The sequence below is a fragment of the Streptomyces sp. NPDC057271 genome (genome assembly GCF_042668715.1).
Classification (GTDB): domain Bacteria; phylum Actinomycetota; class Actinomycetes; order Streptomycetales; family Streptomycetaceae; genus Streptomyces.
The window spans coordinates 1-46,579 of sequence record NZ_JBHUYJ010000061.1; the positions used below are offsets into that span (position 1 = coordinate 1).

Consider the following 46,579-nt stretch of genomic DNA (forward strand, 5'->3'; position numbering starts at 1 on the left):
GGACTGGTGGCCGCCGTGCCCTCCCCCACGGGGCACGGCGGCCGCCCTATCGTGTGGCCATGACGACGACGTACGCAGCGCTGCTGCGCGGGATCAACGTGGGCGGACACCGTAAAGTACCGATGGCGGACCTCCGTTCACTGCTCGAAGAGCTCGGCCACCGCGATGTCCGGACCTATCTGCAGAGCGGCAACGCGGTCTTCACCACCGACACCGACCGGCTGACCGGCCAGGAGCTGACCACCGCGCTGGAAGAGGCCGTCGAGAAGCGGTTCGGCTTCCATGTCGACTGCCTCGTCCGCGACGCGGGCTACCTCGCCGCCGTCGTCGACGCCTGCCCGTTCCCGGCCGCGGAGCTCGAAGGCAGGCAGCTCCACGTCACCTACCTCTCCGAGCCAGTCACCCTCGAACGGTTCGCCTCGATCGACCAGGCCGCCTTCCTGCCGGAGGAGTTCCGGCTCGGCGACCGAGCGCTCTACCTCTACGCACCCGACGGGCTCGGCCGGTCCAAGCTCGGCGAGGTGCTCTCCCGTCCCGCTCTCTTCAAGGGGATCGTCGCCACCAGCCGCAACTGGAACACCGTGGTCAGACTCGCGGAGATGACCCGGGCCTGAACCCGCCCAGGAGGCTCGGCCACCCTCGAAGTGGCCCGCCCGGCCGAGCTGCGAATGGCCCGGCTCGGGCCGCCGGCGGCTCGCTAGGCTCCCCGGCATGACCACCGAGACCGAGCCGAAGCCCGTCGTGGACTTCTACTTCGACCCCGTCTGCCCCTTCGCCTGGATCACCTCCCGCTGGATGCTGGAGGTCGAGCGGCACCGCGACATCGAGCTGCGCTTCCGGGTGATGAGCCTGTACCTCCACAACATGGGCAACGAACTCCCCGACTGGTACCGGGAGCTGGTCGACAGGTCGATCGGACCGGTGCGGGTGGCGGCCGCGGCCGCCGAGCGGCACGGCGAGGAGGTCCTGCGCGATCTCTACACCGCCTACGGCACCCGCATCCACCAGGACAGGAACAAGGACTTCGACGCCGTGATCGCCGAGTCCCTCGCAGAGGCCGGACTCCCCGCCGACCTCGCCTCGGCGGCCCACGACCCGTCGTACGACGAGGCCGTCCGGCGCAGCCACGACGCCGGGAAGGACCCCGAGGCGGACGGCTACGTGGGCACGCCGACCCTCCACGTCGACGGCACCGTCTGGTTCGGACCGGTCCTGCGGGCCATCCCGCGCGGCGAGGAGGCGGCCGACCTCTTCGACGGCTTCCGGGCGCTCGCAGGCCACGCCGACCTCTTCGAGATCAAGCGGACCCGGACGGGCGGGCTCGACTTCGGCTGACCGAGGGGCGATCGACCGAGGAGCGGTCGGTCTCCACCGCCGAGCGGTCGTCGAGCAGTCGGCTCGCGACCAGCGCGAGTCCGGCCCGGGTCAGTCCCGACGGCGTTCCCAGGTCGATGCCCAGGGCCCGGCCGATCTGGTCGATCCGGCGGGCGACGCTGCTGTGGTGCAGATGGAGCAGGTCGGCGGCCTGACGCAGCGAGCCGGTGGTGCAGTACGCGTCCAGGGTGTCCAGGTCGTCCGGGTTGCCGGCGAGGCGTGCCATCGCGGCCACGTCGGCGTTGTCGCGGGAGACCTCCTGCGGCACCTCGGCCAACAGCGCCAGCGCGCCCAGGTCGTCATGGTGGACGACGGGTTCGCGCCGGGTGGCGAAGCGGAGGGCGGTACGGGCCTCCCGCCAGGACCGGTCGGGCCTCTCGGCGCCGCCGATGCCCGCCCGTACGCCTGCCGGGAACCGGTCCCGGTCCACAGTGGTGGCCAAGAGGACGCCGACGTCGGCGAGAGGGGCCGCCTTCACCAGGCGGGCCGGACAGACCAGGCCGCCGATCCGGTCGAGCGCGAGCCGTGAGCGTACGGCGACGACGTGGACCGGCAGGTCGGCGGCGAAACCCAGGAGGCGCAACGCCCGTGCCCGGGCGGCCTCGTCGGTGTCGGAGCTGATGACCAGCTCGACGAGCGCGGGGTCGGCCATCGTGGTCGTGGCCGGGCCGTATCGTTCGACGACCGCCGCGGCGGCGAGGGCGAGCCGGTCGAGCAGCACCGGGTCGAGAGGGCCGGGCGGACCGGGGCGTTCCAGCCAGACCGAGCCGATCTCCTCCTCGTCGAGGGTGATCGGTACAGAGCTGGAGGCCGGCGCCGTCGGCGCGGACGCCTCCCCGCCGTCGGGCGCGACGCGGATCACCCGACGCGTACCGTGGAACCGAATCCCCGCCACGCACTCGGCCAGGCCGGCCGAGGCCCGGGCGAGGGCGGGGAGATCCACTCGACGGCGCATCAGCGTGTCGTAGAACGCCACGACCCTGAGCGCACCCTCGACGTACGGATCCAGTCCTGACAGACGAACGGCCAGTGCCTCCATGGTGAGGAGGATAGAAGCCCGAGGGCGCACCGATCGGTGCGTGATCGGGACGCGAAGCGCGACGACGGTCGCTGACGCCCGGTGGGCGACGGCCGCGAGGATGGCCGGCATGGATCCCGAACTCGAAGCGTTCCTCCCGTTCATCCCGAAGCCGGACGACTCCGATCCGGTCGCCACACGTGCCGCGTTCGCCGAACGCGCTGCCGCGTTCCCGGTGCCGGACACCACGGGCATGGAGATCGAGAACCGCACGGTGCCCGCCGATCCGGACGTGGCGGTGCGGATCTACCGCCCGCACCAGGCACAAGGCGCCGTCATCTGGCTGCATGGCGGCGGATTCGTCTTCGGCGACCTGGACACCGAGCACCCGTGGGCCGCCCGCGTCGCCCTCGGCTCCGGCGCGGTGGTCATCGCGGTCGACTACCGCCGGTCTCCCGAGCACCCGTTCCCGGCGGCCCTGGACGACACGTACGCCGTCCTGAACTGGGCCGTCGAGCACGCCGCCGACCTCGGTTTCGACCCGGAACGGATCGCCGTCGGCGGGCACAGCGCCGGCGCGGGTCTCGCCGCCGCGACCGCGCTACGGGCGCGCGACGAGCAGGGCCCGCCGATCCGCTTCCAACTCCTGAATCAGCCCGGGCTGGACGACCGCCAGGAGACGTGGTCGCAGCGGAACTTCACCGACACCCCCTGGGTGGACCGGGGCACGCTCACCACGGTGTGGCGGCACTACCTCGGCGCCCAGGCCGCCACACCGTACGCCGCCCCGGCACGCGCCACCGATCTGTCCGGCCTGCCGCCGGCCTATGTCACCACCGCGGAGTCGACCCGGTCCGCGACGAAGCCATCGAGTACGGGCTGCGCCTGCTGCAGGCGGGCGTCTCGGTCGAACTCCACCACTATCCCGGTACCTTCCACGGCTCGCAGACGATCCTCTCCGCCGAGGTCTCACAGCGCCAGATCGCCGAACTCGCCGCCGTCCTGCGGCGCGCGCCGGCCGCCTGAGCGGCCCCTTCCTCTGCTCGATCACGCGTTGCGTGGATGCGCGGGGGGCACGGTGGCGGGCGCTCCCGTGCCCCACTCCGGGCTGCGGCACACCGCGTTCCCGGCCGGGCCCCGGGCCGCACCGGGTCGTCCCGGGCCGCGGCATCTTCTGGTGCCACGACGGCTGGACGCCGGGGGCCGGGCCCACCGGAGCCCGGGCCCCGGCGTATGCGACCTTCTTGTTACCCGGGAGGATTGCACTCCGTCACCCTCCCCCCCCGCCCCCCCCTCCCCCCCGGGCCAACCTGGGGCTAACCCGCGGCCCGCGTCGCGAGGGGCTTCTCCGCCGACATGTGGCACTCCTCGTACCGGTCGACGAGGAGTCGGGCGAGTTCCGGCGACGGGCCGAGGACGTCCGCCAGGACGTCCGCATCCGCCGCGCCGGCCGCGATGCGGTCCGGCAGGCGGCCGGGGGCGATGACGTAGGGGGCCACCGCCACCCGGCGCACGCCGTCGGCACGCATCGCGCGGACCGCGTCCTCGGTCCGCGGGAGAGATGCGGAGGCGAACGCAGGCCGCACGGAGCACCAACCGGTGCGCCGCAGCTCCCGCGCCGTTTCTGCGATCGCTGCGATCGCCTCCGGGTCTGTAGAGCCCGCCGAGGCCAGGACGACCCCGGTCGTGCGCTTCATTTCGTCGACCGCCCGGAGCCACGCCGCGGTAGCCGCCGGGGGGCCGGGGACCGGCCCCAGGGTGGACGCGGGTGCGATCACCGCTGTCGCCTCCGGGGCCGTTGAGCCCGCCGAGGCCGGGACGAGTCCGGTCGGGCCTCTGCCGGCGGGCGTCAGTCCCGCCTCGAACAGCCGCCGCTGCACCGCCGCGACCAGGAGCGGCGAGGGGCCGAGCACCTCCGCCTGGCGGATCCGCAGCCCCGCCGGGGCCTGCCGTAGTACGGCCGGGATGTCGGCCTTCGCGTGGAAGGCACGGCTCAGCAGCAGCGGCAGCGCCACGACGTCCCGTACCCCCTCGGCCACGAGCCGGTCGAGCACCCCGGGCACCGACGGCAGGTTGAAGTCGAGGAACGCCGTCTCCACACGCAGCCCCGGGCGCAGCGACCTGACCCGGCGCACCAGCGCGTGCACGGTCGCGGCGTGCCGCGGATCGCGGCTGCCGTGGGCGATGACGCAGAGGACAGGTGCGGAGCGCTCCCCTGCGAGGGCGGAGGCGCGCGACGGGAGGGCGGGGGCGCTCATGGTCAGCCCTTCACCAGCAGGCCACGACCGCGCAGCACCGCGCGCTCCAGCGGACTGAAGATCAGCAGGTCGATGGCGACACCGACCAGCAGGATCAGGATGATGGCGAGGAAGATCCCCGGCATGTCGAAGTTGTTCCGGCCGTTCTCCAGCAACTGTCCCAGGCCCAGGCCCAGGTCGGGCGACGAGGCGATGATCTCGGCGGCCATCAGCGAGCGCCACGAGAACGCCCAGCCCTGCTTCAGACCCGCGAGATAGCCCGGCAGCGCGGCCGGCATCACGATGTGCCAGGCTCCCTTGATCCCGGTCGCGCCCAGCGTGCGCCCCGCGCGCAGGAAGAGCGGCGGGACCTGGTCGACACCGGCCACCAGACCGTTGGCGATCGACGGCACGGCGCCCAGCAGGATCACCGCGTACATCATCGAGTCGTTGAGGCCGATCCACAGCACGGCCGGAGCCACCCACGCCACCGACGGCAGCGACTGCAGGCCCGCGAGCACCGGCCCGATCGCCGCGCGCACGAACCTCACCCGGGCGACCAGCAGACCCAGTGGCGTACCGATGGCGAGCGCCATCAGGAACCCGAGCAGGGCCCGCGACACGCTCGTCCAGAGCACCCCGAGGAGCGTGCCCTCCAGCCACATGGTCGTCAGGCTGTCCCAGACCGCCCCGGGCGAGGGCAGCTTGGACTCGTCGGTGACCTCGGCCGTGACGAGCAGCTGCCAGACCGCGAGGACCAGCAACACGGCCAGGACCGGCGGCAGGACCTTCTTCAGCAGGACCTCGCGCACCGGCGTACGGCGCACCTGCACCGCGTCCAGCGCGTCGAGGCCCGCCTCCAGGCCGGCCAGGTCGTCCGCCTTCGAGGCCGCCGTGGCCTTCGGGCCGGTCGTATCAGTGCTGGCCATGGCGGCGGATCTCCCTACGCAGTTCTTCGGTGATCTCGACGGACAGTTCCGCCACGTCGGCGTCCTCGATACGACGCGGCTGCGGGATGTCGATGGTCCACTCCCGGGCGATCCGCCCGGGACGGGACGACAGCAGTACCACGCGCTCGGCCAGCCGCACGGCCTCGCGCACGTTGTGGGTCACGAACAGCACCGAGAGGTTCGTCTCGCGCCAGATCCGGGTCAGCTCGTCGTGCAGCACGTCCCGCGTGATGGCGTCGAGCGCCGCGAACGGCTCGTCCATCAGCAGCAGGTCGCTGTCCTGGGCGAGCGCGCGGGCCAGGGCGACACGCTGGCGCATGCCGCCGGACAGCTCGTGCACCCGCTTGCGGTACGAGCCGCCGAGCCGCACCAGGTCGAGCAGGCGCTCGGCCTCCGGGCGCCGCTCGGACTTCGGCACCCCGCGCAGCCGCAGCGCCAGTTCGATGTTCTTGCCCGCGGTCAGCCACGGGAAGAGGGCGTGCTCCTGGAACATCAGGGCGGGTCGGCCGCCGGGGGTCTCGATGGACCCCGCGGACGGCCGGTCGAGCCCGGCGACCAGGTTGAGAAGGGTGGACTTGCCGCATCCGGACGCGCCGAGGAGCGTGACGAACTCACCCGGGGCGACATCGAGCGAGATGTCGTCGAGGACGAGCTGGCCTCCGGCGGGACCGCCGAAGGACTTCGAGACATGGGCGATCCGGGCGGCGTGCGTCACCGTCGCACGGTCCTCGGCCTTGGCGAGCGTCGCGGTCGGGGCCATGGTCGTCACCTCCTGGGTATGAGCGGCGGACGTGTTCACTTGACGCCGAGACCGGCGTCGGAGACCTCGGGGCGGCCGGCGGCCTTCAGCACCTTGTTCAGGGGCTTCAGGTCGTAGATGCCGTCGAGTTCGGGCTGCTTGAGGAGACCTGCCTTCACCGCGTGGCCCGCCTGGGCCTGGAGCGTGGCGGCCAGTGGGTCGTCGGTGAACCCCAGCGAGGGCCAGGCGCCGTCGATGACCTCGGCGTCCAGCGGCTTGCCGGTCAGCTCCTCCAGCTTGGCGTTGGCGGACGCCTTGGCCTTGCCGGGGTTGGCGTTGATCCACGTGTTGGTGTTGACCGAGCCGCGCAGTACGGCTTCGACGACGTCCGGGTGCTCGGTGAGGAACTTCTGCGACACGATGATGTTCGTGATCACGAACTTGCCGTCCGGCCAGAGCGTCGACTCGTCGAGGAGGACCTTGGCGCCCTCGCTGACGAGCGTGGAGGCGGTGGGCTCGGGGACCCACGCGCCGTCGATGGAGCCGGAGGTGTAGGCGTCCGGGGTCACCTTGTTGTCCGTACGCAGGACGGAGACGTCGCCCTTGCCGCTCTGGGCGTCTACCTTCCAGCCCTGCTCGGAGATCCAGTCGAGGAAGGCGACGTCCTGGGTGTTGCCGAGCTGCGGGGTCGCGATCCGCTTGCCCCTGACGTCGTCGAGCGACTTGATCTTCTCCGGGTTCACGACGAGCTTCACACCGCCGGAGGCCGAACCTCCGATGATCCGCAGGTTCTTGCCCCGGGACCTGGTGTAGCCGTTGATCGCGGGGGAGGGGCCGACGTACGCGATGTCGATCGACTCGGCGTTCAGCGCCTCGATCGCGGACGGACCGGCGTTGAAGGTGGCGACCTTCAGCTCCGTTCCGCCCAACTCCTTCTGGATGATGCCCTCTTCGTCACCGACGAGTGCGGTGGCGTGCGTCAGGTTCGGGAAGTACCCGAGCCGGACGGCGTCGGCCGAGAGCTTCTCGCCCACCGCGGCCACCTTCTTCTCGTCGCTCTTCGCCTGCGACCCGTAGCCGCAGGAGGCCAGCGCGCCGATCAGCAGCGGCAGAGCCGCGGCGGCGACGAGTGAGCGGCGCGGAGTCGTACGGAAGGCAGGCACGGAGCTGGTTCCCCTCAGGGTCTTCGAAGGCTTCTTCGGCTATGTCGTTCGTGGAACGGGTGGAGCGGGACGGCGCCGCGTACGCGGCGCGCCGGCATCAACACGCACATCGCGCGACCCCTCCGCTGCCCGCGCCGAGGGCGCCGGAACCCACGCGGCCGCCCTCCTTGGCGAAGGTGCCGTAGGCGTCGTACGTCATGTCAGAAGTCCCAGCCCTCGTCGTCCGCGACCGCCGCCACGGCCTTGTCGTCGGCGAAGGACGCGCCCGCCATGCCGGCCGCGAGCGTGGTGCCGTCCGCGGGGTCGATCAGCAGGAACGAACCGGTGCGACGCGAGTCGGCGTACGCGTCGAGCGCGAGCGGCTCGGCGGTACGGACCCTCACCCGGCCGATGTCGTTGGCGACCAGCTGCCCCGGCTCGGGGTGCTGGGAGAGGTCGTCCAGCGTCAGCCGGGACGGGATCTCCTTGACGATCGCCTTGACCGTGCGCGTGGTGTGCTTGAGCAGCACCCGCTGGCCCACGGCCAGCGGCTGGTCCGCCACGTGGCAGACCGTCGCCTCGACGTCCTGGCTGGTGGCCGGGGCGTCTCCGCTCGGGGCGAGGAGATCGCCACGCGAGATGTCGATGTCGTCCGCCAGCCGGATCGTGACCGACTGCGGCGCCCAGGCGATGTCCACCGACTCGCCCAGCGCGTCGATCGCGGTGATCGTGGACGTCTTCCCCGACGGCAGTACGGTGATCTGCTCCCCGACCCGGAAGGCACCGGCCGCGATCTGACCGGCGTACCCCCGGTAGTCCGGGTGCTCGGCGGTCTGCGGACGGATCACGTACTGGACGGGGAAGCGCGCGTGGCAGGCCGTCAGGTCGTGGCTGACCGGCACGGTCTCCAGGTGCTCCAGAACCGTCGGACCGCCGTACCAGTCCATGTTGGCGGAGGGCTCCACCACGTTGTCGCCGGCCAGTGCGGAGATCGGGATCGCGGTGATCTCCGGGACGCCCAGCTCGGAGGCGTACGTCGTGAACTCCTCGGCGATCGCCGCGAAGACGGGCTCCGCGTAGTCGACGAGGTCCATCTTGTTGACGGCCAGGACCACATGCGGGACCCGCAGCAGCGCCGCGACGGCCGCGTGGCGACGGGTCTGCTCGACCACACCGTTGCGCGCGTCGACCAGGACCACGGCCAGCTCGGCGGTGGAGGCGCCGGTGACCATGTTCCGGGTGTACTGCACGTGCCCGGGGGTGTCGGCAAGGATGAACCGGCGGCGCGGGGTCGCGAAGTAGCGGTACGCCACGTCGATGGTGATGCCCTGCTCCCGCTCGGCCCGCAGACCGTCGGTGAGCAGCGCCAGGTCGGGGGCCTCCTGGCCGCGCTTGATGGATGCGGCCTCCACGGCCTCCAGCTGGTCGGTCAGGACCGACTTGGAGTCGTGCAGCAGCCGGCCCACCAGCGTGGACTTGCCGTCGTCGACGGATCCGGCGGTCGCGAAACGCAGCAGGGTGGTCGCCGAGACGTCGGCGAACTGCTCGGTCGTGCTCGTCATGGCTAGAAGTACCCTTCGCGCTTGCGGTCTTCCATCGCGGCCTCGGACATCTTGTCGTCGGCGCGGGTCGCACCCCGCTCGGTGAGGCGGGAGGCGGCGATCTCGGCGATGACGGCCTCCAGCGTGGAGGCGTCGGAGTCGACGGCGCCCGTGCAGGACATGTCGCCGACGGTGCGGTAGCGGATCAGCCGCTTCTCCACCGTCTCGGTGTCCTTGGGGCCGCCCCATTCGCCGGCCGTCAGCCACATGCCGTTGCGGGCGAAGACCTCGCGCTCATGGGCGAAGTAGATCTCCGGCAGGTCGATGGACTCGCGGGCGATGTACTGCCAGACGTCCAGCTCGGTCCAGTTGGAGAGCGGGAAGACGCGGACGTGCTCGCCGGGCGCGTGGCGGCCGTTGTAGAGCTGCCACAGCTCGGGGCGCTGGCGCCGCGGGTCCCACTGCGAGAACTCGTCGCGCAGCGAGAACACCCGCTCCTTCGCGCGGGCCTTCTCCTCGTCGCGCCGACCGCCGCCGAAGACGGCGTCGAAACGGTGCTGCTGGATCGCCTCGGTCAGCGGCACCGTCTGGAGCGGGTTACGCGTCCCGTCGGGACGTTCGCGCAGCTTCCCGGCGTCGATGTACTCCTGGACGGAGGCGACGTGCAGCCGCAGCCCATGCTGGGTCACGACCCGGTCGCGGTACTCGATGACCTCGGGGAAGTTGTGCCCGGTGTCGACGTGCAGCAGCGTGAAGGGGACCGGCGCCGGCGCGAACGCCTTGAGCGCCAGATGCAGCATGACGATGGAGTCCTTGCCGCCGGAGAAGAGGATCACCGGCCGCTCGAACTCGCCCGCCACCTCGCGGAAGATGTGGACGGCCTCGGACTCGAGCGAGTCCAGGTGCGACAGCGCGAACGGGCTGTCGGTCTCCTCATGAACATGGGCAACGGTGGTGCTCACGTCAGGCCCCTCTCGGTGAGCAGCGCGTGGAGCTGCGCCGCGGACTCCTGCACGGTCTGGTTCTGGGACTCGATCCGCAGATCGGGGTCGGCCGGCTCGTCGTACGGGTCGTCGACCCCGGTCAGGCCGCTGAGTTCACCCGCGGCCTGCTTGGCGTACAGCCCCTTCACATCGCGTACGGAGCACACGTCCACCGGAGTGGCGACGTGCACCTCCACGTACGGGGTGCCCTCGGACTCGTGGCGCTTGCGGACGGCCTCACGGCTGTCCGCGTACGGAGCGATGACCGGGACCAGGACCTTCACGCCGTTCGAGGCGAGCAGTTCGGCGACGAAGCCGATCCGCTGCACGTTGGTGTGCCGGTCCTCGCGGCTGAAGCCGAGACCCGCGGAGAGGAACTCGCGGATCTCGTCGCCGTCGAGCACCTCGACCCGGTGGCCTTCGCCGCGCAGCGTGGCGGCGAGCTCGTACGCGATGGTGGTCTTGCCGGCGCTGGGCAGGCCCGTGAGCCAGATGGTGGCACCGGTCACGTCGTTCTCCTGGGAATTCTCAAGTGTGGTCATCAGCCGTGCAGCCCGCATTCCGTCTTGCTCCGGCCGGCCCAGCGGCCGGCCCTGACGTCCTCGCCCTCCGCGACGCGGCGGGTGCAGGGCGCGCAGCCGACGGAGGCGTAGCCGTCCATGAGGAGCGGGTTGGTGAGGACGCCGTGCTGGGCGACGTAGGCGTCGACGTCGTCCTGCGTCCAGCGGGCGATGGGGGAGATCTTGACCTTCTGCCGCTTCTCGTCCCAACCGACGACCGGGGTGTTCGCCCGGGTCGGCGACTCGTCGCGGCGCAGGCCGGTGGCCCATGCGCGGTACGCGGTCAGGCCCTCTTCGAGCGGCTTGACCTTGCGCAGCGCGCAGCACAGGTCGGGGTCGCGGTCGTGCAGCTTCGGGCCGTGCTCGGCGTCCTGCTCGGCGACGGACTGACGCGGGGTCAGGGTGATGACGTTGACGTCCATCACCGCGTCGACCGCGTCACGGGTGCCGATGGTCTCGGGGAAGTGGTAGCCGGTGTCGAGGAAGACCACGTCGACCCCGGGCATGGCGCGCGAGGCGAGGTGGGCGACGACCGCGTCCTCCATGGAGGACGTGACGCAGAACCGCCTGCCGAAGGTCTCCGCCGCCCACCGGAGGATCTCCAGCGCGGAGGCGTCCTCCAGGTCGCGGCCGGCCTGCTCGGCGAGCGCCTTCAGGTCGGTGTCCTCGGTGATCGTCTGAGTGGTCGTCATATCGGTTCCCCTCCAGTGGAGTTGCTCGAAGTTCCAGGGGCGAGGAGCCCCAGGAACTTCAACTGGAAGGCTCGACTGCACGCCCGGCATTCCCAGGCTCCGTGACCCGTCTCGTGCGGAAACAGGTCCTCGTCGCCGCAGTACGGGCAGTAGAAGGGCGCGGCACGCTCGCTCACGGTGCGCCCTCCGTCTCCCCCTGGGCCTTCGGCCCGGGGGTGCCCCCATCTCCGCGCACGCGGCGCAGAGGTGCGGACATCGTCGTCGGCGGGAAGCTCATGACAGCGCCTCCTCCGACGCGCGCGCCGCCCAGGTGGCGAAGCGCTCGCCGTCCTCGCGCTGCTCCTGGAAGCGCGTGAGGACCCGCTCGACGTAGTCCGGCAGCTCGGCCGAGGTGACCTTCAGACCACGGACCTTGCGGCCGAAACCGGCCTCCAGGCCGAGGGCGCCGCCCAGGTGGACCTGGTAGCCCTCGACGCGGTTGCCGTCGTCGTCAAGGACCAGCTGGCCCTTGAGACCGATGTCCGCGACCTGGATACGGGCGCAGGCGTTGGGGCAGCCGTTGATGTTGATGGTGATCGGCTCGTCGAACTCGGGGATACGGCGCTCGAGTTCGTCGATCAGGGAGGCGCCGCGCGCCTTGGTCTCGACGATCGCCAGCTTGCAGAACTCGATGCCGGTGCACGCCATCGTCCCGCGCCGGAACGGCGAGGGGTTGACCCGCAGGTCCAGGGACTCGAGCGCGGAGACGATCGACTCGACCTGCGCCTCCTCGACGTCCAGGACGATCATCTTCTGCTCGGCGGTGGTACGGACCCGGCCCGAACCGTGCGCCTCGGCGATGTCCGCGATCTTGGTGAGCGTGGCGCCGTCGACGCGGCCGACGCGCGGGGCGAAGCCGACGTAGAAGCGGCCGTCCTTCTGCCGGTGGACGCCCACGTGGTCGCGCCACTGTCCGGCCGGCTGCTCGGGGGCGGGGCCGTCGGTCAGCTTGCGCTTCAGGTACTCGTCCTCCAGGACCTGGCGGAACTTCTCCGGGCCCCAGTCGGCGACGAGGAACTTCAGCCGGGCGCGGGTGCGCAGCCGGCGGTAGCCGTAGTCGCGGAAGATCGAGATGACGCCCTCGTAGACGTCCGGGACCTCGTCGAGGGAGACCCAGGTGCCCAGGCGGACGCCCAGCTTGGGGTTGGTGGAGAGACCGCCGCCGACCCAGACGTCGAAGCCGGGGCCGTGCTCCGGGTGGTTCACGCCGACGAAGGCGATGTCGTTGATCTCGTGCGCCACGTCGAGCAGCGGCGAGCCGGAGACGGCCGACTTGAACTTGCGGGGCAGGTTGGAGAAGTCCTTGTTGCCCACGATCCGGCGGTAGATCTCGTCGATGGCGGGGGTGCCGTCGATGATCTCGTCCTCGGCGATGCCGGCGACCGGGGAGCCGAGGATGACGCGCGGGGTGTCGCCGCAGGCCTCGGTGGTCGACAGGCCGACGGCCTCCAGCCGGTTCCAGATCTCGGGGACGTCCTCGATCCGGATCCAGTGGTACTGCACGTTCTGCCGGTCCGTGATGTCGGCCGTGCCGCGCGCGAACTCCTGCGAGATCTCGCCGACGACCCGCAGCTGCTCGGTCGTCAGCCGGCCGCCGTCGATGCGGACCCGGAGCATGAAGTACTCCGCGTCCAGCTCCTCCGGCTCCAGGACACCGGTCTTGGTGCCGTCGAGGCCTTCCTTGCGCTGGGTGTAGAGACCCCACCAGCGCATGCGGCCCCGCAGGTCGTTGGGGTCGATCGAGTCGAAGCCACGCTTGGAGTAGATCGTCTCAATGCGTGTCCGCACATTGAGACCGTCGTCGTCCTTCTTGAACTGCTCATTGCCGTTCAGCGGGGTGAAGTGCCCCACGGCCCACTGGCCCTCGCCACGGTGACGGCTCACCTTGCGGCGGGGCGTGGCGGGTGCGGGGTTTTCCGGGGTGGCGGCCATGGCGATATGTCCTTCGGGACTGCGGGAGGGCGGCTCTGACCTGCACACTCGTACGTGGGTCAGGAGATGGCGCGACGGTGCGCAGCGGGGTCGGTCTGAAAGGTGCTCGGGGAGGTGCTGGTTCTCTCAGCGCGCCGAACACATGGCGCTGGACATGCGGCCGAGGTCGACGTGCCGCCGACTCACCAAGGCAATTCCAGTTCCAGACATGACGGAAGCCTGTCACGGGGCTTTGGACTCAGTCCAGCTTCGTCCGCAATGTGGACAGGAGTGTCCCGCATGGCGAGACGGTGTGGTGTGGGTCACGCCCCGGGGCCCTCCCGCGGGCCCGGGACGTGAGGGGGGACGGGTCAGTGGGCGCCGGGCCAGGGGCCGGGCGTCTCGGACTCCTCGACCTCCTCCACCTTGGTGTCGAAGAGCCGGAAGCCGCGGCGCAGGTAGTTGTCCATCGCGTGCGGTCCGTCCAGCGAGCACGTGTGCAGCCACACCCGCCGGGTCGCCTCCCGCTCCGGCCAGCGCTCGGCCAGGTCCCAGGCGCGCCGGACCCCGTACGAGAGCAGGTGTCCGCCGATCCGGCGGCCCCGGAAGGCGGGGATCAGGCCGAAGTAGACGATCTCCACCACGCCGTCGTCCTGCGGGTCCAGCTCCACGTACCCGGCCGGCGTCCCCTTCTCGTACGCCACCCAGATCTCGGCCCCGGGCTTCTCGACGATCTCCTGCCACTGCTTGTACGTCAGCGACAGCCGGTCGTTCCAGCGGATGTCGCCGCCGACCGCTGTATAGAGGAAGCGGCTGTACTCGGGCGAGGGCACCTCGGCGCGCCGGATCGTGACCTCGTCCCCCTCCGGCGGGGTCGCGGGACGCAGATCGGACGGCGAGGTCTGTTCGAGGGACCAGGTGGTGAGAGTGATGCGCATACGTCCATCGCATCATGCCCTCGCGCGGAACCGCCCCCGGGTCATGCCCTCGCGCGGAACCGCCCCCGGGTCATGCCCTCGCGCGGAACCGCCCCCGGGTCATGCCCTCGCGCGGAACCGCCCCCGGGGCGGACGCGGCCCGGCGGCCGCCGCGTCCGGCCTCGTGAGCGGCCTGTCCAGCATGTGGGCAGGTGGCTCACGAAGCGGCCCGCAGGCCCCGGCCCCCTGGGGCGACCCCGCTGCCTAGGCCCGCCCCAGCCGGGCGGAGCGGATCGCCGGGGCCGTCGAGTGGGGGAGGAGGTCCGCCGGGTGGTCCGGGGTCAGGATCGCCACCTCCACCTCCTCGCTGAAGCGGTAGGGGCGGTGGGCCAGCACGCTCGCCAGGTTCCGGCGGATCCGTGACATCTCCGCCCGTACCGTCACCGTCCTCGTCCGGTCTCCGAACACGTCCTCGGCCAGCTCCGCCGCCGTCCGGCCGTCGCGGTGCAGCGCCAGGACGTACAGCAGCTCGGCGTGGCGCGGGCTCAGCTCCTGGGACCAGCTCCCCGCCGGCCCCGACACCGCGACCGACCACCGGCGCGGCCTGCTCAGGTCGAGCACCACCCGGCTCGACGCCTCCCCGGCCGCAGCCGCGCCCGCCCGGTCCTCGTCCTCGACGCGCAGCAGCCAGCCTCCCGGCAGCGGCTCGACCGCGCACATCCCCAGCGACGGCAGCCACACCCGTCCGGCGCGGAAGGACTTGGGCAGCGCCAACCGGTCCACCGGCGCCATGCCGGTCACCGCCGCCGTCCAGCCGTGCGCGTCCACCGCTAACGCCCGTCCGCCCACCCGGCACAGGATCGGCGCCGCCACCGAGCGCAGCCGCTCGATCGACCGCAGATGACGGTCGCGCATCTCCGCCTCCGCGAGCTGGGCGACCGAACCGACCAGCGCGAGCGTGGACGGATGGAAGCTGGACGCGGGCCCGCTCACGTCCACGATCCCCAGCAGCCGCTGGTCGCGCGGATCATGGACCGGGGCCGCCGCGCACGTCCAGTTGTGCAGCGTGTGGACGTAGTGCTCGGCCGAGTGGACCTGGACCGCCCGGCGCATCGCGAGCGCCGTCCCCACCGCGTTCGTCCCGGCGGTGTGCTCGGTCCAGGCCGCGCCCTCCTCCAGACAGATGCCGTTGGCCTGCCGCAGCACCGCGAGGTTGCCCTCGCGCCACAGCACCCGGCCCTGCTCGTCCGTCACCACCATGATCTGCATCGAGGCCTCGGCGATCCCGGTGAGCATCGTGCTCAGCGTGCGCATCACCTCGCCGAGGACCGTCGTGCGCCGACGCTCCTCCAGCTCGTCCCGCTGGAGCAGCACCGTGCTCGTGCCCTGGTCGGGGTCGAGACCGAGTCGGAACATCCGCTGCCAGGAGGCGTCGATGACCGGTCTGGGAGCGATCGGCGGCGTCCGGCCGGCCAGTGTCTCCTCCCGTACGCGATGCAGCAGTCGGGTCGCCTGGGCGGCGTCCATCGCGGCCAGCCGCTTCATGTCGAGACGCGTGTTGTTCAGCCGAGCGTTCGTCATCGGTCTCTCCCAGCCACCACCCACGGCGCCGTATCGGTTCTGCAGAATTGCCGAGTGTCGGTGCCCATCGTGCCGTCCCGGACTGCCCCGCGAAGGGCGGTTCGGGTAATCCTGCAACCCTTTGCAACTCTGGAAGCAACCGCTCTCGTGCATGAGGGTGGTGCGAGCGGTGGGTGGTGCCGTGTCGGCGCAGCACCACCCACCGCTTTTCGCATGCCCGAAACCCCGGGGGAACGCGGCAGCAGGCGCCCGCCCCGCCCGGCGGAACACCTGATCAGACCTCCGCCCGCGCCCGTTCCACCACCGAGGCCAGATCCAGCGTCGACGGCAGCGTCCCGAACGCCGCACCCCAGTCGCCGCCCAGCCGCGAGGCGCAGAAAGCGTCCGCCACCTCCGAGGGCGCCCACCGAACCAGCAGCGCCCCCTGAAGGACGAGCGCCATCCGCTCCACCAGCCGCCGCGCCCGTCCCTCGATCCCGTCGAGATCGGCCAGTTCGGTCAGCATCCCCTTGATCGCCCGGTCGAGCCGGTGATCCGCGCCCCGTGCCTTCCCGACCTCCGTCAGGAGGGCGTTCAGAGCCATCGGCTCCTGCCGCAGGACCCTCAGGACGTCCAGGGCCTGGACGTTGCCGGAGCCCTCCCAGATCGAGTTGAGCGGTGACTCGCGCAGCAGCCGGGGCATGCCCGACTCCTCCACGTAGCCGTTGCCGCCCAAGCACTCCAGCGCCTCCGCCGCCACCGGTGTGCACCGCTTCGTCACCCAGTACTTGGCCACCGGCACCGCGATCCGCGCGAACGCCCGCTCCGCCTCCGAGTCGGCGTCGTACGCCGCCGCCAGCCGCATCCCCAGGGCCGTCGCCGCCTCCGACTCCAGGGCGAGATCGGCCAGCACGTTGCGCATCAGCGGCTTGTCGATCAGCACGCCCCCGAACGCGCGGCGGTACGCGGTGTGGTGCACGGCCTGGGCGACCGCCTGCCGCATCAGCGCCGCCGAGCCCAGCACACAGTCCAGCCGCGTCGCCGCCACCATCTCGATGATCGTGCGGACCCCGCGCCCCTCGTCCCCGACCCGGCGCGCCCACGTCGTCCCGTCGAACTCGACCTCGGCGGAGGCGTTGGACCGGTTGCCGAGCTTGTCCTTGAGCCGCTGGATCGCGAACGCGTTCCGCGTACCGTCCGGGAGGACCCGCGGCACCAGGAAGCAGGTGAGGCCACCCTGTCCGGCAGAGGGGGACACCTGCGCGAGTACCAGGAAGCCGTCCGACATCGGCGCCGAACAGAACCACTTGTGCCCCGTCAGCACGTACGCGTCCCCGTCCGCCCCCGGGAGCGCCCGCGCCCGGGTCGTGTTCGCCCGGACGTCACTGCCGCCCTGCTTCTCCGTCATCCCCATCCCGAGGAGCACGCCGCCCTTCTCCTCCGGCGGCCGCAGCTCCTGGTCGTACACGCGCGAGGTCAGCAACGGCTCCCACACCGCGGCCAGCGCCGGATCCGCGCGCAGCGCGGGCACCGCGGCATGCGTCATCGACAGCGGGCAGCCGTGACCCGCCTCGATCTGCGTCGTCAGGACGAAGGCGGCCGCCCGTCGCACATGGCCCCCCGGACGGCCCCACGCGTCCGTCAGCCCGGCGCCCACGGCCCGGCCCAGCAGCCGGTGCCAGGCCGGGTGGAACACGACCTCGTCGACCCGGTTCCCGTACCGGTCGTGCGTCCGCAGCCGCGGCGGGTGTTCGTTCGCCAGCGCCCCCCATTCCGCCGCCTGAGCCGATCCGGCGGAGCGGCCGAACTCCGCCAGCTCCTCCCGTGCGTCCGCGAAGACCTCCGGCGGCACATGCCGCTCCACGGCCTCCGCGAGTGCCCGGTCCGCGGTGAACACGTCGTATCCGACCAGGGGCGGAGGCTGGTTGGTCACGGTGTGGGTGGTGGGTGCCATGCCGATACGGTAAGGAGGTGCAGGCAGCAAACGAAACACCCGAGCGGCGGCCCGGGAGCAGACTCCACCGGGCGCGCGTCCTCTACCGCAACGTGTCCAAGCGGAAGATGGTCTGGCTGCTCCTGAAGGACACCGTCAACTCGTGCATCGAGTACCGCATCCTCGGTCTCGCGGCCGAGGCCGCGTTCTTCACCCTGCTGTCCCTGCCCCCGCTGCTGCTCGGTCTGATCGCCCTCCTCGGCTACGCCGACGACTGGACCAACACCGACACGGTCGCCAGCATCGAGGAGAACATCCTCAACGCCGCCCGGACGGTCCTCTCCGACCGGGGCGTCCGCGAGATCGCCAAACCCGTCCTGGACGACGTCACCCAGGGCACCCGCCCCGAACTGGTCTCGCTCGGCTTCGCCATCGCCCTGTGGTCCGGCTCGCGCGCCGTCAACGTCTTCATCGACACGATCACCGTGATGTACGGACTCGACGGCCACCGCGGCATCGTGAAGACCCGGCTCCTCGCCTTCCTGCTCTACATCGTGGCGCTGCTCATCGGCGCGGTCGTGCTGCCGCTCGCCGTGGTCGGACCCGACCGGGTGGTGGAGCTGATCCCCTGGGGCACGGAGGTCGTCTCCGTCCTGTACTGGCCGGTCGTCATCCTGCTCTCCGTCGCCTTCCTCACCACGCTCTACCACGTCTCCGTGCCCGTCAGATCGCCGTGGATCGAGGACATCCCGGGCGCGCTCGTGGCCCTCGGGATGTGGGTGCTCGGCAGCTTCCTGCTCCGGATCTACCTCACCAGCCAGGTCGAGGGACCGACCATCTACGGCTCCCTCGCCGCCCCCATCGCCGTCCTGCTCTGGATCGGCATCTCGGCCTTCGCCGTGCTCGTCGGCGCGGCGGTGAACGCGGCGATCGACCGGGTCTGGCCCTCGGTCGCCACCGCCGCCGCCCGCGAGGCCAGCGACCGCGCCCGTGCCGCCCAGGCCGCCGACCTCGTCGCCCGGCTGCGCGCGGAGGAGGAGGAGGTGGACGAGGACGACCCGGACATGCCGTCGGAGTTCCCCGAACGCTGGTCCCGCTTCCTGCCCCCGGACGACGTGAAGTCGCGACTCCACTCCGGCTGGGAGAAGGACTAGAGGGTGTCGCGCACGCCCGGGGCCGTCGCCGGGACCCGTCCGTCGCCGGGATCCGTCTAGGCTCGGAAGGGTGTACGAGGAACGCCCGGCGCGCCTGGACGGCGCGGTCGTCTGGACCCTGACACCACGGACCGTGGACGAGGGCCCGGTACCGGTGCTGCCCGACGGGTGCATGGACCTGCTGTGGTGCGAAGGCCGGCTGCTCGTCGCCGGCCCCGACACCGTCGCATACCTCCCCGAGGGCGGCCCCGGCCACTACGCCGGGATCCGGTTCGCCCCCGGTGACGCGCCCGCGTTGCTCGGCGTACCGGCGAGCGCCCTGCGCGACCGGCGGGTCGAGCTGGGCGCGCTGTGGGGCGAGGCGCGGGCCCGGCGGCTCGGCGCGCGGATCTCCGACGCGCCCGACCCCGCCGCCGCCCTGGAGGACCTCGCCCTCCGCCGTGCCGCCGACGCCCCGGCCCCCGACTCCCTGATCCGCGCCGTCGTCCGGCGCCTCGCCGCCGGGCGCCCCGTCGCGGAGACCGCCGACGCCGTGGGCCTCGGCGCCCGCCGCCTCCACCGGCGGTCGCTGGACGCGTTCGGCTACGGCCCCAAGACCCTGGCCCGGATCCTGCGGCTCCAGCGCGCCCTCGCCCTGGTCAGGGCGGGGGTTCCGTTCGCCGACGCGGCGCTCGGCGCGGGCTGCGCCGACCAGGCCCACCTGGCACGCGAGACCAGGGCGCTGGCCGGCACGACCCTGACCGCCTACGCCTCGGCCTGGGCGAAGAGGGAGACCCCACAGCCGTCCGGGTCGAGCACCACGGCGTAGCGCTGCCCCCACACGGCGTCCCAGGGCTTCAGATGCCCGCGGTACCCGGCGGCGACGAGCGACTCGTACGTGGCGTCCACCTCCTGGGGCGAGGCGCAGAGGAACGCGAGCCCCACCCGGTCACCGCCCTCGGGCCGGGTCCAGCCGGGATCAAAGGAGGTGATGACCTCCTCCGTGTCCCACGCGATCCGCATCCCCCCGGGCAGGTGGGCCTCCACGTGCGGCGCGGTGTCGGCGTCGGCCGGGATGTCGATACCGAGCCGCTGGTAGAAGGCGAGCGAGGCGGCCATGTCGGAGACGACGAGGCCGATGACGTCCAGTCGTGGTGTGTTCATGGGACGAGGCTAGGCGGGCGGGGGAGGACGGGTCTTGGACGATTCGGACGCCGCCACGGGACCGGGGGCCCGGCCGCCGCCGTCCGTCGGGCTCGTGGGGGCGCGTCAACGGACGTACGCTGAGAGCCGGACCGTGCCCCGCACCGGGCCTCCCACCGGGACCGCCCCGCACGGGGCCCGACCGGGACCGCCCCGCACCCGGGCCCCCGCCGGGACCACCCCGCACGGGGCCCCCGCCGGGACCACCCGGCACCGGGACCACCCGGCACCGGGCCCCGCGGGGACCACCCGCACGGGGCCCGACCGGGACCACCCCGCACGGGGCCCCCGCCGGGACCACCCGGCACCGGGACCGCCCCGCACCCGGGCCACCCGGGCCCCCGCCGGGACCGCCCCGCACCGGGTCCCGCCGGGACCGCGGCATCGGGCCCACGCCCCACGGAGGTGTCGGCGTCATGACCGCATCGGCTGTTCCCCGAGGGCCCGGCGCGACCGCCTGGGCCCCCGAGACGGTGACCACCGAGCCGTACAACGCCCAGACGCCGATGGCCGCGCTGGCCGACCCGGTGACGCCCGCCGACGCCCTCTTCGTACGGGACCACTTCGGCGTCCCGCCCACGGAGACCGCCCACTGGCGGCTCCACGTCGACGGCGCCGTGACCTCGCCGCTCACCCTCGACTACGAGGACCTCATCGCCCTCGGCCGCCCCGGCCGACGCGAGTTCGACGTCGTCCTGGAGTGCGCGGGCAACGGACGGGCCCTGATGAACCCGCGCCCGCCAGGGCTGCCATGGGGCCAGGGGGCCGTCGGCTGCGCCCGGTTCGCGGGCGTGCCGTTCCACCGCGTCGCCGAGCGGGCCGGCGTCGACCCGGCGACCGTCGAGTTCGTCTTCGCCGGAGCCGACACCGGCAGCGTCCACGGGCACCGCACGACCTTCGAGCGCGCGCTCCCGCTCGCCGAGGCGCTCCACCCCGACACCCTCCTCGCCACGCACATGAACGGCGAACCGCTCACGCCCGAGCACGGCGCCCCCGTGCGGCTCGTGGTCCCCGGCCGGTACGCGGTCGCCGACGTGAAGTGGCTGGTCGGTGCGCGAGCCGGGACCGAACCCTTCGCCGGCGTCTTCCAGACCGACGAGTACGTCTACGTCGCCTCGGACGGCACCCCCGACGGGCCTGTCACGGCCATCCGCGTCAAGTCGCTCATCACCACGCCCGAACCGGACGAGGCGCTGCGCCGCGGCACGCAGACCGTCGTACGCGGCAGGGCCTGGTCGGGTGCGGGCCGGTCGGTGGGCCGGGTCGAGGTCCGGGCCGAGGACGAGGACGGCACCGGCCCGGGGGAGGGCGCCCCGGACGCCGAGTGGCACGACGCCGAACTCGAGCCGCCCACCGGGCCGTACGCCTGGACGGGCTGGTCGTACCGGTGGACACCGCGCCGCCCCGGCCGGTGCCGACTGCTGGCCCGCGCGACCGACTCCCACGGCGCCACCCAGCCCGACCGCGCCCCGTGGAACGCCCAGGGCTACGGCTGCAACCCGGTGGCCACGGTCGAGGTGGTCGTGGTCTGAGGCCTCCCGGCCCCGGCGTCATGCGCCGCACGGCGGATCGTAGGGCAGGGCGGGCGACACGAACTCCTTCCAGACGTCGGGGGTCATGGCCGAGCGCGTCGACGCGCACAGCAGTGTGCGGGCCGTTGCCGGATCGGTCTGCCAGAGCCGTACGGTGCCCTCCTGGCCTCCGGTCACCAGCACTCCACCGCGCGGGCTGTACCGCAGGGCCCGTACCGCGTAGGTGTGCCCTGTGAGGGGGACTCCGTACGCGCTGGCGCGCGCGGGATCCGAGGTGTCCCAGAGCCTGACATGACCGATGTCGTTGCCGCTCGCCAGCATCGTGCCGTCCGGGGAGAAGCCGACGCTCCACCCGGCGCCGCCGGTCAGCAGCGGTGTGCCGACGGCTTTCGGGGCGGACGGCCGTGACACGTCCCAGAGCCTGACGCGGCTGTCGGCACCGGCGGTCGCGACCAGGGGGGAGCGTGGATGGGTGTCGAGGGAGACGACCACCTGCGCGCCGAGCGGCCGGCCGGCCATGGCGGGGGCGGTTCCCCCTCCCGTACGCCAGACCCGTACGTCGCCGTATGCCTCCGAAGCGTAGAGGCGGCCCGAGGCGGTGGCGAGGCCCCTGATCGCCATCTGTTCCCGGTCCAGCTCGCCACCGAGCGCGGCGGGGCGGGCCGGATCGGCCACGTTCCACGCGCGGACGCCACCCGTGGATCCGCCGTCGAGGCTCATCGACGCCGCGAACAACGTCTTCCCGTCGGCGCCGAAGGCCAGGGCGGACACCGGTCTCCTCTGCCCCGCAAGAGCTGTGCCGATCTCCGCCGGACGCGCGGGCGCCGAGAGATCCCACAGGCGGACGTCGCCGCTCGAGTCCCCGGTGGCCAGCACGTTCCTCAGGGGCGAGTCACCGGGCACGGTCGAGAAGGCCAGCGTGTTCACCCCGCCCCGGAACCGGACGAGTCCACCGATGTAGACCAGGCGCGTCGGGTCGGAGAGATCGAACAGGCTGACGTACACGCCCGAAGCCACGGCGAGCACCGTCCCGTCGCCGTTCAGTGCCACCGCGTCGGCGGGCTGCCCGCCGCCCAGCACGGCCAGGCCCGTGGGCAGCCGCCACAGACGCACCCTGCCGTCCCCGCCGCCGCTCACGAGTGTGCGGCCGGTGGCGTCGAAGGCCAGATGAGCGACGATCGTCGAGTGCGCGCGCAGGGTCGGGAGGATCGTCCTGGCCTGTGTGGGCGTTCCCATGTTCCAGACGTTGATGTTGCCCGCGTTGTCCCCGGTGGCGAGCATGTGACCGCGCGGGCTGAACGCGATCGAGCCGACCGTCGAGTTGAGGAACAGGGTGCCGCTCAGCCTCGGCCTCCGCGGGTCGGACACGTCCCAGATCCGAACCCTCCCGTCACCGCCCGCCGTGACGAGAACCGGAGCGACGGGACTGAACACCGCCCGGTTGACGATGACCGAGTGCTCGCCGAGTTCCCCGCCGAGCGCTGTGGGACGTGCCGGGTCCGACACGTCCCAGAGCCGCGCGAGCAGTCTGCGGTCGCTTCCGGGGCGACCGGTGCCGCCGGTGACGGCGAGGGTACGGCCGTCATGGCTGAAGGCGGCGGACATCAGGGACTGCTTCTGGACGGACACCACCGTGCTCACCGTCCGTGGCCGTCTCGGGTCGCTGACGTCGAGCAGGTGCACGGTGCCGCTCGTCGTGTCGCCGCCCGTGACGGAGGTGACGACGGCCAGGGTCCGGGCGTCCGGGCTGAACTGCAGGCTCGCCACCAAGCCCTGAGCGAGATCGGAAAAACGCGACAGCGTCACCGGGCGACTGGGCGCGGACACGTCCAGGAGCTGGACGGACCCGTCCCCGCCGCCCCGCGCGAGCAGGTCGCCCTTTGCGTTGTACGCGAGCGCCGACGCGTGGATTCCCTTGCCCGCGCCGGGTTCGTCGGCCAGGGGCAGGGGGCGGGCAGCGTCCTTGGTGTCCCAGAACCGCAAAGACTGGCCGCCGGTGGCCAGTCGTCCCGCCGCCGGGTCGAAGGCCACCGGCGGGGCCGTGCCGAAATCGCCCGGCAGCGTGGTGGGAAGCACCGACGTCGCCGCCGTCGTCAGCCGCGTCCGCAGCCGGTCCGTCGGCCGCATCCCGTGGGCGACGAGGTCGAGTTGCGCGGCCAGCGCGCCGTTGGTGTCCCGCTGGCGGTCGGCCTCGGCACTGACCCGGTCGAAGATGGCGTTGTCACGCTGCTCGACGGCCCGACGGCTCTGCTGAAACGCCACCACCGCCGCCACCAGGGCCAGCACCGCGAACAGGGAGACGGCGGACATGGCCCCGCGGCGGAACCTGACGCCGCGCCGCTCATGGCGCTCCGAAGCGGAGAGGAAGTCCCGGACCAGAGGCGTCAGGTCGTCGGGCCCCGCGTCCGCGGCCCAGCCGCGGGCCAGTTCCAGCCGCGCGCCCCCGTACAGCACCGACACGTCCTTGCGACCGCCGCGCTCCCAGGTCACGGCGGCCTCCTGCACCTCCTGCCTCACCACCTCACCGCTCCTGCCCGAGCCGATCCAGTCACGGCGCAGCCGCGGCCACGCCCACAGCAGCGCCTCGTGCGTGACCTCGACGGTGACGGTTCCGTCCTGCCGGTCCACGCCCTGGGTGAGCAGACGGGCGCGGGTGAACCGCTCCGCGATGTCCGGAACCGCCTCCGGGTCGGCGGCGGCGAGCAGCAGATCGGCCCGGGTCCGGCGGCGGCGAGTCACCTCGACGTTGTCGCCGATCCTGACGAGGTCCAGGAACATCGACCGTGCGGCGCGCTGCGCGGCGGGGCTCAGCTTCCCGAACTCCTCCTCGGCGGTGGCCGACACGGCGCCGTCGATGCCGCCGGTGTCGCGGTAGCTGTCCACGGTGAGCGCGTCGCCCCTGCGTTCCAGCCAGGTTGCTCGCAGCGCGTGCGCGAGGAGGGGCAGCCGGCCCGCCTCGTACGCGCCCTCGTCCCGCGGTGTCGTGCCGCGCAGATCGCGCAGGACGGTGTCCACGAACTCGGGCGTGACGGTCAGCCGGTCGCGCTCGGCCGGGCTGGTCACCGCCCGGCGGACCTCGTCCTCGCTCATGGGTCCGACGATGACCTGACGTTCCAGCAGGGCGTCGCGCAGATGCGGGAAGGCGCTGCACGCGCCGTAGAAGTCCGCGCGCACGCCGTAGACGGTGAGGGCCATGGGCGGCTCGTCGCCGGACGGCGTCCCGGAGCCGGTGAGGCCGGCGAGCACGTCGAGGAACCGGCGGCGGGCCGACGCGTCCCGGCAGAGGGTGAAGACCTCCTCCAGCTGGTCGACGACGAGCACGACCCGGCGGTCCGGGCGCAGGTCGAGCCGCTCGCGTACGAAGGCGGCGAGGCGTCCGGAACCGGCCTCCATCGCCTCGGCGACGACAGCCGGTTCCACCCCCGTGAGCCTGGCCAGACCCGAGACGAGCGCCGCGAGCGGCTCGGCCGTGGGGGTCAGCAGCAGCTGCGGCCAGTGCCGCGACCCCGGCAGCCGGCCCTGGGCGAGGCCCGGCAGCACTCCGGCCCTGAGCAGCGAGGACTTGCCCGCGCCGGAGGGTGCGACGACGGCCAGCGGGCGGTGGTCGGCCACACTCAGCTCCAGCCGCTCCATGACCCGGTGGACCAGGGCCTCCCGGCCGAAGAACCGTTCTGCCTCGTCCGTGTCGAACGAGCGGAGGCCGGGGTAGGGACAGTCGTCGCCCTCGGAGGGCGTCGTGGTCCTCGATGTGCGCCGGCCGCCGGAGTGGTAGTGCTCGTGGTGATGCTCGTTCACGGCGCCGTGGACGACGACCATGTCCCGGGCGGCCTGGTACAGCGCACCGCGCTCGTTGGCCCACGCGTACAGCTCGTCCGCGAAGCCCCGCGCGACCGCGTCCCGTGCCGCGTCCTGCGGTTCCTGATGGGAGGTCATGTCGACCTAGTGTGCATCAACGTCGTTTGCTGAAAGGTGAGTTGATTGTGAATCCCCGGTGTGCATGAGTCGCGGGGCCACGGGCAGGGCGATGGTCGCGACAGGAGCGGTGGCCGTTCGTTCCGGCCGGCGGAGCGCCGCGAGCGCCTCGGTCACGCCGATGATCTCCGCCAGTTCGCGCATTTCGGCCTGGTCTCCGCGGGCGGAAGCCAACCGTGCCAGATGCCCGGCGGCGCGCCGGTCCCCGGCACGCACCATGTCCTGGAGTTCGTCGCGGCGGTCGTGCCGGGCGAGGACGTCGGCAAGGCGACCGGCCGCGGCGATGTCGCCGGCTCCCCCCCGCGAGCGGAGCAGGGCGACCGCCTCGGACGGTTGTCCGTCCGACTCGAGGAGCGCGGCGAGGCGTTCGGTGGCCTGGTCGTCCCCGGCCTCCGACCGGGCACGCAGCTCGTCCAGGAGGCGGTGCTCGGCAAGCAGGTCCACCAGGTGGGAGGTGGCGTCCTTGTCCCCGGCTTCCGCGCGTCCGGTGAGGATCTCGACCGCGGACTCGGCGTGGCCTCCGGCGAGCAGCTGGGCCGCCAGGCGACGTGCGGCGTGTCGGTCGCCGCGTGCCGTCAGGGAGCGAAGCACCGGCAGCGCTTCGTCCTCCTGCCCCTGGCGCGCCAGTCGTCCCGTCCACGCGTCCAGTGCCTCGGACACCCCCTTGGCGGACAGGTCGCGGAGCCCGTCCATGTCGTCCCGCGCCGCCAGTAGCGCCACCAGCGGGCCGGACTCCCGGTGGTGCCTGTGCAGGCGAAGGGCGAACCGCAGGTGGGGATCGCCGCCGCCGGGACGCTCGTGTGCCCTCCCCTGGGCCACAAGGAGGGCAACCCAGGAGTTGCCGAACACCGACGGCCGGCGATCACGGTTCGCCTCGGCGCGGAGCCCGTCGAGGTCGCCATGACGGGTGAGCAGTTCCGCGAGCCGGACAGCTGCCGCGTAACCGCCGTAGTACTGGCCGTGTGACCAGGCTTGCAGGTCCTCCCGACGGTCGTTCTCCAGGAGGAAGTCCGCGTACTCCTCGATCGTCCGCTTCTCGTACGGCGAGCTGCTCCGGTACCGCGCCCTGGACGGGTAGTGGCGCTCACGGGGATCCTCGAGTCCGCCCGCGACAGCCAGGAGGTGTACCACGTGACGCAACGGGGGACCGCTCAGGCCGCCGGCGAGGCTCCGGAGCTCGGGCAGGCGGTGCTCGGCCGCCAGCCGCTCGGCTCGCAGCAGGAGCACCTCGGGATCCTCGGGTATGCCCAGTAGGCGACGGAGCTCCCCGGCCTCCTCGGTGCGACCGGCCTCGTGGAGCAGATGGACCGCGCGCAGACCGCACTGTCGCTCATGCCGGGCGCACTCCTCGGCCTCCTGCTTGCGCGCGGCACGCGCGAGCTGGGCCCGGCGGGACATCAGGTGGCGGGGCGGCCGCTGGGTGCGCGGCCCCGGCTCCGCGGCGGGCCGGGGGCGGAGCAGCGTCACGGCGGCGTCGACATCCCCCTGGGCGGCGAGGTGCTCGGCCAGCTCGGCGCCCGCCACCCGGTCGCCCGCGTCGGCCCGGTGCCGCAGCTCCGCCCATCGGCCGCGGGCCGCCAGGGTGGTCGCGAGCAGCTCCCGGGCCGCGGCGTTGCCGCGGTCGGCCCACCGGATCAGCTCGTCCCTCGGACCGCACGCGGCGAGCACCCTCACCAGCCGGGTTGCGGCGGCATGGTCACCCGCGTTCGCCCGGGCCCGCAGTTCGTCGACGCGCCCCTGAAAGGCGAGCAGGGCGGCCAGGTGGACGGCGGCCTGCACGTCGCCGCCGTCGGCCCGGCGGGTCAGTACCTCGTTCAGGGCCTGGCGCGCGAGGTGGTCCTGAAGCAGCACATGGCGGAACTGGCGAGCAGAGCCGGCCAGACGCATCGTGCCGAGCCGGTGAGAACGGACGAGGAAGCGCTCCAGACGCCAGGGCAGCCGGCCACGGCAGGCCAGCAGGACATGGGAACCGCGGTAGACGAACCATCTCCAGCCCCCGGCCCACAGGGTGGTGACCACGCCGAAGGCGCACGCCGTGAGCAGCCCCGCGCCGACGGGCGACAGCGGGTCCACGGCACCGCTCAGATGCACGCCCCCCGCCATGATCAGGCCGGCGAGCGCGCCGTGGCACACGCCCAGCAGCAGGGGCCGGCCGAGTGGCGGCCGCCTGCCGTCCGGTCTCGACCTGCTGGGCCACGGCGGCACGAACGCCGTCATCACGGCGCAGAGCAGCCCCGCCACGTACTGGAGACGTCCATCGATGAGGATCGCAGCGATCGGGAGGCCCCAGAGCGCACCGACCGCGGCGCGCGGACCGGGGGCGGCGGACAGTCTGGACGGCCGCCGAGAGGGGTCTCCCCCTATCCACGCCAGGCGTGGCAGCCCGTGTATCAGGGCGATGAACCAAGCGCACAGCGCGAAGAGAAGAAGACCCAGTCCGCCCACCCGGGGCCGGCGGAACGCCGGGGAGAGTCCCATGGACTGGGCGACATCGACGGAGGCGCCGATCATGACGAGCAGCGCCAGGAGAACGGGAAGGGCCCAGGGCATGTCCCACCGGGCGAACAGGTTCCCGTACCGTGCCCACGGAACCGGATCGAGTCGGCGCCAGGAGTAGTCCCGGGTGCGCGCCGCGGACATCGCGTGGGCAAGGGTCCGCAGCCAGCGGGCCGCGCGCTCGGCGTTGCGGTCGGCGGCACCGTCCGGTGCACCAAGGGCGGTACCGGGGCCGGTATCCGCACCGTAGACGGTCGTCACATAGGTCGTCATGAGAGTGCCGACGACGCTTTCGCGGTCCCGCAGGGCCAGGAGTTCGGCCGGGTCGGTGCCCGGGGACAGGTATGCGGCGCGGGCGAGCCAGACCATCAGGGGTGAGGACAACACGGTCGCGAGCATGCCGTCCGCTTCGGCCCGCAGGTGCTCGAACACCGGTTGCCAGCGGGCCCGCGCCGGTGCCGGGTGCCCCAGGAAGGCGATGGCGTCCTCGGTGGCGACGGGCTCGAGTTCCACCACGGCGGATCGGGACAGGACGGTTCCGCTGCGCGCGACCAGGCGTTCGTACGCGCCGCTGCGGCAGGTGAGCACGATCGGCAGCTGTGCGGCGACGTGCCGGTCGATCTGCCGGAGCGCTTCGGCCTGCGACAGCGGGGCGAGTTCGTCAAGACCGTCAAGCACCGGCAGCAGGCGGCCTCCGGCCAGCAGACGCTCGGCCGGGCCGGCTTCGGCGCGCCCCTTCGGGCGCAGGAACGGATGCTCTTCCCGGAGCCTGCGCACCAGGAATTCCTTCAGGCTCTCGCGGGACGGCTGCCAGGCGTTGATCGCCAGCAGAACGGGGACCGGATCGTCCGGGGCGGGATGCTCCAGCAGGCCGAGGGTGAGGAGGGCCGCCAGGACACTCTTGCCTCCGCCGGCGTCTCCCAGCACGACCATCTGGCGCCGGGGCAGCGACCTGAAGAGGTCGGCGGCCGTGTCGCCGTCGCCGGTGAGCGGGGTACTGCGCCAGTCGCCGGGGCTCCCGAGGACGACCTGGCGATCCGCCGCGACCGGCCGCCGGGTCGAGGACCACCGCACCCGAAGCGGCAGCGGCCGCCGCACGCCGCGAGCCGCCATCTCCTCGGCCCACTGGCGGCGTACCCGTTCCGCGATCCGGGCGAGAGCGGCCGCGTCGTCCCCGGCGCCGAGGGTTCCGGGGAACGGGGAGGCGAGAGCGGGTACGGGACCCACCTCGCCCGGCCGTACCACTTCGTCCCGGCGCGGCGCCGTCGAACCGGTACGGGTGCTGACTTCTTCCACCTGGGCGGTGGTGCCAGGGTGTCCGTGCCTGATGACGAGGCGGGCGAAGCCCGGCAGGTTCAGGGCCTCGTGGATGGGGACGGCGTGCAGGCGGCGCCAGTCCATGGTCCGGTCGTCCTCGACCGCCACCCCGACGAGCCGGCCGTGGCAGAAGACAGCCGAGCCGGACGCGCCCGCCCACGGCCGCTCCCCCTGGCGACCGCGGGCCGGCCAGTCGCGGGAGTTCAGCACCCAGCCGGGCCGGGACGTGGAGACGACCGGCAGATCTCCTTCCAGGTCTTCGACATGCGCGGCGCTTTCGGAATCGGCGGCGAAGGCGGGGAAGCCGGCCCCCTTGAACGGGATCCGGGCGACGCCGCCGGGCCGGCCCCAGCGCACCGGCCCCCCGCCGGCCGGCACCGGTGTGTCGAGCCACAGCAGCGCAACGTCCAGGGCGTCCTCGGGCGGGATGCCGTGGAGGGTGTCCGGCCAGCACACCTCCGCCCGCCTTCGCACGAACTCCCCGAAGCGTGGGTGCCCCACCCGCGCTTCCACGCGCTCAGCCCATCGCCCTTCGGGCAGCACGACGTGCAGGGCCGTCAGAACGAGCTGCGGCCCTACGAGGTAGCCGGAGCCGATGCCGTCCGGGCCGCCGGTGCGGACCAGGACCAGCCGCTGCGGATCCACGTCACGCCTCCCGCTCCCAGGGCCGCAGCAGCTCACCGTCCTGGGAAGGGCCCGAGGTGTCGTTCAGCGACATGTCCTCCGGGGACCTCTGCGCGGTGTCGCTGTCCGGGGCGTCGAGACCGTTCGCGGCACGCCGGATCCTGGCCCGCTCGCCGCCCAGGGCTTCGTCACGGACCTGGAGCGTGAGCGTCAGCGTCTGCCGCCGCGTGCTGCCCAGCCCACCACCGGCCTCCCCGCCGACCATGGCGCCGAGCGCGCCGACATCGACCTTCACCTTGCCGTTGCCGTCGCGTCGGAATTCCACCTCCACCGTGAGTTCGGCCTGCTCCACCTCGAACCGGAACTGCTCTCCCGCTCCCTCGTCCTGCGCCGCGTACAGTTCCCGCCGCAGCTCGCGAAGCGCCTCGGTCAGTGAAATCCCCGTGCCCATGCTTCCCCCTCGACCTCGCCCGTCCAGCCCCACGCCTCGACCGGACAGTCTCTCCCAACCGCCCCGCCCTCCGCAGCCGTTCACCGCACGTCAGACACGTATCAACGCACCTTCCCACGCCGCGAGTTCGCAGGCCCGAACGCCCCGGGCACACCCCCTGACACTCGCCCCGCCCGCTCGAGCAGCGCAACCTCGCGGTCGGCGTCCGGGCCACGCCGCGTTCCGGGTCGACGGTCCGCGCCCCCACACCGCCGCCGCCCGGTCGGTCCCCTGCCGGGGCCGTGCGGGCGAGGCCCCGATTATTCGGTGGTGCCGTGCCCTGGGGCGGGGCTATGGTTCTGCTCGTCCGAAGGCGCGACCGTGTGTCGTCGCCGAGGGCATGGTGTCGGTTCGTTGAGAAGAAGCAGGAGGTGAGGACATTGATGACTGTCATGGTGACGGGCGCTGCCCGCATTCAGGAGTTCATCGTTTCCACCCCTGTGGTCTCCGGCTGACACCCACTCGACTTACGCGCGCAGAGCGCGCCGCCGGGGCCACCCTTCGAAGGGTCCCCCTTGTTCAACGCTTCGCTCAACACCTCTTCCCCTTCTGATGCTCAGCACGTCCTCGCCGCCTACGGCTGGGACGAGGGCTGGGAAGCGGAGTTCGCTCCGTACGCCGCACGGGGTCTGGTCCCCGGCCGGGTCGTACGGGTCGACCGCGGCCAGTGCGACGTCGCCACCCCCGCCGGCGTCATCCGGGCCGACACCGAGTTCGTCGTTCCCCGCGATCCGATGAAGGTCGTGTGCACGGGGGACTGGGTCGCCGTCGACCCCGAAGGCGCTGATCCGCGGTACGCGCGCACGATCCTGCCCCGCCGTACGGCCTTCGTGCGGTCGACGTCGTCCAAGCGGTCCGAAGGCCAGGTGCTGGCCACCAACATCGACCACATCGTCATCTGCGTGTCGCTCGCGGTCGAACTCGACCTCGGGCGGATCGAGCGGTTCCTCGCGCTCGCGATGTCCAGTTCGAGCGGTGACGCGCTGCTGCGTACGTCGGCGGACTCCTGGGAGTCCGGCGCCCAACCGCTCGTGGTGCTCAGCAAGGCCGATCTCGTACCCGATCCGGCCGGTCTCTCGTACCTCGTCGAGGACGTGGCGACCGTGGCGCCGGGGGTGCAGGTGCTTCCTGTCAGCTCGGCGACCGGCGAGGGGCTCGACGTGCTCCGCGCGGTCGTGTCGGGCGGTACGAGCGTGCTGCTCGGGGTCTCCGGCGCCGGGAAGTCCACGCTCGCCAACACGCTCCTCGGCGAGGACGTGATGACCGTCCAGGCGGCCCGTGACGTGGACGGCAAAGGCCGCCACACCACGACCACCCGCAACCTGCTCGTGCTGCCCGGGGGCGGAGTGCTCATCGACACCCCCGGTCTGCGCGGCGTCGGGCTCTGGGACGCCGGGACCGGCGTCGGCCAGGTCTTCTCGGAGATCGAGGCCCTGGCCGAGGAGTGCCGGTTCCACGACTGCGCCCACGAGGCGGAGCCGGGCTGCGCCGTGACGGCGGCGGTGGACGACGGCACCCTGTCCGTGCGCCGCCTGGAGAGCTACCGCAAGCTCCTGCGCGAGAACCAGCGCATCGTCGCCAAGACGGACGCCCGCGTGCGCGCCGAGATGCTCAAGGACTGGAAGCGCAAGGGCGCGGAGGGCCGCGCGGCAATGCAGGCGAAGCGCGGCGCCGACGCCCGGCGCACAGCCCGGTAGCGGGCCCGGGTCCCCGCCTGCCGGGCCGGCCGCCCCGCCGCCGGCCCGACCGCCGGCGCCCCGCCGCCCTTCAGCCTGACGGTCCACGGGGCCTGACGGTCCACGGGGCCCGACTGTCCACGGGGCCCGACGGTCCACGGGGCCTGACGGCCGACGGGGTCTGACGGTTCACGGGGCCTGACGGCCGACGGGGTCTGACGGCCGACGGGACCCGACGACCCCGGCAGTCCACCGGACCTGACGGCCGACGGGGTCTGACGGTTCACGGGGTCTGGCGGTCCACGGGGCCTGACGGTCCACGGGGCCCGACTGTCCACGGGGCCCGACGGTCCAGGGGGTCTGACGGTCCACGGGACCCGGCGGTCCACAGGGCCCGACGACCTGCCGGTCCGACGGTCGGAACCGCTGGGCCGTGGGGCCGCTCGCCGCGAGGCGGCGGCGCTTGCGGGCCTGGCCGGGCAGGTCGGGGGCGGCCCCGGTGGTCCGGCCCGGCGGGGCCGGCCCCGAGCGTGGTGTCCGAAAGCCGCCAGACGCGGGCGTCACGCTCCCGCACACTGGGAGGCGTGAGGGATCAGGAATCCGGTAGCGCCGTCGGCGAGGACACCCGGTACGAGGCGGTCAGCAGCAGGGACGCGCGGTTCGACGGGGCGTTCTTCTTCGCCGTCGAGACGACCGGCATCTACTGCCGGCCGAGTTGCCCCGCCGTCACCCCCAAGCGGAAGAACGTCACGTTCTTCCCCACCGCCGCCGCCGCCCAAGGCCACGGATTCCGCGCCTGTCGGCGCTGTCGGCCGGACGCCGTGCCCGGTTCCGCCGAGTGGAACGTCCGCGCCGACGTCGTCGGACGCGCCATGCGGCTGATCGGAGACGGCGTCGTCGACCGCGAAGGCGTCCCCGGCCTCGCCGGACGCCTCGGCTACAGCCCCCGCCAGGTGCAGCGCCAGCTCACCGCCGAACTCGGTGCGGGCCCCGTCGCCCTCGCCCGCGCCCAGCGCGCCCACACCGCCCGGCTGCTCCTGCAGACCACCGGGCTGCCCATCACCGAGATCGCCTTCGCGTCCGGCTTCGCCAGCGTGCGCCAGTTCAACGACACGATCCGCCGCATCTACGCCCGTACCCCCACCGAGCTGCGCGCCGAGTCCGGTACCGGTGCCGGGCCCCGCACCGCGCTCGCCGCCGGCGTGCCGCTGCGGCTCGCCCACCGGGGCCCTTACGCCGCCCGCGAGGTCTTCGACCTGCTCGCCGCCGAGGCCCTCCCCGGCGTCGAGGAGGTGGTCGGCGACCCCGGCGCCCGTACCTACCGCCGCACGCTCCGCCTCCCGTACGGCACCGGCATCGTCTCCGTCGACGAGCGCGCCGCCGGGCCCTGGCTGGAGGCCCGGATCCACCTCACCGATCTCCGCGACCTGACCACCGCCGTCCAGCGGCTGCGCCGTCTCCTCGACCTGGACGCCGACCCCTACGCCGTCGCCGAGCGCCTCGGCGCCGACCCGGTCCTCGCCGAGCGGGTCGCCGCCCGCCCCGGCCTGCGGTCGCCGGGCGCGGCCGACCCGGAGGAGTTCGCCCTCCGGACCGTCCTCGGCCCCGACGAGGCGGCGCGACTGGCCCCGGCCCTGGGCACCCCCCTGGAGAACGCCTGCGGCGCCCTCACCCACCTCTTCCCCGAGCCCGCCGCGCTCACTGGCCACCCTCAGGCCGGCCCGCTGGCCAGAGCGCTCGCCACCGGGGCCGTACGCCTCGATCCGGGCGCCGACCGCGACGAGGCCGAGCGCGCTCTGCGCGCCGTCCCCGGTGTGACCCCCACCCACGCGGCCGTGATCCGTGAGCGGGCCCTCGGCGACCCCGACGTGGACCCCGATGTGGACCCCGAGGCGGACGCGGACGCCCCGTCCCGCTCCGAGGCCTGGCGGCCCTGGCGGTCGTACGCACACCAGTACCGCAAGCTCGCACCCCTGCCGTCACGATGAACCGAAGCCGTGATCGACACAGACCTGCTCGGACCCGACGACCGTGACGCCTGGGAGCGTCTCTTCCGCGCCTCCATCGACTTCTACGGCCGCGGCCGAGCCCGGCGCCCTGTACGAGCGCGCCTCGCAGGCATTCCAGGACGGCACGCGGGTGCACGCGTGTGCGGCACGGCTCGGCAGGCGGCACATCTCGACGGACGTCTCGTCGGCTTCACCCGCTTCCACCCACTTCCTCGTCCACCCCGGCACCTCGGGGCCGGACGTCTGCTGCCTCCAGGACCTGTTCACCGACCCCGACGCGCGCTGCCGGGGCGTGGCGCGCGCCCTGGACGCGGCGGTGACCGAGTGGGCCGAGGAGAGCAGGGCCCCGACCGGTCTACCGGAACACGCAGGCATCCCACACCACCGCCCGGCGGCTCTACGACGAGGTCGTCCGCGACACCGGCTTCATCACGTACCAGATCGATCTTCCGAAGCGTCCGTGGCCTCCGCAAGACCCCAGCTGTGGATCCGGCGGGGGTGGATCCGGATGACCTCCTCGCTGAAGTGCGGGCCGAGTCCGTGCGGCCCCACCCGCAGCTCGGCCACGCCCCGGATCTCCACCCCGCGCACCCGCCACGGACGGACGCTCGCGAGATCGTCGACGACCAGCGCCACCCTGGGGTTGGCGCTGAGGTTGCGCCACTTCTTCGAGCGGCCCATCGCGAGCCCGCCGACCAGGACCGTGCCGTCCTCCTGGGGGAAGAAGCCGACCGGATTGGCCTGTGGCTGACCCGCGGGGTCGACCGTGGCCATGCGGCCGAGGCGCTGCGTGCGGAGATAGGCGAGTTCGGTGACGCTGAATCCCTCGAAATCCCTCATACGGTCAGCATCGCCCCCGGCCTCCGGGCGGCGCATCGGCGATCCGGCCGACCGCCCCACGGGCCCGTGGACCCAGGGCCTCGGCCTCAGCCCCAGATCACCGCGCCGGCCCACGCGCCGACGATCAGCAGACAGGCGAACATCTCCACGAGGATGCTGGTCCCGGCCGCCCGCATGACGGTCCTCGTGGACGCCCAGGCCTGGCCGTGACCGCCCAGGCGGAGCCGTTCGCAGAGGTAGATCCCGCCGATGAAACCGGGGACGGCGCCGATCACGGGGATCAGGAAGAACCCGAGGAACGCGCCGACCCCGGCGTACGTCACCATCCGCCGGGTGATGCCGACGCCCCGGATCCGGCGCTGCGGCAGGAGCCACACCACCACCTGGGTGAGCAGGAGCAGCGCGGTCGAGGCGACGAGCAGGAGCCAGGCGAGGCCGCTCTGCTCGTGCAGCGCCCACCAGAGCATGGCCGCCCACACCAGCCACGGCCCCGGCACGCCAGGAGCCAGTACCCCGAACAGGCCGAGCAGCATCACCATCGCGACGAGCAACAGCTGCCACACACCCATCTGCCCAGCGTGCAGGACCGATGATCTCCGCGCAGGTCGCGGGGTACGTACGGGGGCCCGGCGGCCGCCCGCCCGGGCTCCCGCAGCGGTGGCGGCCCGGCACCCCCGCCGGGAGTCCGCCGGCGGCGCACGTACGGACTCCGGGCCCGCGGCCCGCCCCCGCGCACCGGCCCCCCGCCGTCCGGCCCCGCGCTCCCCACTCCCGCCGCCCGGCCCCCGCCCCGGCCCGCCTCCGGGCCGTGGCCTATCTGCGGGCCACCCATCCCTTCTCGTACGCGTGCCAGCCCAGCTGGAGTCGCGTCGTCACGCCCGACAGCTCCATCAAGCCCTTCACCCGGCGCTGCACCGTACGCAGACCCAGGTCCAGCTGCTTGGCCACGCTCGCGTCCGTCATGCCGGCCAGGAGCAGCGAGAGGATCTCCAGGTCCGTCACGTCCGGACCCGGCACCTCCGTCTCCCTGATCTGCGCGCCCGCCCCGAGCCGCAGTGGCAGCGCGTCGCGCCAGACCGCCTCGAAGAGGCCCATCAGCGACTCCAGGAGCCCGCTCGCATGCACCACGAGCGCCGCGGGCTCCGCCCCGCGGCCCGTCAGCGGGACCATCGCCAGGGCACGGTCCGCGACCACCAGCTTGGTGGGGACCCGGTCGACCACCCGGATCTGCTCCTCACGGCCGAGCGCGGCCGACAGCTCGACGATCCCCGACGGCAGGCTCAGCACCTCCCGCTCGATGACCACCCGGTAGGACACGCCCCGACCCGCCGCCAGCTCCTCCGCGTCGTTCTCCATCCCGGAGACCGCGATGGGCTTGCCCGTCACCAGCGCGCAGACCTCGTCGGTCGCGCCCAGCTGGAGCTGGAGGAAGCGGTGGGTGACGGCGCTCGCGCCGGTCACCACCTCCACCAGGTCGTGGACGGCCGGCTCCGACGCCTCCGCCCGGTACTCCTCCGCGAGCAGCGCCGCCGCAAGCTCGGCCTGCTCCAACTCGTGCCGCTGCTGCGTCAGCAGCGCGCCCAGGGCCACCCCCGGAGGGGCCGCGACCCACCGCCCGGTCCGGGCCGAGGACTGCGCCGCCAGGCCCTGCGACTCCAGGCGCCGCAGCGCCCGCTCGGTGTCCGTCTCGGGCAGGGCGAGCCGGTGCGCCAGGTCCGCGACCTCCGCAGCCCCCAGCGCGACGAGCGCGCGGTACGCCGACTCCTGCCGTTCGTCGAGACCTATCGCTCCCAGCATCGATGCCCACCCCTCGCCAGGACGTCCTGGGACGTCCTGGACATTCCCAGGACGTTCACCGGACGCATCCGTTCCGTTGGTGCTCTGGCGGAAATCGGCCACGACGTATTCCCGCCGCGCACATCATCCCTGCACCACCCTCACCTCTGCCAATGTGGCGGCACCGCAGCACCAACAGCCTCCGGGCCCGGGGCTTTTGCCTGTCTTGGTCCGGATTCAGATGGGGAGAGCGATGCGCCCGATTTCGCGTACGGCCCTGGGGGCGGCGACCGCCGCCGTCCTGGCCGTCACCGCGGTCGCGCCGTCCACGGCCGCCGCGCCGCAGGACGACACGACCGGCAATCGACCGCTGGTCGGCAGCGAGGCCCAGGCCCGCGCCGGGGAGCGGGCCGCCACCGTCACGCTGGTCACCGGCGACCGCGTGGTCGTCACCCGTGACGCGGCCGGGAACCCGGCCGCCGCCGCGCTGCCCCGCGAGGACGGGACGGTGCCCTTCGTCCAGACGCGTCGGTCGGGCCCTGACCTGTACGTCTACCCCGAGGGCGCCACCGCCGCCCTCGCCGCGGGCCGCGTCGACGAGGAGCTCTTCAACGTCACCGGGCTGGTCCGGCAGGGGTACGACGACGCCGGCACCGCCTCGCTTCCCCTGATCGCGGTCTACGGCTCCGACCTCGCCCGCTCCGTCCCGGCCGCCCCGCGCGGAGCCCGGCGCGGCCAGGTCCTCAAGGCCGTCGACGGCGTCGCGCTCAAGGCGGACAAGAAGCAGGCCTCCGCCTTCTGGGCGGACGTGAACACCCCCGCCGCCCGGTCCGCCTCCGGTCTGAAGAAGCTCTGGCTCGACCGCAAGGTTCAGGCCACCCTGGAGCGCTCGACGAAGCAGGTCCACGCACCCGAGGCCTGGGCCGCCGGCCTCGACGGCAAGGGCACCACGGTCGCCGTCCTCGACACCGGCGCCGACGTCGACCACCCCGACCTCAAGGGCAGGGTCATCGCCTCGGAGAACTTCACCGACTCCGACAGCGCCGACGACCGCCAGGGCCACGGCACCCACACGATCTCCACCGTCGGCGGCTCCGGCGCGGCGAGCGGCGGCAGGAAGAAGGGCGTCGCGCCCGGCGCGGACCTCCTCAACGGCAAGGTCCTGAACGACTCCGGCTCCGGCGCCACCTCCTGGATCATCGCCGGCATGGAGTGGGCCGTCGCCCAGGGCGCCGACGTCGTGTCCATGAGCCTCGGCAACCCCGCCGAGACCGACTGCACCGACCCCATGAGCATCGCCGCCGAGGAACTCGCCCAGAACGAGGGCACGTTGTTCGTCGTCGCCGCCGGGAACAGTGGCCCCTCGCTCAACACGGTCTCCTCGCCGGGCTGCGCGCCGAGCGTCCTCACCGTCGGCGCCACCGACCGCGACGACTCCACCGCGTACTTCTCCAGCCGCGGCCCGACGACGCTCGGCCACACCCTCAAGCCGGAGATAGCGGCCCCGGGCGTCGGTATCTCCGCCGCCGCCGCGGGCGGCCGGGGCGTGTACGCCTACCAGGCCATGTCCGGTACGTCGATGGCCACCCCGCACGTCGCGGGCGCCGCCGCCATCGTCAAGCAGCGCCACCCCGACTGGACGGCCCAGCAGATCAAGGCCGCGCTCGTCTCCTCCGCCGAGAACGCCGTCCCCGGCGACGTACGCGAGGTCGGCGGCGGCCGGCTCGACGTCAAGGCCGCGGTCGACCAGACGGTCCTCGGCGCCGACGCCGTCCAGGGCGGCACCTTCAACTGGCCCCAGGACGCCGACGACCGCACCGCGGTCTCCGTCCCGTACACGAACACCTCCGGCACGGCCGTCACCCTGACGCTCGCCGTCGAGAGGGTCACCGGCAACGACGGCTCGCGCGTACGGTCCTCCGTCGCCCGGCTCGGCAAGCGCACCGTCACCGTCCCGGCCGGCGCGACGGTCGAGGTCCCGCTCCGTCTGGACCCGACCGCCCACCTGGAGCGCGCCCAGTACGGCGACATCACGGGCCGGGTCGTCGCCACGGGCCCCGGCGGCGTCCACGTCTCGACGCCGTTCTCGCTCTACGTCCAGCCCGAGACCGTCACCCTGCGGGTCAAGCTGATCGACCGTCAGGGCAAGCCAGCCGGCGGCGCCTCGTCCCTCGACCTCATCGGCACCGACACCGCGAGCGGCGAACGCCGCTTCAACGAGGGCGTCACCGACCAGGTCTTCCAGGTCCGCCCCGGCAGCTACTTCCTCACCTCCTTCGTCACCACCCCCGACGCCGGCGAGGGCGCCACGCTGAACGACTCGCTCAGCTACCTGGCCCGCCCGCAGATCGAGGTCAGGAAGGACACCACCGTCGTCCTCGACGCGCGCAAGGCCCACAAGCTCTCGGTGAGGACCGACAAGCCCGGTGAACAGCGCGGCACCACCCTGGCGTTCGCCCGCTCCTGGGACGACACCTGGATGCACTCCGGCTCGGCCGCCGGTACGCGCTCGATCCTCGGCTACTACGCCTCGGTCGAAGGCCGCGCCGACGAGGGCGACTTCGAGTTCGGCAGCTACTGGCGCACCGCCGCCCCGCAGATCGCCGAGCTGAGGACGGGCGACGGCACCGTCCTGCACCCGGTCACCGGCTCCCTGGGCTCCGACAACCTCGACGGCACCGGTTCCGCCCGGCTCGTCGACGCGGGCAGCGGAACCCCGGAAGAGCTGAAGGCGGCCGGCGCCCAGGGCCGCGTGGCCCTGGTCCGCTTCCCGGACACCTCCGCCAACGCGACCACGGTCGCCCGGAACGCCAAGGCCGAGGGGGCCGTCGCGGTCCTCGCGTACCGCACCTCGACCGCCCGCTGGTATCCGACCGCGGGCTTCACCGGAGCGGGGTTCCCGGTCCTCGCCGTCGACAACGCCGAGGCCGCCGCGCTGCTCACGAAGCTCTCCGCCGGCGAGGTCACCCTCTCCTGGAAGGCCACGGCGAAGAGTCCGTACCTCTACAACCTCGCCTTCCCCGAGACCGGTTCGATCCGCGACGACAGGACCTACCGGGTCCGCGACGGTCGGCTGGGCCGCACAGAGTCCACCTACGGCTCGATGGGCGTGGCCACCGACTTCATCGACAGCGCGGCCGCCTACCGTCCGAACGGAACGGCCGTCCACTTCGGCGCCATCGAGCCGGTCCCGGCCCCCGGCACCCGGACGGAGTACTACACGCCCGGGGACACCGAGTGGGACCAGGTGCTGTCCTCCAGCTTCCCCTTCGGCGAGTTCATGATCGGGGCCAAGCACGCCTACAGGGCGGGGGAGAGGCGCACCGAGCGCTGGTACGACGGCGTCGTCGCCCCGACCGCACCGCAGGACGCGTCCGGTGAGCCCGTCCTCGTCGCCGAACGCCAGGGCGACCTGATCGGCTTCGCCGACTCCCCGTGGGGCGACGGCACCCACTACTCCCAGCCCGGATCCTTCGGCGACATCGGCAACCTCCGGTTGAGCAGGAACGGGGAGCTGCTCGGAGCGACCGGATGGCCGTTCGGGGTCTTCGAAGTTCCGTCCGAGCGCGGTGCGTACACGCTCGAACAGAACACCATGAAGATCGGCAGCAAGGTGTGGGACCGCTCCACATCCGTCAACTCGGTGTGGGAATTCACCTCCCAGGCCGACGAGAGCGTCTACTCTCAAGGCATCCCGATTCTCTTCCCCCGGTACACCCTTCCGGAGGACGGACTCAAGACCCTCGCCGCGACCGACGGCCAGAAGATCGGCCTCACCGCGACGGGTCATGCGGGCTACCAGGCGGCCGCGCTCACCTCGGCCGGGCTCTCGTTTTCCTACGACGGAGGCGCGACCTGGACGGAGGCGCAGGTCTCGCGGCAGGACGGCGCCTGGACCGCGACCGTGAACCACGCGGGCGCGGCCGGGAAGCCGGTCACCCTGAAGTCCGAACTGACGGATGCCAACGGCAACTCCGTCACCCAGACCGTGGTCCGCGCTTACGACGTGCGCTGATCACGCCGGTCCGCCGGGCGTCCTTCCCGTGGGGGGTGGGGTCGTCCGGCGGACCCCTTTTTCCTCATGTCCCGTTTCTGGCGGCCTGTGCGGTGGACAATAAGGGCATGACTCAGCAGGGGGACAACTGGTGGGACAAGCTCTACGACGAGTCGGCGCCGGACACGGCACCGACCACGACGGGCGACACGCTCGACGACCGCTTCGACTCCGCGTCGCAGGCGACGACGGAGCTTCCGACCGCGGCGCTTCCGCCCACGGAGCTTCCGGCGACGTCGCCCCCGGCTTCGGAACTCCCGACGACGCCGCCCCGGACGGGGGACGGCACGCCGAGCCCGGCGGCCCTGCCGCCCCGGGCCCCCTGGGAGCCGCTCGACGACCCCCGCTCCACCCCTGAACCGCACTCCTTCGGGACACCCCCGCACCGACCCCCGGCGCCGGACGCGGCTCCGGACCCGAGGGCGGACCCGAGGGCGGACCCGAGGGCGGACCCGACGCCGGACGCCCCAGCGCCCGCCCCGCCCGCGGCGGACGCCGTCCCCGTGCCCCGTCCCCGTACCGCCCACATCGGCAACCGCCCGCCCACCTACGAGGCCGAGCCCACCGCTCTCCCCGAGGCCCGGCCCGGAGAGCTGGGCGAACTGGTCGCCGACACCGTCCTCGACGGCGCGCGCTACGGCTCGTACACCTTGCGCGCCGCCTCGCAGCGCGGCGACTCCGCCCGCTACCGCGGCGAACCCCGCAGGGACGCCCTGCTCACCGCACGGTTCGGCCAGGAGGACGCCGCGCTCGTCCTGGTCGCCGTGGCGAGCGGCGCCCGCGCCGCCGAGGCCGCCCATCTCGCCGCGGCCGACGCCTGCCGCTGGATCGGCGAGGCCGTCGGCCGCAGCCATGTCCGGCTGTCCGAGGACATCCGCTCCGGCCGTCGCGGCGATCTGAAGTCGGGACTCCACCGGCTCACCGACCGTACCTACGGCAAGCTGCGGGCCCGCGCGGCCGAACTGGGCGTGGGGACGGAGGAGTACACGGCGGGCCTGCGCTGCCTGTTGCTCTCCGCCGACCCCGCCTGCCGCACGCGCGTGTTCTTCGGCATCGGCGCGGGCGGCCTCTTCCGCCTCCGCGACGGCGCCTGGCAGGACATCGAGCCCCTGCTCCCGGAGCCCGCCGCGCTCGCCGGCGCGCCCGTCGTCGGCTTCGGCTCACCTCCCGCGGAGACGGCGGAGGGCGACCGCGAGACCATGAGACTCGGCGTCACCGGCCCCCCGGGCGCCCCCTGCACCGAGGGCCCTGCGCCGGTCCCCGGTTGGGGCGACCCCGCCACCGACGCGCTCGCGCCGCCTGCCGAACCGTTCCGCTTCCGCGCCTCCGTCGCCCGTCCCGGTGACACCCTCCTCCTCGCCTCGAACGGTCTCGCCGAACCGATGCGCGGCGAGCCGGCCCTCGCCCAGGCGCTCGCGGAGCGCTGGGCGGCCCCCGAGCCGCCCGGGCTCGCGGCCTTCCTGGCCGACACACAGCTCCGGGTGAAGGGCTACGCCGACGACCGTACGGGCGTGGCCGTCTGGGAGGCGTAACGGTCCGCCCCATGGGTTGATGGACCCATGGCCAAGCAGAACGTCGCAGAACAGTTCGTCGACATCCTCGTCCGGGCGGGTGTCCGGCGGCTGTACGGAGTCGTCGGCGACAGCCTGAACCCCGTCGTCGACGCCATCCGCCGTACGCCCGACATCGACTGGATCCAGGTCCGGCACGAGGAGACCGCCGCCTTCGCCGCGGGAGCCGAGGCGCAGATCACCGGCCGGCTGGCGGCGTGCGCGGGCTCCTGTGGTCCGGGCAACCTGCACCTGATCAACGGCCTGTACGACGCGCACCGCTCGATGGCCCCGGTCCTGGCACTCGCCTCGCACATCCCCTCCAGCGAGATCGGCCTCGGCTACTTCCAGGAGACCCACCCGGACCGGCTCTTCTCCGAGTGCAGCCACTACAGCGAGCTGATCTCCAACCCCCGACAGATGCCACGGCTGCTCCAGACGGCCATTCAGCACGCCATCGGGCAGGGCGGGGTCAGCGTCGTGTCGCTGCCCGGCGACATCGCCTCCGAACCGGCCCCGGACAAGACGTGGGAGACCGCGCTCGTCACCTCCCGGCCCACCGTCCGTCCGAGTGACGCCGAGATCGCCGCCCTGGCCCGGATGATCGACGAGGCCGAACGGGTGACACTGTTCTGCGGCAGTGGTACGGCCGGGGCGCACGCCGAGGTGATGCAGTTCGCCGAGCGGGTGAAGGCGCCCGTCGGGCACGCCCTGCGCGGCAAGGAGTGGATCCAGTACGACAACCCGTTCGACGTCGGGATGAGCGGGCTGCTGGGCTACGGGGCGGCCTACGAGGCCACCCACGAGTGCGATCTGCTGATCCTGCTCGGCACGGACTTCCCGTACAACGCCTTCCTGCCGGACGACGTCAGGATCGTCCAGGTGGACGTCAGGCCCGAGCGGCTCGGCCGCCGCTCCAAGCTCGACCTGGCGGTCTGGGGCGACGTCCGGGAGACGCTGAGCTGCCTCACCCCGCGTGTACGGGCGAAGTCGGACCGCCGCTTCCTGGACAAGATGCTCAAGAGGCACGCCGGCGCGCTCGAAGGCGTCGTCAAGGCGTACACCCGCAAGGTCGAGAAGCACGTGCCGATCCACCCGGAGTACGTCGCCTCCGTGCTCGACGAACTGGCCGACGACGACGCGGTGTTCACCGTGGACACGGGCATGTGCAACGTCTGGGCCGCGCGCTACATCTCGCCCAACGGCCGTCGCCGGATCATCGGTTCCTTCTCGCACGGCTCGATGGCGAACGCCCTGCCGCAGGCCATCGGCGCGCAGTTCACGGACCGGGACCGTCAGGTGATCTCGATGTCCGGCGACGGTGGGTTCTCGATGCTGATGGGGGACTTCCTCACCCTGGTCCAGTACGACCTGCCGGTGAAGATCGTGCTGTTCGACAACTCCTCGCTGTCCATGGTCGAGCTGGAGATGCTGGTCGCCGGCCTTCCGTCGTACGGCACCACCAACCACAACCCCGACTTCGCCGCCGTCGCCCGCGCGGCGGGCGCCTACGGCGTCCGCGTGGAGAAGCCCAAACACCTCGCGGGCGCCCTCAAGGACGCCTTCCGGCACAAGGGTCCGGCGCTCGTCGACATCGTGACCGACCCCAACGCGCTCTCGATCCCCCCGAAGATCAGCCGCGAGATGGTCTCCGGCTTCGCCCTCTCGGCGAGCAAGATCGTCCTGGACGGCGGGGTGGGCCGTATGCTCCAGATGGCCCGCTCCAACCTGCGGAACGTCCCCCGGCCCTGAAGCGTGCCGCGAACGTCCCACCTGCCCCGAGGCGCCTGGGGGCCACGCCACGTCAGACCACGGCGAGCCTGTCCACCAGCAGCTCCACCCTGTGCCCGGCGTCCTCCGGCGGCAGGCGGCCGGCCTGGGTCAGGGTCGCCAGCCCGTGCAGGGAGGCCCAGAACACCTCGGTGAACAGCCCCGGACGGACGCCGTCCCCGGCGACCTCACGGAGGCTCTCGAGGAGGGCGGCGAAGGCGTCCTTCAGAGGCTCCGGGGTGTCCTCCCTCGCGAACGCCAGGCCGCCGTCGAGCTGGAACATGGCGTCGTAGACCGCCGGGTTGCGCTCGGCGAAGTCGAGGTAGGCGCGGGCGAGCGCGGTGACCCGGGAGCGCGGACCGTCCGCGGCGGAGGTCGCGGCCCGCAACGCCGCGGCCATCTCGGCGGCGCCCTCCAGGGCGACGGCGCCGATGATCTCGCGCTTGCCGCGGAAGTGACTGTAGAGAACCGGCTGGCTGTACTCGATGCGCTCGGCCAGCAGCCGGGTGGTGACCGCGTCCCAGCCCTGCTGCTCGGCGAGTTCACGGGCCGTCGCCACGATGAGGCGTTCGCGGGCCGCCCGTTCGCGCTCCTTGCGTTCCTGTACCGACATGGATCGATTCTAGCACCGCTAGACAATCGAGCGGCAGCAGCGCTAGCGTCGCATCGACATCTAGCGACGCTAGATTCCCAGGAGGGGTCGTCATGCTCAACGCACTCGAGGTCTGCACCACCGTGGTCGTCGGCGTGATGGTGGGGGTGGAGTTCTCCGTCGCCTTCGTCGTCAACCCGATCCTCGACGCCCTCCCGGAGGACAGCGGCCAGCTCGGCCGCTCCCACGGGGGCCGGATGCTCGGCGCCGTGATGCCGGTCTGGTACGTCACCTCGCTCGTCCTCGTCGCGGCCTGGGCCGCCGCCGCGTGGAGCCACCCCGGCACCGGCCTCGTCGTCACCGCCGGCGCGCTGCTGATCCTCAGCGTGGTCATGTCGATCCTGCTGCTCGTCCCCATCAACAACCGGGGCAAGACCTGGACCCCCGACACCCGGCCCGCCGACTGGAAGGAGCAGATGAAGCGCTGGGACCGTTTCCACCACGTCCGCGTCGCCGTCATCATCGCCGCCTTCGTCCTGCTGGTCGCCGCCCTCGCCTGAGCCCGCGCCAAGCCCCCTTGCAACCACCCACGCCGATATGAGTATGTGAGCGGGTGCCCGCCGGAGGGCGGGGCCGGGAAGGTGATCGCATGCGCCGACTACTGCTGCTCGCACCGCTGTCGCTGTTCATCGCCGGCTGCGGATCGATGCAGACCTCCGAGGGCGACGCGGCCGACGCCGCACGGGACGTGGCGCAGAAGGCCGGCGAGCGGCTCCACGGTCAGCGTCCGCGTACGGCGGAGGAGGTCGGGCGTTCCGCTTCCGGCCTCGACGGGGTGGACGTACTCAAGGTGACGGGCACCTCGACCCACGACGGGGACGGCGTCGACCTCGTCGTCCGCACCTCCGGCTCGGCGTACAACCCGCGGTTCGACCTTGAGCAGATCACCGTGCTGCGCTGCTTCGCGATCCGGGTGTCGCCGAGGTCGGAGTGGCGTGAGGAGCCCCGTGAGGTGGACTGCCCCGACGGCCCGCCCCTCACCTTCGCCCCGCCACCGGAACCGCCCCGGCTGCCGTACGAGGAACTGCGCGCGAAGCTCCCCCGGGTGCCGGAGAACGGCCGGGCGGACGAGGCCGAGGTGCGCCGTGGACTCGCCGGCCTGGACCTGGATCCCGCGATCCGTACCGAGGTGAGGGCCGAAGGCGACCGGGTCGGCGTTCTCCTGTCGGTCAAGGGCAACGGCTTCGACGCACAGGACTGTGTTCTCGCCCGCGTGAGCCCCGGCGCCACCGAGGTGTGGGTGCCGTCCCGGATCCAGCGGATGCCCGGGGAGGGCGGCTGCTCCGTCGCCAACGCCCTTGACCCGCTGCCGCCCCCGCACTGAACGGGTCCCGGCGGGCCGACCCCGGCTGCCGACGGACGGAGTGGTCGCGCATGCCGGTGACTTCCCCACCACCGACGCCGCGGACTTCCGCGACAGCTGCCCTCGATGAATGCGGGCCGGTGGGTGGGGCATGCATCTCCGTGAACCTGTTCGAGGAGTTGTGTACCGACATGTGGGTGGGGGTTATGGCCGGGGAGGCGCGACAGCCGACTCAACTGCTGCGAAAGGTGGGGTGTGAGGATCTCACCGCGGTGCCGGAGGTGCGCCATGCGTTACGCAGGATGCTGCGGACCTGGGGCGGGCCCGGCGCCTCCGACGTCGCGGAGCTCCTCACCAGCGAACTCGTCACCAACGCGCTGATCCACACCGATCACGGCGCCGTGGTCACCGCGACCGTCGTCCCCGACAGCCTCCGGGTCGAGGTGCGGGACTTCGTCTCCGGGACCCCCGAGCCGCGCGTGCCGATCGCCGACGACGGTACGAACGGCAGGGGGCTGGTGCTGGTCCAGGAGCTGGCCGACTCCTGGGGTGTGGAGGCCCACGGCGTGGGCAAGGTGGTGTGGTT

Annotated in this window: 37 protein-coding genes and 1 pseudogene; 15 read left to right on the plus strand and 23 right to left on the minus strand. The window is 72.8% G+C overall.

Annotated elements, in window-relative coordinates:
* Positions 1 to 59 precede the first annotated feature (59 nt).
* The gene (locus tag ACFUJR_RS25010) at positions 60 to 614 is read left to right on the plus strand and encodes a DUF1697 domain-containing protein (RefSeq protein ID WP_383181304.1); all 555 of its coding nucleotides are present in this window, start codon (positions 60 to 62) and stop codon (positions 612 to 614) included.
* Positions 615 to 711: 97 nt separating this feature from the next.
* Entirely contained in the window at positions 712 to 1,335 is a 624-nt protein-coding gene (locus ACFUJR_RS25015) for a DsbA family protein (protein WP_383181307.1), read from the plus strand.
* Here the strand turns inward: ACFUJR_RS25015 and ACFUJR_RS25020 are convergent.
* Positions 1,298 to 2,413 carry a PucR family transcriptional regulator gene (locus ACFUJR_RS25020; RefSeq protein ID WP_383181310.1) on the minus strand — a complete coding sequence of 372 codons (1,116 nt, stop codon included), beginning with the start codon at positions 2,411 to 2,413 and terminating at the stop codon, positions 1,298 to 1,300. The two genes, ACFUJR_RS25015 and ACFUJR_RS25020, sit on opposite strands and share 38 nt — an antisense overlap.
* Before the next feature lie 232 nt (positions 2,414 to 2,645).
* Here ACFUJR_RS25020 and ACFUJR_RS25025 point away from each other — a divergent pair.
* Positions 2,646 to 3,179, plus strand: a pseudogene (locus tag ACFUJR_RS25025) (alpha/beta hydrolase fold domain-containing protein); the annotation flags it as partial.
* Positions 3,134 to 3,418: an alpha/beta hydrolase gene (locus tag ACFUJR_RS25030; RefSeq protein WP_383450736.1), complete on the plus strand. Its 285-nt coding sequence runs from the start codon at positions 3,134 to 3,136 to the stop codon at positions 3,416 to 3,418. The pseudogene ACFUJR_RS25025 and the gene ACFUJR_RS25030, both read left to right, overlap by 46 nt.
* A gap of 290 nt (positions 3,419 to 3,708) precedes the next feature.
* Here ACFUJR_RS25030 and ACFUJR_RS25035 read toward each other — a convergent pair whose 3' ends face one another.
* The 14 genes from ACFUJR_RS25035 to ACFUJR_RS25100 form a co-directional block, all read right to left on the minus strand.
* Positions 3,709 to 4,650, minus strand: coding sequence for a sirohydrochlorin chelatase (locus ACFUJR_RS25035; RefSeq protein WP_383450729.1), 942 nt, complete (start codon positions 4,648 to 4,650; stop codon positions 3,709 to 3,711).
* Positions 4,651 to 4,652: 2 nt separating this feature from the next.
* The gene (locus ACFUJR_RS25040; RefSeq protein WP_383169488.1) at positions 4,653 to 5,558 is read right to left on the minus strand and encodes an ABC transporter permease; all 906 of its coding nucleotides are present in this window, start codon (positions 5,556 to 5,558) and stop codon (positions 4,653 to 4,655) included.
* Complete coding sequence (locus ACFUJR_RS25045; RefSeq protein ID WP_383169486.1) at positions 5,545 to 6,339, minus strand: ABC transporter ATP-binding protein; 795 nt, start codon at positions 6,337 to 6,339, stop codon at positions 5,545 to 5,547. The genes ACFUJR_RS25040 and ACFUJR_RS25045 overlap by 14 nt, the downstream gene beginning before the upstream one ends.
* A 35-nt stretch (positions 6,340 to 6,374) precedes the next feature.
* Positions 6,375 to 7,481, minus strand: a complete 1,107-nt coding sequence (locus ACFUJR_RS25050) for an ABC transporter substrate-binding protein (RefSeq protein WP_383169484.1) — start codon at positions 7,479 to 7,481, stop codon at positions 6,375 to 6,377.
* Between the two features lie 200 nt (positions 7,482 to 7,681).
* The gene (locus ACFUJR_RS25055; RefSeq protein ID WP_383169482.1) at positions 7,682 to 9,022 is read right to left on the minus strand and encodes a sulfate adenylyltransferase subunit 1; all 1,341 of its coding nucleotides are present in this window, start codon (positions 9,020 to 9,022) and stop codon (positions 7,682 to 7,684) included.
* A 2-nt stretch (positions 9,023 to 9,024) separates the two neighbouring features.
* A complete protein-coding gene (cysD, locus tag ACFUJR_RS25060) occupies positions 9,025 to 9,963 on the minus strand; it encodes a sulfate adenylyltransferase subunit CysD (protein WP_383169480.1) in 939 nt (312 codons plus the stop codon).
* Positions 9,960 to 10,544 carry an adenylyl-sulfate kinase gene (gene cysC, locus ACFUJR_RS25065; protein ID WP_383169477.1) on the minus strand — a complete coding sequence of 195 codons (585 nt, stop codon included), beginning with the start codon at positions 10,542 to 10,544 and terminating at the stop codon, positions 9,960 to 9,962. Before cysC ends, cysD begins: the two co-directional genes overlap by 4 nt.
* Positions 10,526 to 11,236, minus strand: a complete 711-nt coding sequence (locus ACFUJR_RS25070) for a phosphoadenylyl-sulfate reductase (protein ID WP_383169476.1) — start codon at positions 11,234 to 11,236, stop codon at positions 10,526 to 10,528. The genes cysC and ACFUJR_RS25070 overlap by 19 nt, the downstream gene beginning before the upstream one ends.
* The gene (locus tag ACFUJR_RS25075) at positions 11,233 to 11,412 is read right to left on the minus strand and encodes a hypothetical protein (protein WP_383169474.1); all 180 of its coding nucleotides are present in this window, start codon (positions 11,410 to 11,412) and stop codon (positions 11,233 to 11,235) included. Before ACFUJR_RS25075 ends, ACFUJR_RS25070 begins: the two co-directional genes overlap by 4 nt.
* Before the next feature lie 97 nt (positions 11,413 to 11,509).
* A complete protein-coding gene (locus tag ACFUJR_RS25080) occupies positions 11,510 to 13,207 on the minus strand; it encodes a nitrite/sulfite reductase (RefSeq protein WP_383169472.1) in 1,698 nt (565 codons plus the stop codon).
* 126 nt (positions 13,208 to 13,333) lie between these two features.
* Positions 13,334 to 13,417 (minus strand): putative leader peptide, encoded by an 84-nt coding sequence (locus tag ACFUJR_RS25085; RefSeq protein ID WP_352077884.1) that lies wholly within the window; start codon positions 13,415 to 13,417, stop codon positions 13,334 to 13,336.
* Positions 13,418 to 13,557: 140 nt separating this feature from the next.
* Positions 13,558 to 14,124, minus strand: coding sequence for a GNAT family N-acetyltransferase (locus ACFUJR_RS25090; protein ID WP_383169470.1), 567 nt, complete (start codon positions 14,122 to 14,124; stop codon positions 13,558 to 13,560).
* A 243-nt stretch (positions 14,125 to 14,367) separates the two neighbouring features.
* On the minus strand, positions 14,368 to 15,684 hold the full coding sequence (locus ACFUJR_RS25095; protein ID WP_383169468.1) for a GAF domain-containing protein: 1,317 nt from the start codon (positions 15,682 to 15,684) through the stop codon (positions 14,368 to 14,370).
* Positions 15,685 to 15,958: 274 nt separating this feature from the next.
* Positions 15,959 to 17,617 (minus strand): acyl-CoA dehydrogenase family protein, encoded by a 1,659-nt coding sequence (locus tag ACFUJR_RS25100; protein ID WP_383169466.1) that lies wholly within the window; start codon positions 17,615 to 17,617, stop codon positions 15,959 to 15,961.
* Between the two features lie 17 nt (positions 17,618 to 17,634).
* Between ACFUJR_RS25100 and ACFUJR_RS25105 the strand changes: the two genes are divergently transcribed.
* Together ACFUJR_RS25105 and ACFUJR_RS25110 are read left to right on the plus strand one after the other, a co-directional pair.
* Positions 17,635 to 18,750 (plus strand): YihY/virulence factor BrkB family protein, encoded by a 1,116-nt coding sequence (locus ACFUJR_RS25105; RefSeq protein WP_383169464.1) that lies wholly within the window; start codon positions 17,635 to 17,637, stop codon positions 18,748 to 18,750.
* Positions 18,751 to 18,820: 70 nt separating this feature from the next.
* Positions 18,821 to 19,558: a helix-turn-helix domain-containing protein gene (locus tag ACFUJR_RS25110; RefSeq protein ID WP_383169462.1), complete on the plus strand. Its 738-nt coding sequence runs from the start codon at positions 18,821 to 18,823 to the stop codon at positions 19,556 to 19,558.
* On the opposite strand, the gene ACFUJR_RS25115 is transcribed toward ACFUJR_RS25110, so the two are convergent.
* Positions 19,495 to 19,893 carry a VOC family protein gene (locus ACFUJR_RS25115; protein WP_383169460.1) on the minus strand — a complete coding sequence of 133 codons (399 nt, stop codon included), beginning with the start codon at positions 19,891 to 19,893 and terminating at the stop codon, positions 19,495 to 19,497. The two genes, ACFUJR_RS25110 and ACFUJR_RS25115, sit on opposite strands and share 64 nt — an antisense overlap.
* Before the next feature lie 455 nt (positions 19,894 to 20,348).
* On the opposite strand from ACFUJR_RS25115, the gene ACFUJR_RS25120 reads away from it, so the two are divergent.
* Positions 20,349 to 21,464 (plus strand): sulfite oxidase, encoded by a 1,116-nt coding sequence (locus tag ACFUJR_RS25120; protein WP_383169458.1) that lies wholly within the window; start codon positions 20,349 to 20,351, stop codon positions 21,462 to 21,464.
* A gap of 18 nt (positions 21,465 to 21,482) precedes the next feature.
* On the opposite strand, the gene ACFUJR_RS25125 is transcribed toward ACFUJR_RS25120, so the two are convergent.
* From ACFUJR_RS25125 to ACFUJR_RS25135, 3 genes are read right to left on the minus strand one after another with little or no spacing between them, the layout of a single operon-like run.
* Entirely contained in the window at positions 21,483 to 25,397 is a 3,915-nt protein-coding gene (locus tag ACFUJR_RS25125) for a hypothetical protein (RefSeq protein WP_383169456.1), read from the minus strand.
* 6 nt (positions 25,398 to 25,403) lie between these two features.
* A complete protein-coding gene (locus ACFUJR_RS25130; protein WP_383169454.1) occupies positions 25,404 to 29,894 on the minus strand; it encodes an NACHT domain-containing protein in 4,491 nt (1,496 codons plus the stop codon).
* Position 29,895: 1 nt separating this feature from the next.
* Complete coding sequence (locus ACFUJR_RS25135; protein ID WP_383169452.1) at positions 29,896 to 30,324, minus strand: trypco2 family protein; 429 nt, start codon at positions 30,322 to 30,324, stop codon at positions 29,896 to 29,898.
* A gap of 554 nt (positions 30,325 to 30,878) precedes the next feature.
* Between ACFUJR_RS25135 and rsgA the strand changes: the two genes are divergently transcribed.
* Together rsgA and ACFUJR_RS25145 are read left to right on the plus strand one after the other, a co-directional pair.
* Positions 30,879 to 32,060 (plus strand): ribosome small subunit-dependent GTPase A, encoded by a 1,182-nt coding sequence (rsgA, locus tag ACFUJR_RS25140; protein WP_383169450.1) that lies wholly within the window; start codon positions 30,879 to 30,881, stop codon positions 32,058 to 32,060.
* 563 nt (positions 32,061 to 32,623) lie between these two features.
* Positions 32,624 to 34,027, plus strand: coding sequence for an AlkA N-terminal domain-containing protein (locus ACFUJR_RS25145; protein WP_383169447.1), 1,404 nt, complete (start codon positions 32,624 to 32,626; stop codon positions 34,025 to 34,027).
* 450 nt (positions 34,028 to 34,477) lie between these two features.
* Here ACFUJR_RS25145 and ACFUJR_RS25150 read toward each other — a convergent pair whose 3' ends face one another.
* From ACFUJR_RS25150 to ACFUJR_RS25160, 3 genes are all read right to left on the minus strand, one after another.
* Positions 34,478 to 34,888 (minus strand): PPOX class F420-dependent oxidoreductase, encoded by a 411-nt coding sequence (locus tag ACFUJR_RS25150; protein WP_383169445.1) that lies wholly within the window; start codon positions 34,886 to 34,888, stop codon positions 34,478 to 34,480.
* An 86-nt stretch (positions 34,889 to 34,974) separates the two neighbouring features.
* Positions 34,975 to 35,457 (minus strand): DUF456 domain-containing protein, encoded by a 483-nt coding sequence (locus ACFUJR_RS25155; RefSeq protein WP_383169443.1) that lies wholly within the window; start codon positions 35,455 to 35,457, stop codon positions 34,975 to 34,977.
* Positions 35,458 to 35,701: 244 nt separating this feature from the next.
* Complete coding sequence (locus ACFUJR_RS25160) at positions 35,702 to 36,685, minus strand: helix-turn-helix domain-containing protein (protein ID WP_383169440.1); 984 nt, start codon at positions 36,683 to 36,685, stop codon at positions 35,702 to 35,704.
* Between the two features lie 232 nt (positions 36,686 to 36,917).
* Here ACFUJR_RS25160 and ACFUJR_RS25165 point away from each other — a divergent pair, with 232 nt between their 5' ends.
* From ACFUJR_RS25165 to ACFUJR_RS25175, 3 genes are all read left to right on the plus strand, one after another.
* Entirely contained in the window at positions 36,918 to 40,679 is a 3,762-nt protein-coding gene (locus ACFUJR_RS25165) for a S8 family serine peptidase (protein ID WP_383169437.1), read from the plus strand.
* A gap of 107 nt (positions 40,680 to 40,786) precedes the next feature.
* On the plus strand, positions 40,787 to 42,250 hold the full coding sequence (locus ACFUJR_RS25170) for a protein phosphatase 2C domain-containing protein (RefSeq protein ID WP_383169435.1): 1,464 nt from the start codon (positions 40,787 to 40,789) through the stop codon (positions 42,248 to 42,250).
* A 27-nt stretch (positions 42,251 to 42,277) separates the two neighbouring features.
* Positions 42,278 to 44,020: a pyruvate dehydrogenase gene (locus ACFUJR_RS25175; protein ID WP_383169433.1), complete on the plus strand. Its 1,743-nt coding sequence runs from the start codon at positions 42,278 to 42,280 to the stop codon at positions 44,018 to 44,020.
* 52 nt (positions 44,021 to 44,072) lie between these two features.
* Here the strand turns inward: ACFUJR_RS25175 and ACFUJR_RS25180 are convergent, their stop codons facing one another.
* A complete protein-coding gene (locus ACFUJR_RS25180; protein ID WP_383169431.1) occupies positions 44,073 to 44,651 on the minus strand; it encodes a TetR/AcrR family transcriptional regulator in 579 nt (192 codons plus the stop codon).
* Positions 44,652 to 44,743: 92 nt separating this feature from the next.
* Between ACFUJR_RS25180 and ACFUJR_RS25185 the strand changes: the two genes are divergently transcribed.
* The 3 genes from ACFUJR_RS25185 to ACFUJR_RS25195 all read left to right on the plus strand — a co-directional run.
* Positions 44,744 to 45,190, plus strand: a complete 447-nt coding sequence (locus tag ACFUJR_RS25185) for an anthrone oxygenase family protein (RefSeq protein ID WP_383169429.1) — start codon at positions 44,744 to 44,746, stop codon at positions 45,188 to 45,190.
* Positions 45,191 to 45,279: 89 nt separating this feature from the next.
* A complete protein-coding gene (locus ACFUJR_RS25190; protein WP_383169427.1) occupies positions 45,280 to 46,014 on the plus strand; it encodes a translation initiation factor IF-2 in 735 nt (244 codons plus the stop codon).
* A 185-nt stretch (positions 46,015 to 46,199) separates the two neighbouring features.
* Positions 46,200 to 46,579: ATP-binding protein (locus tag ACFUJR_RS25195; protein ID WP_383450733.1), on the plus strand; the 380-nt coding region annotated here is incomplete at its 3' end.

Coding starts and splice junctions, on each gene's coding strand:
- ACFUJR_RS25010 (WP_383181304.1), top strand. CDS start 60: ATGACGACGACGTACGCAGCGCTGCTGCGCGGGATCAACGTGGGCGGA.
- ACFUJR_RS25015 (WP_383181307.1), top strand. CDS start 712: ATGACCACCGAGACCGAGCCGAAGCCCGTCGTGGACTTCTACTTCGAC.
- ACFUJR_RS25020 (WP_383181310.1), bottom strand. CDS start 2,413: ATGGAGGCACTGGCCGTTCGTCTGTCAGGACTGGATCCGTACGTCGAG.
- ACFUJR_RS25035 (WP_383450729.1), bottom strand. CDS start 4,650: ATGAGCGCCCCCGCCCTCCCGTCGCGCGCCTCCGCCCTCGCAGGGGAG.
- ACFUJR_RS25040 (WP_383169488.1), bottom strand. CDS start 5,558: ATGGCCAGCACTGATACGACCGGCCCGAAGGCCACGGCGGCCTCGAAG.
- ACFUJR_RS25045 (WP_383169486.1), bottom strand. CDS start 6,339: ATGGCCCCGACCGCGACGCTCGCCAAGGCCGAGGACCGTGCGACGGTG.
- ACFUJR_RS25055 (WP_383169482.1), bottom strand. CDS start 9,022: ATGACGAGCACGACCGAGCAGTTCGCCGACGTCTCGGCGACCACCCTG.
- cysC (WP_383169477.1), bottom strand. CDS start 10,544: ATGCGGGCTGCACGGCTGATGACCACACTTGAGAATTCCCAGGAGAAC.
- ACFUJR_RS25070 (WP_383169476.1), bottom strand. CDS start 11,236: ATGACGACCACTCAGACGATCACCGAGGACACCGACCTGAAGGCGCTC.
- ACFUJR_RS25080 (WP_383169472.1), bottom strand. CDS start 13,207: ATGGCCGCCACCCCGGAAAACCCCGCACCCGCCACGCCCCGCCGCAAG.
- ACFUJR_RS25085 (WP_352077884.1), bottom strand. CDS start 13,417: ATGTCTGGAACTGGAATTGCCTTGGTGAGTCGGCGGCACGTCGACCTC.
- ACFUJR_RS25090 (WP_383169470.1), bottom strand. CDS start 14,124: ATGCGCATCACTCTCACCACCTGGTCCCTCGAACAGACCTCGCCGTCC.
- ACFUJR_RS25095 (WP_383169468.1), bottom strand. CDS start 15,684: ATGACGAACGCTCGGCTGAACAACACGCGTCTCGACATGAAGCGGCTG.
- ACFUJR_RS25100 (WP_383169466.1), bottom strand. CDS start 17,617: ATGGCACCCACCACCCACACCGTGACCAACCAGCCTCCGCCCCTGGTC.
- ACFUJR_RS25115 (WP_383169460.1), bottom strand. CDS start 19,893: ATGAACACACCACGACTGGACGTCATCGGCCTCGTCGTCTCCGACATG.
- ACFUJR_RS25120 (WP_383169458.1), top strand. CDS start 20,349: ATGACCGCATCGGCTGTTCCCCGAGGGCCCGGCGCGACCGCCTGGGCC.
- ACFUJR_RS25125 (WP_383169456.1), bottom strand. CDS start 25,397: ATGACCTCCCATCAGGAACCGCAGGACGCGGCACGGGACGCGGTCGCG.
- ACFUJR_RS25135 (WP_383169452.1), bottom strand. CDS start 30,324: ATGGGCACGGGGATTTCACTGACCGAGGCGCTTCGCGAGCTGCGGCGG.
- ACFUJR_RS25150 (WP_383169445.1), bottom strand. CDS start 34,888: ATGAGGGATTTCGAGGGATTCAGCGTCACCGAACTCGCCTATCTCCGC.
- ACFUJR_RS25155 (WP_383169443.1), bottom strand. CDS start 35,457: ATGGGTGTGTGGCAGCTGTTGCTCGTCGCGATGGTGATGCTGCTCGGC.
- ACFUJR_RS25160 (WP_383169440.1), bottom strand. CDS start 36,685: ATGCTGGGAGCGATAGGTCTCGACGAACGGCAGGAGTCGGCGTACCGC.
- ACFUJR_RS25165 (WP_383169437.1), top strand. CDS start 36,918: ATGCGCCCGATTTCGCGTACGGCCCTGGGGGCGGCGACCGCCGCCGTC.
- ACFUJR_RS25170 (WP_383169435.1), top strand. CDS start 40,787: ATGACTCAGCAGGGGGACAACTGGTGGGACAAGCTCTACGACGAGTCG.
- ACFUJR_RS25175 (WP_383169433.1), top strand. CDS start 42,278: ATGGCCAAGCAGAACGTCGCAGAACAGTTCGTCGACATCCTCGTCCGG.
- ACFUJR_RS25180 (WP_383169431.1), bottom strand. CDS start 44,651: ATGTCGGTACAGGAACGCAAGGAGCGCGAACGGGCGGCCCGCGAACGC.
- ACFUJR_RS25185 (WP_383169429.1), top strand. CDS start 44,744: ATGCTCAACGCACTCGAGGTCTGCACCACCGTGGTCGTCGGCGTGATG.
- ACFUJR_RS25190 (WP_383169427.1), top strand. CDS start 45,280: ATGCGCCGACTACTGCTGCTCGCACCGCTGTCGCTGTTCATCGCCGGC.